Here is a 57,671-nt window from a genome sequence, read left to right on the forward strand (position 1 = left end):
CCCGAGCCCGGCCAGTTCCTCGACGCGCTGGCGCTCGCGGTGACGCACTCCGGTGACAGCGACTCCACCGGCGCGATCTGCGGCAACATCCTCGGCGCACTGCATGGAGAGACCGCTCTCCCGCCGGAACTGGTGTTCTCGGTCGAAGGCCGGGGCGTCATCCTGCAACTGGCCGACGACCTCGTGCTGGAGTTCACCCAAGCCAAGAGATTACACGGCGAGTACGGACCGGAGACAGCCTGGCGCCGGCGCTACCCCGGCTGGTGACCGCAACCCCGTGAGCAGACAGTTCCGGCCGGGACGTCCGGCCCGTCCCCCGAGGATCAGGCCCGGCGTCCCGGCCGGGGTCGTGGTCGGCCGCTGTCAGGCCGGTTCGATGGAAAGCTTGTGCCGGAAGATGTTACGCGGGTCCCAGGTCGCCTTGACCCGCTGCAGCCGCGGATAGTTGTCTCCGTAGTACAGCCGGTGCCACGGCACGCCCGACGTGTTGTACTCCGGGTCGGCCAGATCCACGTCCGGGTAGTTGATGTACGAGCCGGCGTTGACCTCGTTCGGCACCGGCACACCACCGGTGTCGCGATACAGGTCGCGGTAGATGTTCCGCGCCCAGGCGATGTTGTCGGCGTCGGCCGCCGGGTCCTCCCAGGACGCGGTCAGCACCATCTTCGCCACGACGTCGCGCTGGAAGGACGCGGTCGCCGACGGCGGCACCGTGTTCACCTTGCCGCCGTACGGGATGAGCAGCACCGACGACTCGGTCCCGGCCTTCGACTCCGGGTCGGCGAGGTGCCGGTAGATCGTGGTGAGCTGCGCGGCGCTGTAGCCCTTGCGCAGGTAGCCCGCCTTGTACTTGCCGCGGCTCGGCGCGACCTCCTCGGCGATCGACCGCTGGATCGTCGTGTGCAGGAACGGCCCGGTACCGGTGTCGATCACCTGCGGCGCCGGGTCCACCCCGGCCATCATCGCCGCGTTGAACGCCTTCATCAGGTTCGCCGCGTCCGGCACCGAGGCGTCCAGCTGGGTGGACAGCAGGAAGTTCCCCGCCTTGACCGTGGTCAGGATCAGCGGACTGTAGAGACTCGCGTACGGCGAGTCGGCGGTGTTGTGCCGCTCGTAGAAGTCGAAGAAGTTCCGCAACGTCCGGACGAACCCGGCCTGCGTCGTCGTCTTCCAGTCGTACAGCAGGATGCTCGACAGCAAAGCTGAAGGTGCCTTGGGCAACAACTTCGCAGGATCCGAGCCAGTCGCTCCGGCTGTCCGCATCAGATACCGCGTGATCACGCCGAAGTTGCCGCCGCCACCACCGGTATGCGCCCACCACAGATCCTTGTACTGGTTGTCTCTGGTCGCGACCACCGAGCGAGCCCGCCCGCGCGCGTCCACGACGACCACCTCCACGCCGTACAGGTGGTCGACCACAGAGCCGTGCTGGCGAGACAGCGGCCCATACCCGCCACCACTGAAATGTCCGCCCACTCCGACACCGAGGCAGCCGCCACCGGGCACGGTCACTCCCCAGCCGTAGAAGAGCGCCTTGTAGACGGTCTCGAGCGTCGCGCCGGCGCCGATCGAGAAGGCGCGATACCGCTCGTCGAAGGTGACCTCGTCGTACTGCGACAGATCGAGCAGTACCTCGACATCGCTGTTGTCGACGAAGTCCTCGAAGCAGTGGCCGCCGCCGCGGACCGCGATCCGCTTGTTCGCGCGGACCGCCTCCTGGACGGCCCGGACCGCGTCATCGGTCGAGTGAATCACCCGCGCGTACTCCGGCTTGGCGACGAAGCGCCGATTGGTTCCGCGCAGGACAAGATCCTGGTACTGCGTGTCGCCCGGCCGGATCTTCCCAGCGGACAGGGGCGAACGGGCTGAGGTAGTGGTGGCGGCTGCGGTGGACGGAAGAAGGCTGAGCGCGGCTCCGGCGGCGATGCCCCCGGTCAACACGCCTCTACGGCTGACAGGCATGTCCCCGACCCTAGGCAGCGACAGCCACCGGATGGATCAGCCTCAGGACGGACTCTGAAGATCCACCTAGCCGAGGTACAACCGTTCCAGCGGTTCACCGACGAGGACGCCGAGCAACGCGCCGACGAGCATGAACGGACCGAACGGGAACATCTGCTTCCGCTTGATCACCCGGGCCACCCGCAGCCCGATCCCGATCACCGCGCCGAGCAGGAATCCCAGGTAGAGCCCCGCGATGAACTCACCCCAGCCGATCCACCCGAGCGCCATGCCCAGCAGACCTGACAGCCGGACGTCGCCGAAGCCGACGCCCCGCGGGAACACCCGCCACAGCAGATAGAAGCCGCCGAAGCCGATCGCACCGGCGATCAGGGCCCGGCGCAGCGCGTCCCACTCCCCCGACACCCCCGCGCCGACCAGCAGCGCCACCCCAACCAGCACGTACGACGGCCAGATGATCGCCGACGGCAGGTACCTCGTCCGGGTGTCGATGTACCCGAGCACCGCTCCCGACACAGCGAGGATGAACCACGCGGCGAGCCCGGCCGAAGTGCCCAGACTCCACCCGAGCAGACCACCGGCAAGAGCCGCCGTCCCACCGCACCAGTACGCCGCCGAGGTGGCGACCCCCTGCCCGGCGAGTACGGCGTACGGGGTCTTGGTGTCGCCTTCCTCCAGCACAGGCTCGGGAATCCGGCGCATCACCCACGGGCCGAGTCCGAACGCGGCGGCGCCGCAGAGAACCACACCGGCCCCTGCGGCGAGCAACGCGTTGTCAGCAGGCACGATCCAGGAGCCTAGACGATCGGGCGGGCACCAGGCCCCAGGATCTCCGGAGTCCTGTGGATCATTGGCCGGGGCGGGTTCGCCGGACCACCCGCACGGCGATGAAGGCGGCCGCGATCCCGAGCAGCAGCGGCACCCCGAGCACGATCGCGAGGGTGCTCAGCAGCCCGTCGTTCTCGGTGACGTACCGGACCCGCTGGAACTCCTCGTCGGTGGACGCGCGGGTGAAGGCGAAGTCGTCGGTGATCCGGCTCGGGTCCCGGTAGGTGACGGAGTACGCGGTCAGGAAGGAGGTCGGCGCCGCCAACTGCGCGTAGGACTCGCCCTGGACCCGTCCGGCGTACAGGAGTTCGGGCTTCACGTCGGCGACCGGCAGGGTCGACGCATCCACTCGGTACGGCGCCGCGACGTACACGGTGACCGTCTGCGCGGTGCTGGCTCCCTTGCTCAGCCGCATCGGGTAGACGATCCGCGACGAGGGGAAGGTCAACCGCAGCGGCGGAGTCGCCCCGCTCATGCTCTCGCCTGCCTCCTTGGGAGCCAGCTTGACGGCGACGATCTCCCACTTCTCGGTGACGTACGGCGTGAGGTTCTCCGCCAGCCCAGCCGGTACTGCGTACCCGTTCTGGCCAAGCCAGTCCGTCACCGCCGTGCCGCTGGTCCCGGCGATTCGCGCGACCTGGAACGGCCCGAGGACCATCTGCTGGCGCACATCGACAGCAGCACCGGGAGCCGCCCCTGCCGAGTCACCCCGGCCACCGCCCATGATCCCGAGATCGCGGAACGGCCAGTAGGTCTTGCGGGTGACCACCTTGGGCCGAGTGACCGACTGCAGCCGCTGGAACAGGTCGGAGTCGCCGAGCTCGACCTTCGCGGCTGTGGGCACCGGCATGATCCAGGCGGCCTTCTTGGACTGCCCCTGGACCGACATCGACAACACGATCTCTTCCTGCGTGCCGTCGAACCGCACCAGGGCGTTCTCCCCGAACACCCGCGCGCGCGACTCCGCATCCGGAAGGTATCCACCACACGCACAGGCCCAAGCAGGGTTGGCCGCGCCGACCAAGCTGACGAGCAACACCGCGACCGCGACCCGAACCCACCTCATGCCATGACCTCCGCTGGGAGCTGGACCACGAGGTCGTCGATCGAGTCTCGCCATGCGGCGGATGCTAGCCCGCCGCGAGGGCCAGCTCAGGCCACCGTGTACGTGGTGCGGAAGAAGTTGGCCGGGTCGTACTTCTTCTTCACCGCTTGCAAACGGGGGTAGTTGGCGCCGTAGTACGTGCTGACCGAGCGGCCTGTCTCGACGTAGTTCACGTATCCGCCCGCCGAGATCGGCCGGACGGCGCGGTGGCCGTTGGTGATGAAGGTCTGCGCCGCCTTGACCTGGGCGGTGGTCGGGCGCGCCGGCAGGCCGGAGTACCACTGGACGATGCCGACCGCGGAGCGCCAGCCCCACGACGATCCACCGGTCGGCACCTTCGCCGACTGACCGCCCAGCGGGTCGAGGATCGCCGACGCCGGAAGCTTCGCCCGAGCCGCGGTCTTCACCGCGCCGAGCAGCGCCGTGATGGTCGCGGCCGGCATCGGCTTGAGCACGTCGGAGCCGGCCAGGAAGCCCGTCCGTGGGCTGGTCGTCCCGCCACCGAGGTACTTCACCGCCTCCATGTGCGTCCGGACCGCGAAGGTCCGGGTGGTCGCCCTCGACTTCACGTAGCTCTCCAGTTGGGCGGCAGCGGCAGCACCGTTGCCGGTGGTGGAGACGCCGAGCACGTGGATCGACAGCGTTCCATTGCTCTTGGCTACGACGTGCAGGTTCGCCCACGCCGTCGTCGGACCGGCCACCGCGAACTTCTGCCAGCCGTTCACCACCGCGGCGGCCTTCGACTCCGGCCAGGTCAGCCGGAAGAAGCCGAGGTTCGCGGCCGGCACGGTGGAGAACCGGAACGACGTCACGACGCCGAAGTTGCCGCCACCGCCACCGCGCAGCGCCCAGAACAGATCGGGTTCCACGGTCGCGCTGATCACCCGTGGCTTCCCGTCGGCGGTGATCACGCCCATCGAGAGGATCCGGTCACAGGTCAGTCCCCAGCTGCGGGTGTGGATGCCCAGGCCGCCGCCGAGGGCCAGACCCGCCACTCCGACGGTGGGGCAGGTCCCGGTCGGCAGGGACCGTCCGTACTTGTCGAGGAAGGCATGGACGTCGTACAGCCTGGCGCCGGGACCGACGTTCAGCACGCCGCCCTTGGCCTCGTAGCTCATCCCGCGCATCGCACCGGTGTCCAGCATGACGCCCTTGCTCACCGCGGAGGCGCCGACGTATGAGTGACCACCGGCCTTGGCGACGAGCGGCAGCTTGTTGTTCCGGGCGAAGTTGATCGCCGTCTGGACGTCGGTCGCGTTGGCCGCGCGGACCACCCCGGCCGGCTGGATCGTGTCCCAGCGCGGGTTGAAGAGTTGGTGTGCTCCGGCGTAGGTGGCTTCGCCCGGCCTGATCAGCGTGCCCTTGAGACCGCGCTTCAGCGCCGCCCAGTCGGGTCCGGCAGCGGTCAGTTGCGAGGGTCCGGCACTGGCCGGCTCGGTGTCGGAACAGCTGGTCAGGGCGATCGCGGCCAGCGCGCCACCCGCCTTCAGAACAGTGCGACGATCAACCTGGCTCACGCTCATCAAGCTCCTCACGCGCAGCGGCCCTCATGGCCGCCAAAGGAGCGGGCGACCTACCGGTCATCATCTCCACCTGGAGGGTCGCCTGATGCACGAGCAGGTCAAGGCCGTTCAACAGCTCTGTACCGATCCGGTGCGCCGCGATCGCCAACTGCGTCGGCCACGGGTGGTACGCCACGTCGAAAACGACCGGAGCCACGGCCGCGAAGTGCTCCGCCCATGGGTCCACCACACCACCGGGCAGCGTCGAGATACACAGATCGAACCCGCCGATCTGCTCGACCTGGCTGAAGTCGGTGGCGGAGGTCTTGAGTCCCAGCTCGGCCGCGAGGTCCCGCAGCCGCTCGGCCTTCGCGAGGTCGCGGACGACGAGCGTCACCTCGCTGACCTTAAGCCCCCGCAGCGCGGCCAGCGTCGACGCCGCGGTCGCGCCACCACCCAGTACTACGGCCGTGTCCGCGCCGGTGATCCCACGCTCGGCGAACGCCGCGATCAGCCCCGGTACGTCGGTGTTGTGAGCCGAGCGGGATCCGTCGGGCTCGAACAGCATCGTGTTCGCCGCGCCGATCAGCTCCGCGACCGGGTCGACCGTGTCGACCAAGTCCAGCGCGACCCGCTTCAGCGGCATCGTCAGGGACAACCCGCGCACGTCGTCACCCAACGTGCTCAGGAACCCTCTGAGCTCGTCCTCACCCACTTCGTAAGCGTCGTAGCGCCAGTCCAGCCCGAGCTCGGCGTACGCGGCCCGGTGCATCGCCGGCGACAGCGAGTGCGCGATCGGCCGCCCAAGCACAGCACAACGGGTCATGAGGCCTCCCGGCCTCGATTGAGGAGCGCAGGGAGCCCAAGCCCCATGACCTGCCGTGCCGGAGGCGCGGCCAACAGCACAGTCATCAGCAGCGGCCCTTGTGGGCCGCGCACCAGGCCTGCAGCTTCTTCACGTTCGCCTGGTGCTCGTCGCCGGTGGTGGCGAACAGGGTCTCGCCGGTGTCGAGGTCGACCAGGGTGAAGTACTGCCAACTGCCCTGCGCCGGGTTCAGCGCCGCCCGCAGGGTGTCCTTGCTCGGCGAGTTGATCGGCGTCGGCGGCAGACCCTCGTACTTGTAGGTGTTGTACGGCGAATCGGTCTCGCGCTGCTCGTCGGAGGTGAAGACACCACCGTTGCGGCCGACCACGTAGTGAACCGTCGAGTCCATCTGCAGCTTCTTGCCCGACGCCAGCCGGTTGTAGATGACCCGGGCGACCTTCGCGTAGTCCTGCGGGCGGTTCGTCTCGGCACCGATGATGCTGGCGACGATGACCGCCTGGTACGGGTCAAGCTTCTTGCGCTTGGCCGTCTCCGGCAGCTTCAACTCGGCCGCGGTGGTGGCGTACTGCGCCGTCATCAGCCGCAGGATCGTGTTCGCGCTGGCGTTCTTCGGGATGTCGTACGTGCCCGGGTACAGGAAGCCCTCCGGGTTGGCCTTGGCGTAGGACGGCAGCTTCAGCGTCTGCGGCCTGGCCATCGCCGTCGCCGCGGCGTTGGGCGGGAGCTTGGCCACCTTGGAGTTCTGCAGCAGCCTGACCACCTCGGCCTTGGTCCGGCCCGGCGGGATGCTGATCCGGTTGACCAGGACGGACTTGGCCGGGTCCAGCAGCAGTTCCAGCGCGCTCTGGGCCGACATCTCCTTCTTCAGCGTGTACGTCGCGGCCTGGATCTGGCGCGAGCGCGGCTCGTCGCGGGCGACCCGCTCGAACGCCTTGGCGCTCTTCACCACGCCCTTCTTCTCCAGCGTGTCCGCGATCGCCTGGGCGCTCTGCCCCTGGGTGATCTCGACCGTCACCGCGGTGGTGCCGGTGCCCTCGTAGTCGGGCGCGGCGAACATCTTCTCCAGGTAGTCGCGGCCCTTGCCGAAACCGATCGCCAGCCCGCCGACCAGTGCGCCGACCACGAGCAGCGAGATCAGGCCGGCGAAGCAGCCGAAACCGCGCCGGGCCCGGGCCTTCTTCCGGTTCGCCCGGCGGTCGACCCGGCTCTCCGGCCGCAGGCCGAGATCCTCGTGCAGGTCTTCCCGGTCTTCGTTCACCGATGTTCCGTTCACAGAGGTCTCCCGGGTGGATCGCCGGTCTCGCGCTCGAAGTCGAGCGCGTGTTGCAGAATCACGACCGCCGCGGCCTGGTCGACCACGGCCCGCCGCTTGGATCCCTTCTTTCCCCGTTCCCGCAGCATCCGCTCGGCGGTGACCGTGGTGAACCGCTCGTCCACCAGCCGCACGCCGATCCCTTCTCCCGAGTTCGTTCCCTGCACCGGTGACCCGGGCAGTTTCGCCGCCAGCAGCGCGGCCGTCTCCCGGATCTTGACCGCGGCCGGCCCCTCGCCGCCGGACAACGACCGCGGCAGGCCGATCACGATCTCGAACGCGTCGAGCTCGGCTACGAGACTAACGATCCGGTCAAGATCCCCCGGTCCGACCCGGACCGTCTCGACCGGCGTCGCCAGGATCCCGTGCGGGTCACTGGACGCGACACCGATCCTGGCATCCCCGATGTCCAGCGCCACCCGCACTCCTCTGCGCATGCCTAGCCGGTGACTAGTTGGCCGATGGCGTGCTCGACCGCGGACAGTGCCTGGTCGGCACCCGCCGCGTCCGTACCGCCACCCTGCGCCACATCGTCCTTGCCGCCGCCGCGACCGCCGAGCTGCTCCGCCGCGATCCGGACCAGGTCACCGGCCTTGAGCCGCCACTCGCGGGCGGTGTCGTTCAGCGCGACCACCACACCCGGCTTGCCGTCGTTCACGCTCAGCACTGCGACCACGGCCGGCTTGTCCGCCGACATCCGGCCGCGGATGTCGAGCGCGAGCTTGCGCAGGTCCCCGCCGTTCACGCCGTCCGGCGCCCGGTGGCCGACGTACGCGACGCCGAAGACGTCCTTCGGGCTCTTGGCCAGCTCCGCCGCGGCGGCCAGCACCTGGCCGGCCCGGACCTTCTCCAACTCCTTCTCGGCCACCCGCAGCCGCTCGGCCAGGTCGGCCACCTTCGCGGGCAGCTCCTCCGGCCGGGTCTTCAGCGACTCCGACAGCAGCCGGACCAGCGAACGTTCCTTGCCCAGGTAGCGCAGCGCCTCCATGCCGACGAACGCCTCGATGCGCCGGACACCCGCGCCGACCGACGACTCACCCGTCACGGTCAGCGCGCCGACCTGCGAGGAGTGCTTCACGTGCGTGCCACCGCAGAGCTCACGCGACCAGGGGCCGCCGATCTCCACGACGCGGACCTGGTCGTCGTACGTCTCGCCGAACAGTGCCAGGGCGCCCCACTCGCGGGCCTCCGGCAGCGACATGTACTGCGCCGAGACCGGCAGGTCCTGGCGCACCGCGAGGTTCGCGACCTCTTCGATCTCGCTGCGGGTGGCCTGGTCCAGCGCCGACGACCAGGCGAAGTCGAGCCGCAGGTAGCCGGGCTTGTTGTACGAACCGCTCTGCAGCGCGTTCGGGCCGAGCACCTGACGCAGCGCGGCGTGGACGACGTGTGTGCCGGAGTGCGCCTGGCAGGCCGAGACCCGCCACTCGTGGTCGACCTGGGCGTGCACGTCGAGCCCGGGCTGGAGGACGCCCTCGAGCACCTTCACCCGGTGCACGATCAGGCCCTTGACCGGGCGCTGCACGTCGAGCACCTGCAGCTTGACGCCGTCGCCGACGATCAGGCCCTCGTCGGCGATCTGGCCGCCGGACTCCGCGTAGAACGGGGTCTTCTCGAGCACGACCTCGACGGTGTCACCCTGCTCGGCGGCCGGAGCCACCACGCCGTCGCGCAGCAGGCCGCGCACCTGGGAGTCGGTGGTCAGCTCCTCGTAGCCGGTGAACTCGGTGGCGCCCTTCTCCCGCAGCTCGCGGTAGCCGGAGGTGTCCGCGTGGCCGGCCTTCTTCGCCCGTGCGTCCGCCTTGGCCCGCTCCCGCTGCTCGGTCATCAGCGTCTTGAAGCCGTCGGTGTCCACCTGCAGGCCCTGCTCGGCGGCCATCTCGATGGTCAGATCGATCGGGAAGCCGTAGGTGTCGTGCAGCTGGAAGGCCTGCGCGCCCGCGAGTTGGGCGGCTCCCTCCGACTTCACGTTCTTCACGGCCAGGTCGAAGACGCTCGTGCCGGCGGTCAGCGTCCGGCGGAAGGCGTCCTCCTCGGCGTACGCGACCTGGCTGATCCGGCCGAAGTCGGCCTCCAGCTCGGGGTACGACTTCTTCATCTGCTCAAGGCTGGTCGGCAGCAGCTCCACCAGGCTGGGGTCCTCGTAGCCAAGCAGGCGCATCGAGCGGACCGCCCGGCGCAGCAGGCGGCGCAGTACGTAGCCGCCGCGCTCGTTGCCCGGGGTGACGCCGTCGCCGATCAGCATCAGCGCGCTGCGGACGTGGTCCGCGACCACCCGGAAGCGGACGTCGTCGGCGTGGTCGGCGCCGTACTTGCGGCCGCTCAGCTCCGAGGCCTTCTCGATGACCGGGTAGACCTCGTCGATCTCGTACATGTTGTCGACGCCCTGCAGCAGGTACGCGACCCGTTCGAGGCCGAGGCCGGTGTCGATGTTCTTCTTCGGCAGCTCGCCGAGGATCGGGTAGCCCTCCTTGCCGCCACCCTCACCGCGGATGTTCTGCATGAAGACCAGGTTCCAGAACTCCAGGTAGCGGTCGCCCGCCTCCCAGTCCCGGTCGGCGCCGAACTCGGGGCCGCGGTCGATCAGGATCTCCGAGCACGGGCCGCACGGACCCGGCACGCCCATCGACCAGAAGTTGTCCTTCATCCCGAGCCGGACGATCCGGTCGTCGGGCAGCCCGGCGACCCGCTTCCAGATGTCGATCGCCTCGTCGTCCTCGTAGTACACCGAGGCGTACAGGACCGACTCGTCGAAGCCGTACCCACCTTCGCTCTGCGGCTTGGTGACCAGGTCCCAGGCGTACTGGACGGCCTGCTCCTTGAAGTAGTCGCCGAAGGAGAAGTTGCCGTTCATCTGGAAGAACGTGCCGTGCCGGGTGGTCTTGCCGACCTCCTCGATGTCGAGGGTCCGGACGCACTTCTGCACGCTGGTGGCGCGCGGGTACGGCGGGGTCTGCTGGCCGACGAAGTACGGCACGAACGGCACCATGCCGGCCGGTACGAACAGCAGGTTCGGGTCGCTCGAGGGCAGTGGCGCGCTCGGGACCACGGTGTGCCCACGGTCCTCGAAGTACGTCAGGAACCGCCGGCGAATCTCACTGGTTTCCATGGGTGTTACCGGTAGTCCTCACGCTTCGATGCTGTGTCTGTCTCGGTGGCGGTGTCGATGCCGAGCGCGTCGCGCAACTCGGTCTCCCGCTCCGCCATGCCGGCCCGTACCTCGTCGCCGAAGTGCCGGATCGCGCTGGCCACCTTCTCGGCCGACTGCTGCAGGCTCTCCGGCGCGAGCACCTGGGCCCGCTTCTTCAGCCGGGTCACCGCGTAGACGCCGACGGCGATGCCGACGACCAGCCAGAAGATCCGCCTCATCGCACGTCACCCCGCTTCTTCGCCTTGCGCTCGGCCTTCATCTCGTCCTTCACCCGGCGGGACACGTCGCGGCGCTGGTTCTCGCCCAGCGCCTTGCGGACGCCGTACGTGAACGCGGCCGCCTTCACCAGCGGACCACCCGCGGTCGCCGCGAACAAGGAGGTCAGCGCGGCCGCGTTGGTGGTCACGGTGCTCGCGTTGTCGGTGATCGTGTCGACCTTGGCCAACTGGGCGTTCGTGGTCGCCACCGTGTTGGTCACCTCGCCGAGCAGCGGGACGCTGGAGTCGGAGACGCCCTTGACCATGATCCGGGTCTCGTCGAGCACCTTGCCGAGCTTCAGGATCGGATAGGCCAGCAGGCCCACCAAGATGAGCAGCGCGCAGGCCGCTATCAGCCCCGCGACTTCACCGACGCTCATGGAAACGATCCACCTTCCGTTCGACCGTGCACAGACCCGACCTCGAGACGTCCGGGTACCCGGACCGACCGACCTTATCGCGCACCGGCCCGCCGTCCCGCCCAGGGACACCTTCCCTTTCCTTCACAATGCCGTCAAAAGACGGCGCGGGGTCGTCAGCGGTCCTTGAGGATCTTGCGGATCTTCTCCAGCCGGTCGGCGTACGCCGCTTCGCCGCCGCGGCGGGTGGGCTGGTAGTACTCCGCGTCGTCGACCACATCCGGTGCGTACTGCTGGGCCACCACGCCGCGCGGGTCGTTGTGGGAGTACTGGTAGGACGCGCCGTGGCCGATCTTCTTCGCGCCGGCGTAGTGCGCGTCGCGCAGGTGCGACGGGACCGGACCGACCTTGCCGGCCTTCACATCCGCGATGGCGGCGTCGATCGCCATGATCACCGCGTTCGACTTCGGCGCCAGGGCCAGCGCGACGACCGCCTGGGCGAGGTTGATCCGGGCCTCGGGCATGCCGATCAACTGGACCGCCTCGGCCGCGGCGACGGCGACGCCGAGCGCGGTCGGGTCGCCCATGCCGATGTCCTCGCTGGCCGAGATCACCAGCCGGCGGGCGATGAACCGGGGATCCTCGCCGGCCTCGACCATCCGGGCCAGGTAGTGCATCGCCGCGTCCACGTCGGAGCCCCGGATCGACTTGATCAGCGCCGAGGCGACGTCGTAGTGCTGGTCACCGGCCCGGTCGTAGCGCACGGCGGCGCGGTCGACGGCGGTCTCCAGGGTCTTGAGGTCGATCGTGGTCGCCTGCTTGGCGCGGGCTCCCCCGGCGGCCGCTTCCAGGTAGGTGAGCGCACGCCGGGCATCTCCTCCGGCCATCCGGAGCAGGTGCGCGCGGGCGTCGTCGGCCAACTCGAACTCGTCGCCGAGCCCACGCTCGTCCGTCAAAGCCCGATCCAGCAGTACTGCGATGTCGTCGTCGGTCAGTGATTCGAGCGTGAGCAGCAGTGAGCGGGACAGCAGCGGCGAGATGACCGAGAAGAACGGGTTCTCGGTGGTCGCCGCGACCAGCGTCACCCAGCGGTTCTCCACACCCGGAAGCAGTGCGTCCTGCTGCGCCTTCGTGAAGCGGTGGACCTCGTCGATGAACAACACGGTCTCGACGGTGTTCCCGGGCCGGGCGAGGTCGCGGCGGGCGGAGTCGATCACCTGCCGGACGTCCTTCACCCCCGCGGTCACCGCGGAGAGTTCGACGAACTTCCGGTTGGTCGCGTGCGACACGACGGCCGCGATCGTCGTCTTCCCGGTCCCGGGCGGGCCCCACAACAGCAGGGACATCGGCTGGTCCCCTTCGACCAGCCGCCGCAACGGCGACCCGGGCGCCAGCAGATGCTGCTGCCCGACCAACTCGTCCAGACTCCGCGGCCGCATCCGCACCGCCAACGGCGCCGAACTGTGATCGACGTCGGCCAAACTGCCGCCACCGCGGGCGGGTCCGGGCGTACCAGGGAGATCGAACAAACCTTCGCTCACCCCACGAGCCTCTCACAGCCCGGCAGGCGTCGAACCGTCCCGACGGCCGACGACCGCCGGGCCGTGTTCCGGTGCCGAAGCGACCGCCCCGGGCCCGCGCACGCAGTGACGCGTGAGCGAACCCGGGGCGCCGCCGGCAGGAACGGTCTGAGGCGTGGCGGCCCGGCTGCCGGTCTACTTCCGCAGGTTGAAGGCGCGGATGCTGGCCTGGTTGATGGTGTTGCCTTCCTCGTCCCATGCCTCGACCTTGAGCGTCACGGCACCCTTCGTGGCGCGGAGGTCGGGGTAACGGGTCTTCGCGGTGTAGGAACCGTCCTTGTTGGGCTTGACGGCCACCGGCTGGTAGGTGGCGCCATCGTCGGTACTCGCCCACAACTTCAGTCCGGCGATCGCAGGCATCTTCCGACCGGAAGGGGAATGGTAGGGATTGACGGTGAAGGTGTGGGGACGTCCGGCGCGGACCGAGTTGTCGGCGGCCAGGGTGTCGCCGAGGTCGTAGCTGACGAACACCACCGGCGCCGGCTGACAGCGTTCCGCCGTCCCGTACAGGAACTCGAGGCTGCAGGACGAGCCGGCCAGTCGTTCGGTCCCGACCGGCGTGGTGAAGGTCCACTCGGTGTCGTTCCTGGCGTTCTTGGCGGTCAGCCGGTACTTGCCGGGGTCCTTCGGGAGAGTGAAGTGCGGGAGGACGGTCGTGTCCTGGACCGGGCTGCGCGGGATCTCCTGGCCGTTGCGGTAGAGACGGACGTCGTAGGTCTGCTCGTAGAACGTATCGGCCTTCCAGAAGTCGGCGTTGTACTGGCGTCCCGCGGGACCACCGGAAGCCGGCTCGAACTCCGCCCAGAGAACGTTGCCGCGCACACAGATCATGCACCTGAACACCGCTCCCAGGGCCGGGTCACCCTTGGCCAGCCTCATCACCTTGTCCGGTCCGGTCGCCGCCCCCGGGGTGAACGGAGCCGTCAGCCACGACTGCCGCGTCCGGGTGGGGGTGTCGAACACCTCGAGGAGCCACTGCGGCTGGAGAACGTCCTGCGGCGTCGGCTCGGCGGTCGGAACCGGCATCACCATCATCCCGTGCGAGTGGAGCAGGTCACGGTCGAGCGGACCGACCCAGTCCTGCCGGCGCTGCGCCTTGAGGATCGGCAGCCCCCAGTCCGACACCGAACTCGCCAGCGGCATGGCATCGTCCATCTTCCACGAGTTCCGCCAGTCCGAGTACTGCGCGGGCGCGACCGCGTGGATGTCCATCTCGATCTCGGCCAGGTCGCGGCCGGTGAACTTGTAGTGCAGCGACTGCGGAATCCGGCCCTCCTCGTAGGGCGCCAAGGTGTACGTGTACGGCGACTCCGGGGTGCCCGTGAGCGTGATGGTGACCGGGCCGTCGGCGAGCTGCTCACGCAGGGCGAGCGCCTCGCGAGCCGGCAAGGACACGTTGGGGACGCCGACCGGTTTGGCGGGACCGGTGAACGGCTTCTGGGTGAGGCCGAGCGGAATCGGGCAGCCGGTGCCGGGCAGCGGGAAGTGCACCACCCCAGCGACACCCGCATCACGGAGCAGGGCGATCCGCTCGATCTGGACCCCGCACGCCGGTCCGAACAGACCATCCGACTTCGCTACCTGCAGCAGGACCAGCTTGCCGCGCAGGTCGCGTCCGGCCAGGTCCTCCGGGCGTCCCTCGCCGACGTCGAGGAGCTGCAGGTCCGACCTGCCGGTGAACGGCCGGAAGTCGGGGAAGTAGGCCTCTTGCCCGTGGCCCACCGTGACGCCCATGCCGTGCTGCGGAGCAGCCGGGTGCAGGGTCTGCCCGTGCGGTTTCCGCACACTCATCGCGACCTCGGCCTGGCCGAGCGCGAACCGGCTGTGGAAGCGCAGCTTCCCCTTGGTGACCTGCTTGGTGGGCGTGGCGGCGAGCTTGCCCCAGGCGCCGATCGGCAGGTTCCAGAAAACGGCACCCATGTAGGCGTCACCGTCGGCCGTCGTTCGCTGGTAGGCCATCGTGCTGACAGTGTTGAGCGGGTCGGCCGGTTTCGGGGTGTCGAAGCGGATCACGGACGCCGTCCGTGCGTCCAGGACGATCTCGGTGTCACCGGTGACCGTGACCTCGGGGTCGAGCAAGAGCGCGGCGGTGGCGCGGTCGTCCTCGTCGATCCAGCTGTACAGCTGCGCCACGCTGATCGTGCCGTGCGGGACCCTGGTGACCGTCGTCCCCTCGGCCGTGAGGCGGGTACCGCCGATCAGCCCCTTCTTCCCGGCCACGTCGATCGAGTCCTGGGCGAACGGGCTGCCCGGCTTGCCGTCCCGACCGATGGTACGAACGGTGAGCGTCGCCGTGGGCACGGCTCGAACCGCACCGACCGGAGTACGCAGCTGGACCTGATCCGCGACGGCACTCACTGCGCCGTAGTAGTTGTCGATGCTGTCCAGGGCCGCCGGATCCAGTGTGACCGTGGTCGTCGCACTGCCGGCAGCAGGCACTGTCAGGGTTGTGTCGGCGAGCTTGAGCGCGGCTGCGACAGCGCTGCCGTCCGAGCCGGACAGCGCCGCGGTAAGGGTGAGGGTGACCGGCTGAGGACTGTGGTTGATGTAGGTCAGCTCCCGGTTGAGGCCCTCGCTGTGGTCGTTGACCGTGGTGAAGTCCAGGCTGCCCGTGCTTGCGAAGACCTGCTGAGCATGCGCCCGGCCGAGATCGACGCGGCCCGCGCCCTGTTTGTACGCGCTCAGCACGTCGTCCTTGGCCGTCGACATCAAGGCAGCCTTGAGCTGTGGGCCGTTCCAGTCCGGATGTTGCTGAGCCAGGATCGCCACCGCACCTGCCACGTGCGGCGTAGCCATCGAGGTACCCGAGGCGGCGGTGTAGCTGTCGCCGACCGGACTGCCCATCCCGGTACCCATGGCACGGGCCGCGGCGATACTCACTCCGGGCGCCGCGATGTCGGGCTTCAGCGCACCGTCGTCCATCCGGGGGCCCTGGCTGGAGAAGGTGGCCCAGTTGTCGGCCTTGTCCACCGCCGCCACCGTCAGGGCCGCGTCGGCCGTCCCCGGAGTGGCCACCGTCTCGGTTCCGGAGTCACCGAGGTTGCCTGCGGCGATCACGAACAAGGCGCCGGTGGAGGCGCTGAGCGTGTTGACGGCCTGGCTCATCGGGTCGGTCCCGTCGGTGGGACCACCGCCCAGGCTCATGCTGATCACCTTGGCGCCGCCGGCCGCGGCCCATTCCATCGCCTCGATGATGCCCGAGTCCGCGCCGGTACCGCTGTTGTCCAGCACCTTGCCGACGATCAGCTGAGCACCCGGCGCGACACCCTTGTACTGGCCGCCGGCCGCGGCCCCGGACCCCGCGATGGTGGAGGCCACGTGCGTACCGTGCCCATGGCCGTCCCGGATGTCCTCACCCGGGATGAACGACTTTCCGGCCACGACCTTGCCGGCCAGGTCGGGGTGGCCGGCGTCGATGCCGGTGTCCAGGACGGCGACCTTCACCCCGGCGCCGTCATGCCCGCCGGCCCAGGCCGCGGGCGCGCCGATCATCGGTACGCTCACGTCCAGAACCGCCTTGGCCTTGCGGTCCAGCCAGACCTTCGCGAGTCCGCCACGCAGCGTTCCCGGCACGGTGTCCAGTCCCGCCACACCTCCTGCCGCGGAGGCTTCGGGAACGGCTCGCACCGCGCTCCAGAACGCGCCGGCCTCGGCCTTGGTGACCTTGACGGCCGAGGCGTTGATGCTCTCCAGCGTGTGCTCCGGCGTGCTGGCCGGGATCTTCTCGGCTGCCGAGGCGACGGCGGCCGCGCTGCGCTGCCGCGGGTACTGCACGATGACCGGCAACTGCTTGGACTTGTCATCGGTGTAGCCGTTCTCGGCCAGGTAGGTGACGTTGAACAGCTCCCGGTCCAGTCGACCGGCCAGGATGGCCGGTGCCGCGTCGCTCGGAGTCACGTACACCCCGTTCGGCGTGGCCATCGTCGACAGGTGTGCCCTGCTCCCGTCAGGGCGGACGGTCGCCTGCGGGGTCACCGAGTACCTGCCGCCTCCGGCCTCCTTCAACTGGACGGTGTCACCGGTGACCAGGGTGATCGTGGGGGAACCCGCGCCCAGTCCGTTCAGCGCGATCGGGGCGGTGACCGGCCCCTCCGCCGGGGCGGGAGGCGCGGGGTCCGACTTTCCCACCGCCGGCGACGACGGCGCGACCAGGACGGCCAGGACCATCGACGAGGCGGCCAGGAGCGATCCTCTGCGCCTCAGCCGGGCTCGGACTCGCTCGGGTGGGTTGGCGTTGCTTCCCGGCGACTGCCGGGGCGGGGAGCTGTGGTCGGACATGGCGGATCTGCCCTTCGGATTCGGGAGACAGGCGGGAGGAACTGCTCAGACCGGTTCGAAACCCTGAGGAGGATCGTCCGGCGGTTCGGCGCCGGTCGCGGGCGGCTTGGGGTCCGGCGACACCGGAGCGTCCTGCTCCTCGGTGTCGCCTGAAGCGGGGCCCGCTGCCAGGTCGCGGCCACCCGTGGTACTGGATTCGGACATGCCGAAAGGGTCGCCTGCGCGGCCACGGCGGGACTATGGGGCACATCCCCCATTCGAGGTCGGGCGCTACAGCTCTTCCCGGTGGGGGCTCAAGTGGCTGCCCAGGGCAGAGCGAGACCGGAGCCCCAGCTTGCGGAGTACGGCGCTGACGTGCTTCTCCACCGTTTTGGCGGACAAGAACAGCTCGCGGCCGATCTCGCGGTTGGTGAGGCCTGCCGCCGCCAACTCGGCGACCTCCAGTTCGCGCGGGGACAGGGCGGAACCGTAGCCGTGCGGGCCACCCGGGTACCGGCCCTTGACCGTCACGCCGTGCCGGCGGGCGACCTGCGCGGCCCGATCCAGATCCCATCGGGCCCCCATCTCCTGGAACGCGGCGAGGGCTGCCCGCAGCGCTTCGCCGGCCGACGGGTCCCCGGCGGCGAAGAGGCGATAGGCCGCCTGTTCACGGACCTGAGCGGCCTCGTACGGAGCTTCCAGCCGGTCGTAGCCGGCCGCGGCCGCCAGAAACCGCGTGGCAGCGTCCAGGGGATCAGCCGCAAGCTGACCTCGTGCATGTGGCATCACGGCCGCGGCGAATGGGGCGTCCAGTCCGGTCAGCGTGGCCGACAATCCGGCCAGGAACTCAGTCGCCTCGCCCTGTCTCCCGACCGCGATCATCGCCTCGATCCAGGCGGGGACCATGCGCACCGCCACCGGCCACAGCCCCTTCACCTCCCACAAGTCCACCGCATCGCGTACTGCGGCCAGCGCCGCCTGCGCCTCGCCCTGCGCGGTGGACAGCCGCAGTAGTCCGGTCACGGAGATCGGAAGCAGTTCGTAGCCGCCCAGCATCAGGGTGCGATTCGCGACGTCGGGCAGGTCTCGCCGGGCAGCGTCCAGGTCGCCGTGCACCAGCGCCAGACAGGCGGCGACCGTCTCCGCGATGGTCCGGTCGAACGGGCGCCCGTCGTACTCCTCCAGGAGCGTCGCGACCTCCTGACCCAGGCCGGCCCATCGGCCCCGGCCGAAGGCCAGCAGCAGCCCGACCAGTCGGCATCTGGCCAGCGGTTCACCCGACCAGTCGTCTCCGGCGGCGGCCTGGGAGGCCTCGCTCAGCAACTGGTCGGCGAGCCGGTAATGCCCGGCGCAGAAGGCGTTCTCCGCGATGGACCGGTAGGCGCTGACCTCCTGGCGATGCCGGGGACGACCGCCCGTACGCCGCCGGATGTCCTCGGTGAGCCCGCTCCAGCGCGGATCACCGATCGCACTTTGTGACATCGCGACCTTGCCCAGAACGAAGACCTCCTCAACGGGATCACCGATCGCCGGGACGGCCTCCAACGCGCGGTCCAGCCACTGCGTGTGCTCGGCGACGGGCACCGCGGGATCCATCGGCCGGCCGAGCGCCGCCATCACCCAGGCCGCCAGGTCGGGCCGGTCACCCAGGTCGTCGACCGCCGCGGCGAAGGCTCGTCGCTGGATGCTCGGATCGTCGCCGTGTCGCTCCTGCAGGACGCCGACCAGGAAATGCAACTCTCCACGCAGCGTTCCCGGCTGCGCGGAGGACAACGCCTGCGTGATCACATCGATCACTGCCGGCGGGCGCAGTACCTGGCACGCCGCCCAGCCGAGCTGGGCCGCGAGCCGTCCGCGGCGGTCAGGCTCCAGCGGAGCGTTTCGCAGCACGTCCTCCAGGTTCCGGACCGCCTCCGCGTCATCGCCCAGTGCCGATGCCTGCTCAGCGGCCCGAACCGCGACATCCACCCACTCGTGCAGGTGACCTGCCTGACGCAGATGATGCGCCCGCTGACCCAGTGGCTCCGGTTCCACTGCCTGCACCGCACTTGCGGCCCGGGCATGCAGCTCCTGTCGGCGACCCAACTGGATCCCGCTGTAGACCGCCTGTGCCGCCAGGACGTGTCTGAAGGCGACCTCACCTTCTCGCTCCGCCAGCAGGCCGGAGATCAGCAGCTCGTCCAGGCCGGTGACCAGTTGGTCTCGCGGCAGGCGAGCCACGCTCATCAGTACCGGCACCGGCACGGGCACCTGGAGAACCGCCGCCGCCTCCGCGACCCCCTGTGCCGCGGCAGGCAGCCGGCCGACCCGTTCACGGACGGAGTCACGCACTCCCGGTGGGACATCGAGCTCGTCCAGCGATTTCCGCGCCCAGCGGCCGCTCCGCAAGCGGATCAAGGCTCCCCGCTCCCGCAACAGGGCGAGTAGTTCCTGCACCGCCAGCGGCAGCCCGGAGGAGAGCTCGTACAGGTGGTTGCCGAACTCGGTGGTGACACCGTCCTCATCCAGGATCGATGCCGCCATCGCGCGGGTCTGCTCAGCGTCCAGGGCATCGAGCACGAGGTGATCGTGAAAGACGTGATGCGCCGGCCGCCTCGTCGTGTCCCGCACCCCGGCGTCTGCCTCCTCGCCCCGGTAGGTCAGTACCACCGACACCGAGACCGGCAGTACGGACTGCAGGTACGCCAGGAACTCCACCGTCTGCTCGTCGGCCCAGTGCAGGTCCTCGATCACCAGTACCGGCCCCAGTAGGCCGAGCACCTCGGCCAGGCCACGGAACACCCGGTGGCGTTCGGCCGCTCGATCGTCGAGCGGCTCCAGCGCTGGTGGCAGCACCTGTGCGAGCTCTGGCAGCAGACCCCGCAGCGCGCCGGCGACCGGGGACAGACCGGTCGCGGCCAGATGCTCACTCGTACCGCGGAGGGCCTCCACGATCGGCCCCAACGGAAACGGCTCCCGGATCCGGCGGCACGCACCCGTCAGCACCAGCCGGTCCGCCTGCCGCGCTCGGGCGGACATCTCCGCGACCAGCCGGGTCTTCCCGATCCCGGCCTCGCCCTCCACCACCACCACTGCGGGTGGACCGCTCACCGCCGCGACCAGCCGTCGCAGCTGATCCGCTCGTCCCACCAATGCGGACGCGGTCCGCCCGGCGGCCCTGGTGTCGTCCACCGTCATCGGTCGCACCTCCCGGACCCTCACACCAGGAAGCCGAGAGCTGCCGTGGTTTGCCAGGCATTCAAACAGATGACCCCGGCGAATGCGCCTCAACCCAAGCGGCCGGCCGGGCACCGCCGGCTACCGGATTGTGGGTCGGCAGGCCCGGACCGAGATCACTCACCAACCTGCCGTTTCCACCCGGTAGCGCGCTCAGCCGCAGGCGACCAGCCGAGCTTGGTGAGTGGTGGCGGTCCGGGGCAAACGCACGCCGAACATCGCGAACTCCGCCTGTAGGACTAGGGCTTGTCGTTCGGCTTGCCGTCCAACTTGTCGTCGCCGGTTGCGTCCCGGAGTTCCTCGGGGAGGTCTTCGTCGAGGTCGCGGAGTTCCTCCGGGAGTTCGTCGTCGAGGTCGCGGAGTTCTTCGGGGAGGTCTTCGAACTCCTCCGCCGGGATCTCCTCGGCCTGGGCGGCCGACTGGGGCTTGATGGCGTTGCGGAGGCGGCCGAGGATCCGGTCGGCCTCGGTGCCGAAGGGGTTGTCGTTGACCAGGTAGGTCCAGGTCGCCGTGGGGCGCGGAACACCCGAGGCAGCCTCGTCGAGGCCGTCGGCGGTGATCTCGGCTTCCTTGAAGGACTCCGCCGCCGCGGTCCACGCGTCCGCGATCAACGTGTCGAACGACGCGATCGCCGACTTGTTGAACTCGTCGATCGGCTTCAGGTGCACGATGCCGCCGGCCAGCGAGCGCAGGTGGATGCCCTCCCGCAGATCGGCCAGGTACGCCAGGTGGTCCGTCCACTTCCGGTCCAGATGGTGCAGCGCGATCTTCCGCGCCGCCTCCTTCACGGTGTCCTCGCCGAGCTCCTCGACCAGTTCGTCGTAGCGCTCCTTGGAGCGTTCGGCGAGCTCCTCGGCGGCCAGGTCCTCGGTCAGCACCTTCTCCCGGGTGTCGAGCAGGATCGCCCGCTGCTGCCCGGTCAGCCGGTGGTACGACCACGTCGTACGGTGCAACTCGGCGTTGGCGCCGTCGGCAACCCGCTGGGAGTGCTCCAGCATCCCGATCGCCTTGCGGTCGGTCAGCCGGCCGTTCTCGTCCGGCGAAGGCCGCAGACCCGACGTCACGGAGTACCGGGTGACGAGTTCGTCCTCGAGGCTGGCGAAGAACAGCGAGCCGCCCGGGTCGCCCTGACGTCCGGCGCGACCGCGCAACTGGTCATCGAGCCGCCGCGACGCGTGCAGACCCGTCCCGATCACGTACAGACCGTCCAGCTCGACGGCCCGGTCCTTGTCGTGGGACTCGTCCCGGCCACCCAGCCGGATGTCCGTACCGCGACCGGCCATCTGCGTCGACACGGTCACCGTCCCCGGCACACCCGCCTCCGCGATGATCGCCGCTTCCTCAGCGTCGTTCTTCGCGTTCAGTACGACGTGCGGCACGTCCGCGGCCTCGAGCAGATCGCTGAGCTTCTCCGACTCCTCCACGCTGTGCGTGCCGATCAGGATCGGGCGGCCGGTCTCGTGTACCTCGGCGATGTGCTCGACCAGCGCCGCGTTCTTCTGCTCGATGGTCAGGTAGAGCCGGTCGGGCTCGTCCACCCGGACGTTCGGCTTGTTCGGCGGGACGACTGCCACCTCGACCTGGTAGAACTCCTCGAGCTGCTCGCCGACCACGACCGCCGTACCGGTCATGCCGCACAGCGTCGGGTAGCTGCTGACCAGCGCCTGCACGGTGATGCTGTCGAGCACCTCACCGGAGTCGCTGACCGGGACGGCCTCCTTCGCCTCGACCGCGGCCTGCAGACCGTCGGGCCAGCGCTGCAGCTTGGCGATCCGGCCGCGGTTGTTGTTGATCAGGCTGACCTTGCCGTCGCGGACCAGGTAGTCGACGTCCTTGCGCAGCAGCACCTCGGCGTGCAGCGCGACGTTGATCTGGGTCAGCCGGTCGAGGTTCTCGTCCTCGTACAGGTTGATGCCGCCGAGGTGCTCCTCGACCTTGTCCGTGCCCTTGTCGCTCAGCGCGACCGTGCGGCCGTCGCCGTCGATCTCGTAGTCGGTCCCGGCGCGCAGCGTGCGGACCAGGGCGACCACGTCGTCGTCGAGCTCCTCGGTCCGGGTCGCGCCGGCGAGCACCAGCGGCACCCGGGCCTCGTCGATCAGCACCGAGTCGGCCTCGTCGACCAGGGCGACGTCCGGCTTCACGGTGACCCGGTCGGCGACATCGTCGACCAGCCGGTCACGCAGTACGTCGAAGCCGAGCTCGCTGACCGGCGCGTAGCAGACGTCCGCCTGGTACGCCGCGCGGCGCTCCTCCGGTGTGGAGGCCTGGCCGATGTGGCTGACGGTGACTCCGAGCAGTTGGTAGACCGGGCCCATCCACTCCGCGTCACGGCGAGCAAGGTAGTCGTTCACGGCCATCACCTGGACGCGCCGGCCGCCGATCGCGTAGCCGGCGGCGGCGAACGCCCCGGCCAGCGTCTTGCCCTCACCGGTCGCCATCTCGACGATCCGGCCGCGCAGCAGCGCCAGCGCGCCGACGATCTGGCCGTCGAAGGCCCGCTCGCCGATCGCCCGCTTGCCGGCCTCGCGGGCCAGCGCGAGGAACTCGATCAGGTCGTCCTCTTCGAGCCCGCCGGTCGTGCGCATCTCGGTGACGACCTCGGTGAGCTCGTCGTCGGTGAGTTCCTGCAGCGAGTCCTCCGCCTCGCCGACCGCGGCGGTCAGCTTCTCGTACGGGCCGAGGTCGATCGAGCCGGGGCGCTGCAGGAGCCGGCGGAAGCGCGAGGTCAGTTTCATGGCCATGATCTCCGCAACGTACAGCCTCAGGCGGTCGTTCCGCTCCCCGACCCCGGTGTGTCAGACAGTGAACTCGTACGGCGTGGTGGTGGTGACCGCGTGCAGGCCGACCTTCTGCAGGATCGGGCGGGAGTCCTCCGACGCGTCGACCCGGAGGAACTCGTAGCCGCGCTCCTTCGCCATCCTCGCCCGGTGCGCCAGGATCGCGCTGTACAGGCCCTGCCGGCGCCACTCGGGCAGCGTGCCCCCACCCCACAGGCTCGCGAACCCCGTCCCCGGGTGGAACCGGATCCACGCCGCCGTGAGCGCCGGCCCGTCCGGTCCCTGCAGCGCGTCCTCGATCAGCGTCACCACCAGCCGGTCCGGGAACATCCGCGACTCGGCCGCCAGTCGCTCCTCGATCCGCTCCAGCCCGTTGTTCCACAGCGAGTTCATCAGCACGGCGATCCGGTGGAAGTCGGCCGGCTCCTCCACGTCCCGCAGCCGCACCTTCGACGGCAGCGCACCCGGCCGGGCCAGGATCGCGTCCACCTCGCCGAGGATCAGCGTCTCCGGGTCCTGCGCGACGAACCCGGCCCGGGTCAGCCGCTCGCCCAGATCCGCCGGCTCGTCGTACGCGTAGGTCTTCCACTCGAACGACAGCCCGCGGTCGCGGAAGAACTCGACCTGCCGGGCGATCACCGCGTCCGGGTCGTCGCCCAGCCCGCGCGGCGCCTCGACGAATCCGCCGCCGCCCTCGCCGTCGAGGTACGACCGGTGGACCGGTCCGTCCAGTTCCTGCTTCCAGCCGGGAATGGTGTCGGAGTCCGGCAGCCGGATCCGGCGGTGGAACACCTCGAGCAGCTCTTCAGGAGTCATCACGCGCCATCTTCTCCCCTGGGCTGTCAACCGTCACCTCCTTTAGCGCGTGTAACCAGTGGGCACCAGAAAGTAACGGAAGGGAGAACGACCATGACCAGGTTCAGCACCGTTCGACACCCCGTCCGCATCACGCTCGCCGTGCTGGCGATCGCTGCCCTCCCTGCCGGAGCCGCGGTGGCACTGCCGTCGGACGGCAGTTCTCCGCAGGTCAGCCCGGCCGCCGCCGAGCGCAGTACCGGCTGCGCGGCCGGCTGGGGCTCGTTGCCTGAGGCAAGCAAGACACCGGGCCGGGCCGCCGTGCAGAACGTCCGCACCGGCCGGCACGCCTGCTTCGACCGTCTGGTCGTCGACCTCGGCGGCAGATCCACCGGCTACCAGGTCGCCTATGTCCCCGTCGTCATCCAGGACGGGTCCGGCGCCGAGGTCCCGACCCGCGGCAACGCCGTACTGCGTATCGCCGTCGAGGCCCCCGCGTACGACGCCGCCGGCCGTCCCACGTATCGCCTGAAGAACCAGCGGGAACTCTCGAACGTCACCGGCTACGACACCTTCCGCCAAGTGGCCTGGGGCGGCAGCTTCGAAGGCCGGACGGCTCTGGCGCTCGGCGTCCGGGCCCGGCTGCCGTTCCAGACCCAGGTGATCGCCGGACCGGGCAGTTCCACCCGACTGGTGGTCGACGTGGCGCACCACTGGTGACAGCGGCGCGTGTCCGCTCGGGCACCTGAAATTACCGGCACCTCATGTCAACTCGAAACCCCCTGAGGGACGTCCAACAGTTGTCCTTGAAGGGGGGACAAAATGACCATCATCCGTACCATCCGCAAGCCGATCCGTACCGCGTTCGCCGCCTTGGCCATCGCCGCCGTTCCCGCGGCCGCGATCGCCGTTCCGGCACTCGCCGAAGGAACCAAGACGGCCTCCAGCGCCGCCACCGCATGCCCCACCGGTTGGGGCTCGCTGCCCGAAGCGAACAGCCGCTACGGCACCGCACCACTCGTCGACGTCCGCACCGGCCGGCACACCTGCTTCGACCGCCTTGTCTTCGACATCGCGGGCAAGGCACCCGGGTACTCCGCCCGCTACGTGACCAACGTGTACCAAGACGGTTCCGGCCAACTCGTCCCACTGCGAGGCGGCGCGAAACTGGAACTCGTCCTCCGCGCACCGGCCTACAACGACGCGGGCCGTTCGACCTACACCCCGGCGAACCGGCGTGAACTGACCAATGTCACCGGGTACACCACCTTCCGGCAGGTCGCCTACGCCGGAAGCTTCGAAGGCCAGACCACGGTCGGGCTCGGAGTTCGCGCCCGGTTGCCGTTCCGGGTCTTCACGCTCGCCGGTCCGGGGACGCACAGCCGGGTCGTGGTGGACGTCGCCCATTCCTGGTGACGCCGACCTGACCGAGGGGGGTTGCGACACGAACATCAGCCGTGTTCGAATGAACAGGTGAACAGTGAGGAACGGCTGAGGTTCGTTGTCGAGGAACTGGCCCGGACGGGCCGGGTCGGTGTAGCCGAACTGGCCCAGGACACCGGTACGTCGGAGATGACGATCCGGCGAGACCTGGACCTGCTGCAGAGCCAGGGCCTGGTCCGCCGAGTTCGCGGCGGCGCCGTCGGCGTCGCACTGCGCGGCGAGGTGATCCCGTTCACGCTGCGCGACAAGCAAGGCAAAGAGGTCAAGCGCCGGCTCGGCGTGGCCGTCGCCGAACTGATCAGCGACGGCGAGGCGGTTGCCCTCGACAACGGCACCACCTGTCTCGCGGTCGCCCGCGAACTGGCCGGCCGGGCGATCACGGTGATGCCGCTCTCGCTGCACTCGGCCGTGGTGCTGGGCGAGTCGGCCCGGACCAAGCTGATCATGCCCGGTGGCGAAGTCAGCTCCCCCGAACTCGCGTCGTACGGCGCGGCCGCGGAGGCCGGAGTACGGGGAATTCACTTCGACACGGCGGTTATCAGCAGTTGTGCCGCGTTGCCGGCGCACGGGCTGACCACGAACACGCTCGCGGACGCGGCGATGAAGCGGGCGTTGATCGAGTCGTCCGCGCGGGTCGTGCTGGCGATCGAGTCGGCCAAGCTCGACCGAACCGCGATGGTGACGGTCACCGGCCTGGAATCGGTCGACATCCTCGTCACCGACGCCGACGCCGACCCCGAGGCTCTCGAGTCCTACCGCGCCGCCGACGTGGAAATCCGGTTCGCGTGAGGCCCCGGACGGGCTCCGCACCGGCGACCGGCGCCACCGGCGCGCGCCGCGCGATCGGGGTGGCGGCATGACGACGACGGCTTCCAATTTGATGTCGACGCGCACGGCGGCGGTTGCTGTCGGGTTGCTGTTCGCCACCAACGGCGCGCTGATCGGTGGCGTCGGCGGCACGTTGCCCGCGTTGCGGGAGCGGCTGGACGTGAGCGCCTCCGGCCTTTCGTTGTTGCTGTTCTGCCTCGCCGCGTCGGCGGTGGTCTCGATGCAGATCGGCGGCCGGCTGGCCGACCGGATCGGCGCCCGGCCGGTCGCGCTCGTCACGCTGACCGTGCTGACGCTCGGTGTCGGCCTGCTCGCCGTCACCTCCTCGTTGCCCTGGGCAATCGTCGCGATGGTGCTGGCCGGCCTCGGCAACGGCGCGATGGACGTGGCGATGAACTCGCTCGGTGTCGAGATCGAGCAGTCGAGACCGAAGCCGATCATGAGCCGCTTCCACGCCTTCTGGAGCGTCGGCAACCTGACCGCGGCCGGCACCATCGTACTGATCGCCCGGCTGTTCGACCGCACCGGCGGCTCGAACGTCGGCCCGTCCCTCGGCACCCTCTGCCTGGCCGGCCTCGCCTCGATCGCCGTCTGCGTCCGGATCGTCCCGACCGGCCGCAGGATCGAGCACAAGACCGACGGCGTCCGTACCGCGATCCCGCGGCTGGCCTGGGCTCTCGGCCTGATGGCCTTCTGCTTCGGCCTCGCCGAGGGGACGGCCGTCGACTGGTCCTCGGTGCACGTCACCGACGTCGCCAGGATCGACCCGTCCACCGGCGCTCTCGGCCTGGTCGCCGTCAGCGGATTCATGGTGATCATCCGCTTGCTCGGCGACCAGGCGGTGGCGAAGGTCGGCCGTCGCGCGGTGGTCCGCGTCGGCGGCGTCACCGCGATCGCGGGCTACCTGGTCACGGTCCTCACCGATCCCCTGCCGCTGTTGCTGATCGGCTGGGCCCTGGTCGGACTCGGCGTCGGCCTGGTGGCTCCCCAGGTCTACGCCGTCGCGGGCCACGTCGGCGGTGGCCGCATGCTCGCCATCGTGGTGACCTTCGGCTACTCCGCCTTCCTGGTCGGCCCGGCGATCATCGGCCAACTGGTCGAACACTTCGGCGTCCAGAACGCGATGATCCTCCCGCTGGTCCTGTCCGGCTGCCTGGTCGCCGTCTCGGCCGTCCTGCCCCGCGATGACCAAGTCCAGCAGGCGAATCCGTAGCCCCCTCCGCATCCGACCAGTGTCTGAGCCGGAAGTTTCGTGCACAGCTCCGGCGCCCAGGCACGCACCTGGACACCGGCGCTGAAGCACGGAGGAAACTAGAGCACTCGGTTCAGCAGGTCGAAGAAGGTGTTGCCTAGCAGGAGTTCGTACGGCGCGGTCAAAAGCTTGGCGAGGTCGGCGACGTCGGACGGCGTCCAGGACCAGGCGTTGATGGCGCCGGCGATGAACAGTGGGGACTTGCCGTCCCACTCAGCAATGTGAGCGTCCAGAGCGGCCTTGTACTCCGCGGCCTTGCCGGGCGGGGAGAAGTTCCCGATCACCGGGAGGCCGCCGCGGCGTACCAGGAGGTCGCCGCCTTCCCAGGACTGGATGATCCCTCGCAGCGGCGTGTGGTCGGCGTACGAGCGGCCGATCTCCTCCGAGAACGGGACCCACCTGTCGTCCACCCGGTGGTTGTAGGCATAGACCAGGTCCATGCCAGTGCTGCGCATGTACCGCCCCGACAGCTTCATGTACTCGTCTACCTGGTCGGCAGGCCAGGCTCCCGGGTACGTGTAGCCGGCTCCGGACGGGCCGCAGACCAGCAGGTCGTTCTTCGTGGCCGTGCGCTGGTAGTGGCTCAACAGGCTGGGCCCGATGTCCGCGAGCAGAGGGCTGACGGTCCAGTTGACCGGAGCCTCACCGCGCCGCGGGTCGTCCCACAGGTCGCGCATGTGCCGCTGGCAGTACTGCACGTTGTCGCCTTCGCCGAAGGTCAACGTCAGGTAGACCTTGTTCTTCGGCTGGATCGGCGTGAACTTGCGGACCTTGTCGGAAATCGGCGCGGAGACCCCGGAGAGCACGGTGCCGTTCATGTAGAAGTCCGCCGGCAGTACTTCGGAACCGCCCTGCGCGGCCAGGTCGACGCCACTCCACTCCCCCGCGACGTCGTTCGAGAACCACCCGGCGTACGGCGTCGTCGGTCCGACCTTGGCGAAGTGCTCCTTCAGCAACTCACCCGTCGGGCCGTTCGGCGGGAGCCAGCTGACGAGCGCCTTGGTGGCGACCACGTAGTCCCGGAAGTACGGGAACGGTTCGACCCGGGTGGGCGCGGTGTCGGTGGCCGTGACGAGGTACTGGTTCCACATCTCCACCGTGACCGTCAGCGAGGTGGTCCCGGCCGGTGGCGTGAACTTGTAGATGAAGTAGCCACCGCCGTCGCTGAAGCGGTTCCCCTCGCCACCGATCGACGAGTTCAGCCCGTCGAAGAGGTACGGCGTCTCGGCGTCCGTGCCGGGCTTGAAGTTGGCGATCTCCACACCGTCGGCCTTCGCCGACACCGACAAGACCGAGGGACCCCAGCCGTCGTCGCCGAAGGAGTCCTGGAAGCGGACGTACACCGCTTCCTGACCGAGCGCCGGCGAGACGTCGAGCGTGTACATCCCGCGGTTGGACGAGTCGCGGATCTGCCGGGTCTCGCGGGCGATCTCCTTCCAGGTCAGCCCTTCGGCCTGGACCACCATCGTCGGCGGCAACCCGGCGAGCAGTTGGTGCGTGCAGCGGGGGAACAGGTTCTCCAACTGCCAGCGGTACGTCTTCACCCGGTCGTCGTCGAACTTGCCGCGCAGGTCCTGGACGATCCGCAACCCGTGCGCCTTCGCCTGCGCGGCATCGGCGACCACTGCGTTCTCCAGGCCCGCAAGGGTCGTCGCCACGTTGAGGGAGTCCGGCACGTCCGGGTCGTGGATGATCGCGCCCCGGATGCGATGCCGGTACTTCGCGACCAGCGCGAGCGGGTCCGCGTACCGGGTGGTCGGCAGCCGGGTGTCCCGGAGCCAGCGCGCGTCGACGCCGTCGGAGCCACCCTCGGCGAACAGGAAGTACAACTCGGGACTGCTGCGATTGACGACACCCTGCAAGGTGGTGAGCAGGGTCTGGTCGCCACCGCTGAGCTTGCTCACATCTCCGTAGTGCAAGTGTTGCGGTCTTCCGAAGGCCGGTAGCAGCCGGCCCGCGGACCCGGCCGGCGCAGTACCGGCTTGTGGACCGCTTCCGGTGGCAGCCGCGGGCAGGCCCTGGAAGATCCCCAGGCCGCCTGCCGTGAGCGCGCCGCTGCCCGCCAGGAACGTTCGTCTCGATACCATCGTGACCACTCCCCTGTCGTTGACATCGCTGTCAAATCACGGGGAGATTAACCAGCATCACGGCGCGTGTCGATAGCTCGGACAACGTTGTCCGCAAATTGCTTGGAATCGTTTCCGTTCACGACCTCTCAGGACCGCGCCGCGCTACCACGCGTCGTGCAGCACCCGGGTGGCCTCGGCAACGCTGAGGCCGGCCCGGCGGGCGGCCCGGGCGAAGACCGTCGCCGCCGCTCGGGTCTCCTCGTCGTCCACCTGACTGCGAGCCGCCAGGACGAAGGTCCCGTTCCGCCCGCGCGTCTCGACCAACCGGTCCGCTTCGAGTTCCTTGTACGCCCGGGCCACGGTGTTCACCGCCAGCCCGACGTCGCCGGCCACCTGCCGCACGGTCGGCAGCCGCGTCCCCTGGGCGAGTTCACCGCTCCGGATCAACTGCTCGATCTGCTGCTTCACCTGCTCGTACGGCGGCCGGGAGTCGGCCGGATCCACCGAAATGCTCATCTCCACCACGACTGGCTCCCCTCGATTCTTTGTCTCAATTGTATTGACACAAAGAGTCGAGGAGGACGGTCAGTCGAAATCCGCCGCGCTGTAGGGCTTCTGCTCGACCAGGACCAGCCAGTTGCCGGAGTTGTCGCGCAGCACCGCCTCGACGCCGTACGGGCGGTCGGAGGGTTGCTGGATGTACTCGACGCCCTTGGCGACCAGTTCGTCGAAGGTCTTGCGGCAGTTGTCGGTCCGCAGGCCAACGCCGTGCATCATCCCCTTCGCCATGATCCGGCGGATCGACGCGGCCGACTCCTCGTCCATCGGCGGCCCGGGAATCATCAGCGCGAGCTCCAACTCCGGGTGGTCGGCCTGGTGGACGGTGCACCAGCGGAACTCCGGGCTCAGGGTGATGTCGTTCTTGAGCACGAAGCCCAGCGTGTCGGTGTAGAAAGCCTTGGCCTCGTCGATGTCGTTCACGTAGACGGTGACCAGGTGGACGTTCGTGATCATGGTTGCTCCTCCTCATCGCTGCTGTCGGTTCGACCGTAGGCGGAGCCGGACCCTGGATGCTTCTCCGGAATTGCTGAGTTCAGTCCGAGCATGAAGACGAAGCAGCCGGGGATCCTCGCGCCGGCCTGGGTCCGCTGGTACTCCGACGGGCTCATCCCGACCAGTTCGGTGAACCGCTGCGAGAACGACCCGAGACTGCTGTAGCCGACCAGCCCGCAGACCTCGGTGACGGTCAGGTTGGTCGCGCGCAGCAGATCGGTGGCCCGCTCGATCCGCCGGCGGGTCACGTACTGCATCGGCGTCTCGCCGTACTCAGCGGCGAAACACCGCAGGAAGTGGTACTTCGAGACGCCCGCCGCCGCGGCCAGCCCGGTCAGGTCGAGCGGCTCCGCGTAGTGGCGATCGGCGACGTCCCGGGCGCGGCGCAGGTGCGGCAGCAGCTCGACCGGGACCTGGATCGTCGTCACCTTTCGACTTTCCCACATCCCACCGACCACCGGGGACGAGGCATTTTGTATACGGCGGGCCGACCTGCCAGATCCTTCGGCGGGCGTTCGGCGGGCGTTCGGCGGGTCCGAGACGTCAGGCGGGTCCGAGACGTCAGGCGGGTTCGAGCCGCGGGCGCAGCGAGTTGCGGACGCTGAGGACATGGTGCCGGGCGGCGGCCTCGGCCAGGTCCGCGTCGCCGGCCTCGATCGCCGCGATCAGGCCGTGGTGCTCCGACCAGGCCGACGGCGTCTGCAACTGCGAGTTCTGCCGCAGCAGCCACTGACCGCGCTTCACCATCGGGATGGCGATCGCGATCAGGTAGTCGTTGCGGCTCATCTCGAAGATCAGCGAGTGCAGTTCGGTGTGCAGCGTCGCGAGCGTGTCTCGATCCTGCTCAGGGCCGGAATCGTTGACCAGGCCGAGAATCGCCCAGGCGCGGGCGAGCAGTTCGGTGTTGGGCTCCTCGGCGGAGGCCGCGGCTGCCAGCCGGGCGCCGAGCGGTTCCAGCGCGAGCCGGACGTGGAAGAGGTCATCGGCCTGCCGCACCGACAGCTTGGCCACGAACGCGCCTCGGCGGGACACGACGTCGAGGAATCCCTCGGCCTCGAGCACCCGCATCGCCTCGCGGATCGGGTTCCGGGAGACGCCCAGTTGCTGCGCCAGCCGGTCCTCCACCAGCCGCTCCCCCGGCGGCAATGAGCCGTCCAGGATCAGCCGCCTCAGCTCCGCCGCGACGACGTCGCGCAGCGGCAGATGGCTGTCCCCCACGAGGACCGAGTTCGAGGTCACCCGGTTCATCGTATACGAGCGGCCTCCACCCGCAGAGCGGTTCGAACTTTCGGTCTGGGGCGAAGGTCTGGACTCTCGAGCGGCTGCTGGCGAGGGTCTGAAGCATGGTGAACGAACAGCGAGTCGGCCAGGGCGGCACCGGACCGGGCGTAATCAGCCCGGACGGCAGCCCGATCGAGCTGTACCTGCAGGCGGAGGCCCGGGGCGAGGACCAGCTGATCAACGCCGCGATCGCGCCTCGCAGCAGCATTCTCGAGCTTGGGTGCGGCACTGGGCGGATCACCCGGCCCCTGGTCGCTCTCGGCCACCAGGTCCTGGCCGTCGACGAATCCGCCGACATGGTCGCGCAGATCACCGAGACGGAGACTCTCTGCTCAACGATCGAGGACCTCCGGCTGGACCGCCGGTTCGACCTGGTGCTGATGATGTCGTACCTGATCAACGTGCCGGACGACGAAGCCCGTCAGCGGCTGCTCGACACCTGCGCGTGGCACGTGAAGCCCGATGGCCTCGTGCTCCTGCAGCAGCACGACCGGCAGTCGTTCGCGCAGCCCGTAGTACGGGAGAGGGAGCACCGGCGGCTGGAGGTCTCCGACGTCGAGCAACTGCCCGGGGACCGGCAGGCCGCGACCATGACCCACACGGTCGGCGACCAGAGCTGGTCTCAGCGCATCCTGGTCCAGAACCTCAGCGAAGCCCAGCTCGTCGGCGCCCTGCGCGCCTCCGGACTCGAGCTGATGGACTATCTGACCCCTGATCGGGGCTGGATCCGGGCCCGCCCTGCCTGACGCTCGGCAACCCGGCGGGGACCTACGGACCCTGTTAAGTATGACCATGACCTCGAGGCGGCCGGACAAGCCGCCTCCTGCCGTGCCACCGGATCCCTCCGACCACGATCTGTGGGACGCCTTGCGCCGCTGTGAACCGGCGGCACTCGGCGAGCTGTTCAGCCGGTACTCCGGGGTCGTGCACGCGTACGCGGTTCGTCATACGGGGTCCTACGGGTCCGCGGACGACGCGGTACAGGCGACCTTCATCACGGCGTGGCGGCAGTTCACCCGGTCAGACCCGGGGCCGCTCGTCCACGACACCGCGCGGGCGTGGTTGCTGGCGATCGCGCGCAACGAACTCCGCAACACCACCCGGGCCAGGCGACGACTCGCACAGTTCGTCAGCCGCCAGCCGATGCCGCTGAACCACCCGGACCACGCCGAGACCGTCGCTGCCCGGGTCGACTCGGAGAAGCAGATCCAGGCGATCCGGGCTGCCTTGAAACGGCTCCCCGCGCACGAACGCGAGACGGTCGAGCTCGTGTACTGGGCGGAGCTACCGCTCGCCGAGGCGGCCGCGGTACTGGGTGTCGCCGAGGGGACCGTGAAGGCGCGGCTCTCCCGCGCCCGGCGCCGATTGCCAGCCCTGCTTGACCAAACCGGACCGGAGGAGGCCCGATGAATCTCACCACCCCACCCCCGGTCGAAGACCTCGACCCGGACTACGCGGAACGGATCCGGACCGAACTGGTGAAGAACGCCCGACGGAGCGAGCGGAAGCGTTCCATGTGGGTGCCGGTGCTCGCTGCCGCCTGCGGAATCGGCGTCATCACCACCGGCGTGGTCCTACTGGCCGAGTCAGGAAACGGTCCAGCCGACCTCCCGGCAGCCACCCCGCCGACCTCCTCCCCCAGCCCCGCCGAAGTACAGAAGGTGCCCGCCGGCGGGTCGCCACGAGTGTCGCTCGACCTGGGCCCCGCCTCCGCCGACGACGCCAGGGAAGCTGCCCGGAAGTGCCTTGCCCATCGCGAGGGCGGCAACGGCGCACCGAGCTCGGCTGTGCCTGCCGACGCCGAGACCGCCACGGTCCACCAGGCGCGCTGGCTGAAGCTGCTGCCGGGCGAGGGCGGAGAGCTGCGTCCGGCCAAGGACAGGATGCTCGCGCAGACCCTCACCACGCAGAAGGGCGTCTGGGCCCAATGTCTCGACTCAGAGCTCTACCAGGTGTTCGACCCGGCCGTGGCGGGGATCCCGTTCGAGAAGAGCATGGTTCTCAACGCGGCCGAGCCGATCAACGGGCAGTGGACGATCTCGGAGATTCCGGACGGACGGTCCACCCTGCTCTTCGCCGCCTTCAGCTTCGTCACCATGCCCGACGTGGCCAGGGTCGAGGTGAGGATCCGGTGGACCGGTGGCGCCTCGCCCTGGTACGGCGTACCGGTGGCTGCCGGCGGCGGGTACGTCGCGGCGTCGCAGCCCGGCGCGGTCAACAAACGCCGAGCGATGGAGATCGACTTCCGCACCTTCGACAAAGCCGGTCGGCAGACCTTCAGCGGCATCGAGTACGGGTAGCCGAAAGCTGCCGGCCGGACCTCCCTGGGGGCGGTCCGGCCGGCGATTCGGCTGAGGAGGGGTCAGCCGAGGGCGCCCGGGGTCTGGCCGAGGGCGTCGAACTGGGCGCGGGTGAGCTTGCTGGTGTCACCGGCGTAGGCCGCAGGGCGGGTGCAGATGATGCCGCCCGGCACGGAGCCGGTGAGGTAGCGGATCGCGTTCTTGAAGGAGTCGCAGCGGCGCTGGTCCTCTGCTCCCGCCGGGTAGCCGATCGCGGCGTTCACCTTGCCCATGTTGAGAGCGTCGGCCATCGGATTGATGTTGCGGGCAACGGTCCAGTACCAGCGGGCGATCGGTGCGCTCCACTGCAACGACCGCGCGAGCTCGGGGTTGCCGAGCAGGTCGATGCCGAAGTACCGGCCGGCTGGGCCGTAGTTGAAGTCGCCCGTGAGCTGGATGTAGCCGCGACCGCCGTACAGGCGGGTGTCGCCGATCTCGCGGATGTTGTACTCCAGCCGCGACTCGTGCACCAACGTCGCGAGGAAGGCCGCCTTGCGGTACGGCGTATTGATGTTGGCGTCCCGCATCGCCTGATTGAGCGACGGGAGTCCCGTTTGCACCAGGCTCGGGTTGGCGATCCGGGTGCCGAACATCGCCTGTACGTCGGCCAGGGTGACGTCGTCGGCCGGTGGCTCGGGGTCCGGCGGGCAGTCCGGTACGCCAGGGAGTTTGGTGCCTGGGGTGTTGATGTAGCCGACGGTCGCGTAGCCGCCGTGGGCCGGAAGGTGCGCCCACCAGGTGGTCGCTGCGCGGCCCGGCACGGTGACCGAGTCACCGGACTTCTGGCAGTCGACCTCGACCGAGGTCGGGCCGGGCAGCACCTTGATCACCGACGCGGACAGGATGGCGTCGGATCGGATGTTGAGGTTGGCGGCGGTGGTCTGAAAGGCCACGGCATGCGCCGGTGTGGCAGCAACCAAACTGGTCGCCACCACCCCGGCCACAGCCAGAGCGGACGTGAACGCGCGCTTGAACATGGCAACTCCTGGGGCGGAGGGGCGAGAGCGCAACCCTCCCACCACCACCGCCCCGTTGCTCAAGTACGCAACAGCAACCCCGGCAAGCTCACAGCCTCATCCCACACCTGCGAGCTTGCCCGGCCCGCGCCAACGGACGTCGGCCGGCGGCCTCAGGCCTTGGCGTCTTCCTTCGGTTCCGGCTTGGCGTCGACGCCGGCTTCCTTGCGTTGTTCCGGGGTGATCGGCGCCGGCGCCGCCGTCAGCGGGTCGAACCCGCCACCCGACTTCGGGAACGCGATCACATCGCGGATCGACTCCGTGCCGGCCAGCAACGCCGTGATCCGGTCCCACCCGAACGCGATCCCACCATGCGGCGGCGCACCGAACTTGAACGCGTCGAGCAGGAAGCCGAACTTCTCGCTCGCCTCCTCGTCCGACAGCCCCATCACCGTGAAGACCCGCTTCTGCACGTCCTCGCGGTGGATACGGATCGACCCGCCACCGATCTCGTTGCCGTTGCAGACAATGTCGTACGCGTACGCCAGCGCGCTGCCAGGATCGGTGTCGAAGGTGTCCAGCGAGTCCGGCTTCGGCGAGGTGAACGCGTGGTGCACCGCGGTCCACGCGCCCGACCCGACGGCGACGTCACCAGCGGCGGTGGCGTCGTCGGCCGGCTCGAACAGCGGCGCGTCGACGACCCACACGAACGACCAGGTGGACTCGTCGATCAGCCCGCCACGACGGCCGATCTCCAGCCGCGCCGCGCCGAGCAGCGACCGCGACGACTTGACCGCACCGGCGGCGAAGAAGACGCAGTCGCCCGGCTTCGCACCGACGTGATCGGCCAGCCCGGCGCGCTCCTGCTCGGACAGGTTCTTGGCGACCGGGCCGCCGAGCTCCCCGTCCTGACCGACCAGCACGTACGCGAGACCGCGCGCACCCCGCTGCTTGGCCCAGTCCTGCCACGCGTCCAACTGCTTGCGCGGCTGGTCGGCGCCACCCGGCATCACGACGGCACCGACGTACTGCGCCTGGAACACCCGGAACGGGGTGTCCTTGAAGTAGTCCGTGCACTCGACCAGTTCGAGGCCCATCCGCAGGTCCGGCTTGTCGCTGCCGAACCGCGCCATCGCCTCGGCGTACGTCATCCGCTGGATCGGCGTCTGGATCTCGTGCCCGGCGAGCTTCCACAGCTCGGTCAGGACCTCCTCGGACAGCGCGATGATGTCGTCCTGGTCGACGAAGCTCATCTCGATGTCGAGTTGGGTGAACTCCGGCTGCCGGTCGGCGCGGAAGTCCTCGTCGCGGTAGCAGCGCGCGATCTGGAAGTAGCGCTCCATTCCGGCCACCATCAGCAACTGCTTGAACAGTTGCGGCGACTGCGGCAACGCGTACCACGACCCCGGCTGCAGGCGGGCCGGGACAAGGAAGTCACGGGCGCCTTCCGGCGTGGACTTGGTCAGCGTCGGGGTCTCGATCTCGACGAAGTCGTGCTTGTCCAGCACGGTGCGCGCGGCCTGGTTCACCTTGCTGCGCAGCCGAAGCGCCGCGCCCGGACCCTGCCGGCGCAGGTCGAGGTAGCGGTACTTCAGCCGCACCTCCTCGTTCACCGGGGTGGCGTGGTGCTCCTCGACCGGGAACGGCAGCGGCGCGGCCTCGTTCAGTACGTCGACCTCGGTGGCGATGATCTCGATCTCGCCGGTCGGCAGGTTCGGGTTCGCGTTGCCCTCCGGCCGCGCGTTCACCTCGCCGACGATCTTCAGGCAGAACTCGGCGCGCAGCGGGTGCGCGATCTCCTCGTCCCGGATGACGACCTGGACGGTGCCGCTGGAGTCACGCAGGTCGATGAACGCCACGCCGCCGTGATCACGCCGCCGCGCCACCCAGCCCGCCAGGGTGACGGTCTGCCCGGTGTGCTCGGCGCGCAGCGAGCCTGCGGAATGGGTACGGATCACGAGTTCTCCTCCAGCGTTTCGATGCTTGGTCGTACGTCGTGCGCGGGCGGCGTCCAGGCGGCCGGATCGGCCGGGACCTGCTCGCCGCTGCGGATGTCCTTGACCTCGGGTCCGCTGTCGGTGCTGAACCAGACGAACGGGATGCCCCGGCGATCCGCGAACTTGATCTGCTTGCCGAACTTGGCCGCCGCGGGCGCCACCTCGGTCGGAATCCCGCGCGCGCGCAGGGCGGCCGCAGTACGCATGGCGTCGTTGCGCTCTTCTTCGTTGTTCAAGGCAACCAGTACTGCGGTCGGCGTCTTGCGCGATCCCTTGACCAGGCCGAGGCTCACCAGCCGGTGCACCAGCCGGGAGACACCGATGGAGATCCCGACACCCGGGTACGTCGTCTTGCCGTCGGAAGCGAGCGCGTCGTACCGGCCGCCACCGCCGACGGAGCCGAACGACTCCTGACCGATCAGGTAGATCTCGTAGACCGCGCCGGTGTAGTAGTCCAGCCCGCGGGCGATCCGGAGATCGGCCATCAGCAGCCCCGGAGCGTGCTCGGCCGCGGCCGACATCACCTGGCTCAACTGCTCCAGGCCCTCGTCGAGGGTCTCGTGCTCGACCCCGAGCGCCCGGACCTTCTCCACGAACGACGTGTCCGTGCTGGAGATGTCCGCGAGCTGGACCGCGAGCCGGGCCTGCTTGTCGGTGGCGCCGGCCTCGACCAGGCGCTCGACCACCTTGTCCGGGCCGATCTTGTCGATCTTGTCGACGATCCGCAGCACGGTGGTCACGTCGTCCAGGCCGAGCCCGCGGTAGAACCCCTCGGGGATCTTGCGGTTGTTCACCTTGATGACGAACTCCGGCACCGGCAGCTTGCTCAGCGCCTCGGCGATCACCAGCGCCAGTTCGACCTCGTAGTGGTTCGGCAGCTCACCGCTGTCGACCACGTCGATGTCGGCCTGGGTGAACTCGCGGTACCGGCCCTCCTGCGGGCGTTCGCCACGCCAGACCTTCTGGATCTGGTACCGCCGGAACGGGAAGGTCAGCTTGCCGGCGTGCTCCAGCACGTACCGCGCGAACGGGACCGTCAGGTCGAAGTGCAACCCGAGCCCGGGGCCCTCGTCGTCAGCGGCCGCCGCCAGCCGCCGTACGCCGTAGATCTCCTTGTCCGCGTCCTCGCCCTGGTTCGACAGCCGCTCGACCGGCTCCACCGCACGGGTCTCCACCGACGCGAAACCGTGCAGCTCGAACGTCTCCCGGATCGTGTCGAGGAACTGCTGCTCGACGATCCGGTCCGACGGGAGAAACTCCGGGAACCCACTGATAGGGGTCACCTTGCTCATCGACGTCCTCGCTTCGCTCCGGGCGCCGATGAGGCACAAGTTGCACTGTATTGAATGACGCCCTCGCGTTGCTCGGTCATTTTCTTAAGTCTCCAGGTCCTGCAAATAAGGGTTGGTCGCCTTTTCCCGGCCGATCGTGGTCTGGCCACCATGACCCGGCAGGACGACGATCTCGTCGCGCATCGGCAGGATCTTGGTGGCCAACGTATGCAGCATGGTCGGATGGTCGCCGCCAGGCAGATCCGTCCGGCCGATCGACCCGGCGAACAACACGTCACCGGAGAAAAGCACCGCGGGCACCTCTTCGGGCCCGAGGTACGGCGTGGTGAAGGTGACCGAGCCGCGGGTGTGCCCCGGGGTGTGGTCGACAGTGAAGCGCAGGCCCGCGAGCTCCAGATTCTGGCCGTCCTTGAGCTCCTGGACGTCGTCAGGCTCGGCGAACGTGTGGTTGCCGCCTAGCAGCATCCGGGCACTCTCCGCGCTGATCCCGGCCATCGGGTCGCTCAGCAGGTGCCGGTCGTCGGCGTGGATCCAGGCGGTGCTGTCGTACGTGCCGCAGACGGGCAGTACCGAGAACATGTGGTCGATGTGGCCGTGCGTGAGCAGGACCGCGACCGGCTTCAGCTTGTTCTCCTGGACCACCTGCTCGACCCCCGAGGTGGCGTCCTGTCCGGGGTCGATGACGATGCACTCCGCGCCCTGGCCGGTGGCGACGACGTAACAGTTCGTGCCCCACGAACCCGCGGGGAACCCGGCGATGAGCACGACAGACCTTCCTGGAACGGTTCGGGACCACCCAAGGCTACCGGTCACGCAGTACGGGGATCGAACCGGAGTACCCGCGATCCACGCCGCGGCCGGGCGCGATTCTGCCTGATTGTGACCGCAACCCCGTTGCGTAGCGGCTGGGAGTTTGTGATTGTTCAGTGATACGCGTGGGGAGGGCTCCCGACGCGCCCAGGTCAGCCCTGTTTGCGCGGATGAACCGGCAACTGACCAGAATGGGCACGAGCGCAGTACATACCGCCGGAAGGGGCGAGTTGTGGCCGAGGAAAGCTGGGGCCGGGTAGCCGAGGACGGAACGGTCTTCGTACGGACCAAGGACGGGGAACGAGCGGTCGGCCAGTGGCCCGACGCGAACCCCGAGGAGGCCCTGGCCTTCTACACCCGCCGGTACGACGCCCTCGCGTTCGAGGTGGATCTGCTGGAGAAGCGGGTCCAGGCGGGCACGGTGTCCCCCGACGACGCCCGGGCCGCGGTGAAGAAGGTGACCGTGGCGATCGACGAGGCCCAGGCCGTCGGCGATCTGGACGGTCTGCGGACCCGGCTCGAGGCGCTCACCCCGCTGGTCGCCCAGCAGCGCGAGAAGAAGAAGGCCGAGCGCGCGGCGAAGGTCGAGGAGGCCCGCGAGGCCAAGACCAAGATCGCCACCGAGGCCGAGATGATCGCGGGCGGCACCGACTGGCGGCACGGCGTCACCCGGCTGCGCGAACTGCTGGACGAGTGGAAGGCGCTCCCCCGGCTCGACAAGTCCAGCGACGACGAACTGTGGCACCGGTTCTCCTCCGCGCGTACGACGTACACCCGGCACCGCAAGCAGCACTTCGCCGAACTGTCCTCCAAGCGCGACGAGGCCGCCGTGGTGAAGGAGCGGCTCGCCGCCGAGGCCGAAGGGCTCTCCTCGTCCACCGACTGGGGCCCGACCTCCGGCCGCTTCCGCGACCTGATGCGGCAGTGGAAGGCGGCCGGTCCCGCTCCCCGCGAGGTCGACGACAAGCTGTGGGCCCGGTTCCGCAGCGCCCAGGACGCCTTCTTCGGCGCCCGCGACGCCGTCCAGGCCGAGGAGAACCAGGAGCAGGTCGCCAACCTGGCCGCCAAGGAAGCCCTGCTGGTCGAGATCGAGGCGATCCTCCCCGTCACCGACGCGAAGGCCGGCCGCGAGCAACTCCGCGACCTGCTCGACCGCTGGGACCAGATCGGCAAGGTCCCGCGCGACTCGATGCGCACCATCGACAGCCGCCTGCGCGCCGTCGAACAGGCCGTCAAGTCCGCCGAGGACGAGGTCTGGAACCGCAGCAACCCCGAGGCCCGCGCCCGCGCCGAAGCCACCGTCAAGCAACTCCAGTCGCTCATCGCCGACCTGGAGAAGCAAGCCGCCAAATACGAGGCCCAAGGCAACACCCGCAAGGCCACCGAGGCACGCGAAGCCATCGCCGCCCGCCGCGAATGGCTGACCCAGGCCCAGAACGCCCTCACCGACTTCAGTTGACGTTGCTGTCCACAGGCCCAGGCCTGTGGACAACCCAAAGCACGGTCGGACCCTGCTGAGCGATCCTGCTGGGATGCTCCCGGCTCACTTCCCCCCGTTCTTCAGCGGCCTGCCGTTCACCGCCCGCCAGGTAGGCAACAAACTCACCTGGCTCCTCGCCGCCGGCGAAATCCGCCAACTTCTCCAAGGTGTGTACGTCGACGCCCAGGTGCCTGAAACCGTCGCCCTCCGAGCGGCGGGCGTCGCCTTGCTGGCCCGGCCGGGAAAGACCGCGTACGGCCAGACCGCCGCCTGGATCCACGGCATCGAAACCACCGCTCTGAACTCAGATTCGGCCGATCGGGTTCCTTTGCAGTGGACCGACACCGCCACCGATGTCGTCGAGATCGCCGGCCTCAGCGTCACCAGCCCACTGGCAACCGCACTCCACCTGGCCAAGCACCTTCCACGCCCGTTCGCGCTGTCAGCAGTCGACGCGATCCTTCGTTCCGGGCTCGTCAAGCTGCAACAGCTACAAACCGCGGTAGAAGGCCACCCCGACGTAGCGGGAATCCACCAAGCCCGCCAGATCGTCAGCCACGCCGACCCCCGAGCCGAGTCCCCCGGCGAATCCTGGCTCCGTCTACGCCTCCGCGACGCAGGCTTCGGCCGCCCGACCCTGCAGATCCCAGTCCAGGGCCCGAACCGCAACTACCGCATCGACATGGGCTACCCGGACCACGTCGACAACGGCCGCCGCCTCGGGCTCGAGTACGACAGCGACCGCTGGCACTCCCGTCCCCGCCAGGAGACGCGCGACGAACACCGCCGCACCGAACTGGAATCCTTCGGCTGGCACATCATCTCCGTCCGCCGCCCCGACCTCTGGGGCCACTACCCCGCCCTGGAACTAGCCGTAGGCGCCTTCCTCAGCACCTGGCCCCGCCTCCCCCGCCGCTGGTAAAACGAGTCAGGGTTTCGGTCGTTCAGCGGCAACCTTGATCCAGCCGGCCATTTCCTCTTGTTCGATCTGGGTGACCGCCTCCGCGAGTTCTTGGTCACGAGTTGCCGGATCGGCATACGGCGGGGCACCGGTGAAGTAGAGCCGGCGCTGGGCCTCGACGGCTTCCCGTGCGCCGCTGTAGCGCAGATAGTTCTCCTGCCAATGGAAGATCGCCCGCAGGCCGGCAAGGACAACGATCAGGGCGCCGAGTACGGCAGGTACACGAGCATCGTTGTTCATCAATGCGGCCGATGCCGGGATGGCCGCAGCAATGACGAGGATCACCGTTTCCTGAAGGCGATAGGCGCGGCGGCAGGTGATTGCGTGCTCGCGGTACCAATTGTAGGAATCGTTCGCGAGCTTCAGTGCATAATTCGGCTCTGCGGCCTCGTTCATCACTGCTCCCCTCCCTCTATCACCTGCCCCCAGCGGCCTTCCTCTGGCATACTCCGGACCCGGGCGGATGTGGTGGGGCCTGCACCTGAGGCCAGAGGGAGAGGACGTGTCGGTGAGAATACCGGCCTACTTCAGTCACAGCTACAGGCACCAAGACCGGGTCGTGAATGAGTTCTTCTGGAACCTGCTGTGGGCGACCGGCCTCACCCTGACTGTCGATCCGGAGTCCGAGTCGCTGTCGATCCCATATCTCGAGTACATGATGAAGCGCAGCGCCGCCTTCGTCGCCGTGGTGACCCGGCGACCGGAGCAGGAGACCTACCAGTGTTCGCCCTTCATGGTGTTCGAGTACGGTCTGGCGGTGCGGGCGCAGAAGCCGAGGCTCGTGTTCGTCGAGAGCGGTGTCTCCAAGGAACTCTTCGGGAGCGGCGACGAGGTTCTCTACTTCACCCGCCAGGCACTGGACCAGATCGAGCCAACTGCGCAGGCAAGGCTCAGCTCGCTGCTCCTGCGAAGCGATCCTGCGACCTCCATCCTGGGTCACGGACTGGGGAAGGTCGGGGTCCTTTTCGGTGATGTCCCGACTTCAGAGCAGTCGAAGAGGCTGCACGCACTGATCCGGCGGTTCGGCTACACCCCTATATCGCTCGATACCCAGATCACCGACTGGTTCAGGCTGTCACTGCAGCTGGACGAGCTCGATTTCATCGTCATAGATCAGAATTCTTCGCGATTGCCGCCGTGGCTGATGCCGTTCATCAACGGCCGGTTCGTACCCAGCATTCTGATCCGGAATCGCGCCGCCGGCGGTACCCAGCCCGCGCATACTCCGACGTCTGAGACGGATGAGCTGCTGGCAAGTGTCGCCCGTGCCGACGACCTGTATGTCCACTACGAAACGACCGCCGAGCTGGAAAGCCGGCTGTCGTTTCATCTCGAAAGGCTGCGGACAGAGCAGACCTTGTTCACCGAGCACGATCAGGGCAGCAGGTACTTCCGAAGTCTCGGACGCCGGCGCGAACGGGTGTTCCTCAGCAATGCCTCAGACGCCAACGAGTGCGGACGGTCCCTCAGCGCCGCACTCAATGCCGAGAACGTGCCGCACTTCCACTACCTCTACCAAACCGATATCGAACTGGCCCGCCTCTGGGCCGACGAGCTGCCGGAGAGAGTGCGTTCCAGTCAGTACTTCGTCATGCTCATCACCGAGAAATACTGGTCGAGCAAGTACTGCTTGAACGAGTATCAGCTCGCTCAGGAGCTGGCGGCCGAAGGCAAGCTGAAGATCATTCCCTACTTCCTTGCGCATTCGACAGCCGACATCCCCCAGCAAGGCCGGGACCTCAGCGAACTCTTCCCCACCGAACAAGCCCGGGTCATCGCGCTCGACCTGGACCGCATGCAGACGGCGGAGGAGGATGCCCGCTCGTGACTGGCACCTATCGGCCTCGTCCACTGGACACTTCAACCGTCGTCCTACCGACGGACTTATCCGCGTTACAGGAGGAGCTGGCAACTAATGCCCATGCAGTCTGGGCAGCTCAACGCCTGCAGGACGGCTGGCGCTACGGCCCGACCCGAGACGACGAAGCCAGAGAGCATCCCTGTTTGGTGCCGTATGAGGAACTCCCGGACTCCGAAAAGGACTACGACCGCAGACTGGTCGGCGAAACCCTACGAGCGGTCCTCGCCCTCGGCTACACGATCCACCCGCCCAACACCTGACTCCATCCCCCGAGGCTTCAGCCCGGGCCCCCCCACCGCTGGTGAAGTCACACGAAGAGGCCGAGCAGCTGGTGGCGAAGACCTTGCCGGGCGATTCCACATCTGGACCTCCTCGGTCGACACCGGTGGCGTGATCCGTTGTGCGTTCCGATTCGCATTCGGACTCGGACTCGCGGCAGGCCAAGGCGACCCGAACCCAACAATCCCCCTTTGGATCCACCGACCCGCAGGCAATCGAGCCCTACGAAGGCATCCGATCCGCCCCGTAGCGCATGCCCGGCACCAGACGACATCCTCAGCCCCCAGCCGCTTGACACGGACCTGCCCACGATCCCGGCAACGGGTCCCACCCCAGCCAACCGCCACCCACTGACCGTCACCCGACCGGCAACCCCAGCCGAAGCTCCCCAGCACCCAAGAACCCAAGAACCCGCTCACGAACCCGGGGACGGGGTTTGGGTGCCTGCTCTTACTGGGTTACTCGGTAGACGTCGAAGACGCCTTCGACTGAGCGGACGGCCTTGAGGACGTGGCCCAGGTGGGTGGGGTCGCCCATTTCGAAGGTGAAGCGGGACTTGGCGATGCGGTCCCGGGTGGTGGTGAGGGCTGCCGAGAGGATGTTGACGTGGTAGTCGGAGAGGACCCGGGTGATGTCGGAGAGGAGGCGGGCTCGGTCCAGGGCCTCTACCTGGATGGCCACCAGGAAGACGGACTGGGCGGTGGGGGCCCACTCGACCTCGACGATGCGTTCCGGTTGGGTCTGGAGGTTCTCCACGTTGGCGCAGTCGGCTCGGTGCACCGAGACGCCGGCGCCGCGGGTGACCCAGCCGATGATCTCGTCACCGGGCACCGGAGTACAGCAGCGGGCCAGCTTCGACAGGATGTCCGACGTGCCCTTGACGATGACGCCGGCGTCGCCACGGGCGGTGCGCTTGCGCCGCTCACGGGTCTGCGGCAGGCGCAGGCCCTCGGCGAGATCCTCGGCCGCACCCTCCTCGCCGCCATACGTCTCGATCAAACGCCGTACTACGGCCTGCGCGCTGACGTGGCTCTCACCGACAGCCGCATACAGCCCGGTCACGTCCGGGTAGCGCAGGGAGTTCGCCACCGCGGTCAGGGTCTCGTGGGACAGCAGGCGCTGGAGCGGCAGGCCCTCCTTGCGGAGTTGCTTCGCGATCGCGTCCTTGCCGTGCTCGATCGCCTCGTCGCGGCGTTCCTTGCTGAACCAGTGCTTGATCTTGTTCCGCGCTCGCGGGCTCTTGACGAAGGTCAGCCAGTCGCGGGACGGGCCGGCACCCTGCGCCTTCGAGGTGAAGACCTCGACCACGTCGCCGTTCTCGAGCGTGCTCTCCAGCGGGACGAGCCGGCCGTTCACCCGGGCGCCGATACAGCGGTGCCCGACCTCGGTGTGGATCGCGTAGGCGAAGTCCACCGGCGACGATCCGGTCGGCAGCGACATCACGTCGCCGCGCGGGGTGAAGACGTAGACCTCGGAATTGTTGATCTCGAACCGCAGCGAGTCGAGGAACTCCGACGGGTCGGAGGTCTCCCGCTGCCAGTCGACCAGTTGCCGGACCCACGGCATGTCGTTCGGGGCGCCGATCTCGGTGCTCGGCGGGGCGCCGACCTCGGGCGCCGGCGAGTTCGGGTCTTCCTTGTACTTCCAGTGCGCGGCGATGCCGTACTCCGCGCGGCGGTGCATCGAGAAGGACCGGATCTGCAACTCCACCGGCTTGCCCTGCGGGCCGATCACGGTGGTGTGCAGCGACTGGTACATGTTGAACTTCGGCATCGCGATGTAGTCCTTGAACCGGCCGGGCACCGGATTCCACCGCGCGTGCAGCACACCCAGCGCGGCATAACAGTCCCGGACCGACTCGACCAGCACGCGGATGCCGACCAGGTCGTAGATGTCGCCGAACTCGCGGCCGCGGACGATCATCTTCTGGTAGATCGAGTAGTAGTGCTTCGGCCGGCCGGTGACGGTGGCCTTCACCTTGGCGGCGCGCAGGTCCTCGTGCACCTGGTCGATCACCGAGGCCAGGTACTCGTCGCGGGACGGCGCGCGCTCGGCGACCAGCCGGACGATCTCGTCGTACACCTTCGGGTGCAGGGTCGAGAAGGACAGGTCCTCGAGCTCCCACTTGATCGTGTTCATACCCAGCCGGTGGGCCAGCGGGGCGTAGATCTCCAGCGTCTCGCGGGCGATCCGCTCCTGCTTCTCCTGCCGCAGGAAGCCCAGCGTGCGCATGTTGTGCAGCCGGTCGGCGAGCTTGATCACCAGCACCCGGATGTCCTTGGCCATCGCGACGACCATCTTGCGGATCGTCTCGGCCTGCGCAGACTCGCCGTACTTGACCTTGTCCAGCTTGGTCACGCCGTCGACCAGCATGGCGATCTCTTCGCTGAAGTCCTTGGTCAGCTGCTCGATCGTGTAGTCGGTGTCCTCGACCGTGTCGTGCAGCAGCGCCGCGCACAGCGTCGGGGCGGTCATACCGAGCTCGGCCAGGATCGTCGCCACCGCGAGCGGGTGGGTGATGTAGGCGTCGCCGCTCTTGCGGAGCTGGCCGGTGTGGTGCTTCTCGGCGGTCCGGTAGGCGCGCTCGATGATCGCCAGGTCGGCCTTGGGGTGGGTCGCCCGGACCACCCGGAAGAGCGGTTCGAGCATCGGCGCCCGGTTCGGGTGCCGGGTGCCGCCGAGCCGCGCCAGCCGGGCGCGTACGCGGGCCGGAGCGATCCGGGGAGGCTGCGCCGACGGCGGCGCGGGCGGGGCTGGAGACGGCGAAGGACTGGCCGCCGCGCGGCTTACAGGCGCGCGAGGAGGCTCATGCGGCACCACGTCCGGCACCGCTGAAGTCATCGCCGGGTCTTCGCCCACGTTGTGTCCCTCCGCCGACAGACCACCAGTCTAGGGGGAACCCGCCAGCGCGGTTGACACGGGCTGTGGACAACACGCCGGGGTCATGTGTCCGGCTGACTTCAGACAGTGACGAGAGCGGTCAACTGCTCCCCGGCGAGCCGCTCGCGGCCCGGCAGGAAGGACAGCTCCAGCAGCACCGTCGTGCCGACCACCTCGGCGCCACAGCGCCGTACCAGCCGCAAGCAGGCCTCGACGGTGCCACCTGTCGCCAGTACGTCGTCGATCACCAGCACCCGGTCACCGGGCTCGAAAGCGTCCTGGTGGACCTCGATGGACGCCTCGCCGTACTCCAGCGCGTACGACTCCTCGTACGTCGCCGCCGGCAGCTTGCCCTTCTTGCGGACCGGGACGAATCCCGCGCCGAGGGCCAGCGCGACCGGCGCGGCCAGGATGAAGCCACGGGCCTCGATCCCGACCACCTTGTCGATCACCGCGTTCCCGTCCGCGTCCCGGCCGGACTCGGCCAGCGCGTCCACGACCTGGGCGAAGCCGCCGTGGTCCGCCAGCAGCGGGGTGATGTCCTTGAACATCACCCCCGCCTGCGGGTAGTCCGGGATGTCGCGAATGCCGTCGGTGAGGACCTGTTCCAGCGAGCGCATCACTTACCGCGCTTGGACCGCGGCTTGCGGGTGGGCTGCGGGCGTCCGGCCGAACTTTTCGCCTTGATCGGACGACTCGACGTGACCGGCGCACCGGCCTTCGGGCTCGGCCGGTCCTGCTTGCCCGACTTGGCCGGCGATCCACCCGTCATCACGGTGGCACCACCGCCGGCACCCGCACCCGCGGCGACCGGCACCGCAGTACCGGCGGCGGCCGCACCGGCGCTGGCCCGCTTGGCCAGCACCCGGCGGCGCAGCGCCTGCATGCCCGGCTCGCGCTCCTTGAACATCGCCAGCAGCGCCGGAGCGATGAAGATCGACGAGTACGCACCGATGGCGATACCGACGAACAGCGCCAGCGACAGGTCCTTCAGCGGGCCGGTGCCGAGCACGACCGTGCCGACCACGAGGATCGACCCGACCGGCAGCAGCGCGATCAGAGTGGTGTTGATCGATCGGACGATGGTCTGGTTGACCGCGAGGTTGGTCGCGTCGCTGTAGGTGTAGCGGTTCGAGCCGGTGATGCCGCGGGTGTTCTCCCGGACCTTGTCGAACACCACGACCGTGTCGTACAGCGAGTACCCGAGGATGGTCAGTACGCCGATGACGGTGGCGGGCGTGACGTCGAACCCGATCAGCGCGTAGACGCCGATCGTGATCAGGACGTCGTGCAGCAGCGCGATGATCGCCGCCATCGAGGCCTTGGGTTCTCGGAAGTAGGCCCAGATCACCCCGAACACCAGGACCAGGAACACGATCAGCGCCAGGATCGCCTTGTTCGCGATCTGCTCACCCCAGGAGGCGCCGATCTGCGACGTGCTGACCTGGTCGGCGGCCACGCCGACCTCCTGGCCGATCGCCCCCCGGACCTTGCCGATGTCGTCCTGGCTCAGCGGCCGGGTCTGCACCCGGACCTTGTCCGAGCCGATGGTGGTGACGATCGGGTCGCCCAGGTCCTTGGCGTTGGTCTCCTTCACCGCGGCGGTGACCTCGTCCACGGTGTCGCTGGTGACCTTGACGTTCGCCTGGTACTCGACGCCGCCCTTGAACTCGATGCCGAGCGCCAGGCCGCGGGCGAACAGACCGATCAGCGAGATCGCCACCAGGGCGATCGAGACACCGAACCAGATCTTGCGCTTGCCGATGAAGTCGTAGGAGACCTCGCCGCGGTGCAGCCGGGCTCCGATGGTTCCGAGCTTCGACATCAGACCTCGCCTCCCACGGGCTTGCGCGTCGACCGCGACTTGGCGGCCGGGCGGGCCGCCGGTTTCATCTGGCCGGGCAGCCGTTCGACGCCCAGGTGCTCGGGGTCGAGGCCGGACAACTTGTGGCCGTGGCCGAAGAAGTCGGTCCGGGCCAGCAGGGTGACCAGCGGCTTGGTGAAGATGAACACGATCACCAGGTCGATCAGGGTGGTCAGGCCGAGCGTGAACGCGAAGCCCTTCACGCTGCCGACCGCGAGGATGTAGAGCACCACGGCCGCGAGCAGCGAGATCGAGTCGGCCGCGATGATGGTGTGCTTGGCGCGGGCCCAGCCGGTTTCCACCGAGGAACGCAGGCTGCGGCCTTCCCGTACTTCGTCGCGCAGCCGTTCGAAGTAGATGACGAACGAGTCCGCGGTGATACCGATGGCGACGATCAGACCGGCGATGCCGGCCAGCGTCAGGGTGAAGCCCATTGTCTTGCCGAGCAGCACCACCGACGCGTAGGTGAGCGCCGCGGCCGCGCCCAGCGAGGCCACGACGACCAGGCCCAGGCCGCGGTAGTACAGGAACGAGAAGATGACGACCAGCACCAGGCCGATCAGGCCGGCGGTGACACCGGCCGACAACTGGTCACCACCGAGTTGCGGGGAGATCGTCGAGACCTCGGAGATGTCGAACGAGACCGGCAGCGCGCCGTACTTCAGCACGTTCGACAGGTCCCGCGCCTCGGCCTCGGTGAACGACCCGGTGATCTGGGCCTCGCCACCCGGGATCGGGGCGCTGACGCTCGGGGTGGAGATGGTCTCGCCGTCCAGCACGATCGCGAACAGGTTCTGGCCCTGGCCGCGCTGCGCGATCGCGGTGGTGGCCTTGAGGAACTTGTCGCCGCCCTCGCCGGTGAACTTGAGGTTGACCTGCCACTGGAAGCCGCCCTGCGGGATGCCCGCGGTGGCGTCGGACAGGTCGGTGCCCAGCAGGATCGCCGGGCCGAGCAGGTACTTCGTCGCCTTGTCGCGGTCGCAGGAGATCAGCGGCTTGTTCGGCTCGTCGGGCGGCGCCGGCTTGTCACACGTGTACGCCGCGAACGCGGCCTGGGTGGCTGCGTCGGGCTGGTAGGCGAGCGGGTCGCCGGAGTTCGCCGGCGGGGCCGAGGGGGTCGTCGCAGGCGGGGTGGCCGGCGGCGTCGCGGCGGGGGTGGCCGGCGTGCTCGGCTTGGCCGACGGGGTCGGCGTGGGGTCCGCCTCGGCGAGGGCGCTGCTCCAGGCCCGGCCGTTCGGGGTGGCCGTCGGGGTCGGCGGCTTCGCCGTCGTGGACGGCTTGGCACTCGGCTTCGGCGTGGTCGACGGCTTCGTGCTCGGCGTGGGCGACGGCGGCGTGGCGGGCACCGGAGTACCGGCCTGGGCGTCGTAGACGACCCGGAAGTACAGCAGCGCGGTCTGGCCGACCTGCTTCACCAGACTGTCCTGGCTGGCGCCCGGCACGGCCACGGTGATGTGGTTCGAGCCCGAGGTGGCGATCTCGGCCTCACCGACACCGGCACCGTTCACGCGCTGGGAGATGATGTTCTTCGCCTCGCCCAGCTGCTCCGGCGTCACCGCGCCGCCGCCGGCCAGCGACTTGGCGGTCAGCGTGATGGTGGTGCCACCACGCAGGTCCAGACCGAGCTTGGGCTTCCACGTCGTGGTGAGCGCCATGATCCCGAACAGCAGGACCAGGACGACACCCAGGACGATCAGTAGCCGCCCGGGGCGGGATGTCGTCGTCGTTGCCACGTCAGATTTCAACCTTTGCGCTACTGGGCGCACCACAGCGTCTCGGAGACGCTCGCGCGCCGCACGCCGATAGGACGGAAAAGATCAGTTCTCGGTGTGCGTGGGAGGCAGCTTGGACTTGTCCTGGACCTTCTCGGTCCCGGCGTCCGGCACCTCGACGGTGTCCTTGGCCTCGTCCTTGACCTCGGTCGTGACCGGGGCCGGCTCCTCGGCGGTCTCGACGACGGCCTCATCCGTCGTCTCGTCCGCGGCGTCGTCGACCTCGTCCGGGATCACCCGGCCGATCGCGTTCTTGACGAACTGGACCAGCACGCCGTCGGAGATCTCCAGCGTGACGTACTCGTCGTCGACCTCCTCGACGATGCCGACCTGGCCACTGGTGGTGATCACCTTCGTACCCGGCTGCAGGGAGGCGACCGTGTCGGCCTGCCGCTGACGCTGCTTGCGCTGCGTACGGCTCATGAACCAGATCATCCCGACGATCAGGATCAGCGGAAGCAGGAGCGTGATGCCCGAGCCACCTCCGGAGGAGGCCATCGGTGCGGCGATCAAAACCATCGGGACTCAGAATCCTTCGTCGAGAGTACGGGGGCCCGGCACGCACTGCTCAAGCGCGCAGGTCGCGGCGGGATGGTCCGGGGTACGGGCCACCGGGGAGTCTAACCCTGGGCGGCAACAAGTACCGCATGACAGGGGGTCACGTTTGAGTTACTCGTTTCCTTATTCGTCGTCGGTGTCGAACAGGGTGTCCGCGAAGGTCGCGCCCTTCGGAACGGTCAGCCCGAGGTGCCGCCAGGCCGCCGGAGTGGCGACGCGGCCACGCGGCGTACGGGCCAGATAGCCCGACCGGACCAGGAACGGCTCGGCCACTTCCTCCACGGTCTCACGTTCCTCGCCAACCGCAACCGCCAGCGTCGACAGGCCCACCGGTCCCCCGCCGAATCGCCGGCACAGCGCGTCCAGAACGGACCGGTCCAGCCGGTCGAGCCCCATCTTGTCCACCTCGTACAACTCCAGGGCGGCCTTGGACAGAGCGAGCGTGACGATGCCGTCGGCCCGCACCTCCGCGTAGTCGCGGACGCGCCGCAGCAACCGGTTCGCGATCCGGGGTGTGCCCCGCGACCGGGACGCGATCTCGGCGGCAGCCTCGGCGGTGATGTCGACCTCGAGCAGTGCCGCGGACCGGTTGACGATCTTCTCCAGTTCGGCGGCGTCGTAGAACTCCAGGTGCCCGGTGAACCCGAACCGGTCCCGCAGCGGACCGGGCAGCAGCCCGGCCCGGGTGGTCGCGCCGACCAGCGTGAACGGCGGGATCTCCAGCGGGATCGCGGTGGCGCCGGGGCCCTTGCCGACGATCACGTCGACGCGGAAGTCCTCCATCGCCATGTAGAGCAGTTCCTCGGCCGGCCGCGACATCCGGTGGATCTCGTCGAGGAACAGCACCTCGCCCTCGTTCAGCCCGGACAGGATCGCGGCCAGGTCACCCGCGTGCTGGATGGCCGGACCGCTCGTCACCCGCAGCGGCGCCGACAGTTCGCTGGCGATGATCATCGCGAGCGTCGTCTTGCCCAGCCCGGGCGGACCCGACAGCAGCACGTGGTCCGGCGCGCGGTTGCGGCCCCGGGCGGCGTGCAGGACGAGTTCCAACTGCTCGCTGACCCGGCGCTGTCCACCGAACTCGGCCAGCGTCCGGGGCCGGAGCGCGGACTCGATCTTGCGCTCCTCGAGGTCCGCCACATCCGCGGAAACCAGCGGCCTGACGTTGTCTTCCATCCGCTACGCCCTCTCGGTCCGTCGCCACGGGCAAAGCGCAGGATCCGCGCCGATCACGCCGGCCGCGCCGGCCGCACCGATCACGCCGATCACGCCGGCCGCGCCGGCCGCGCCGGTCGCGCCAATCGCGCGGCCTTCGCTCAGGTGCCGCGGTGGATTCTTCACCAGCTACGCCTTCGACAGCGCGCGCAGCGCGGCTCGGAGGAGGTCGGGGACTGAGGGCTCGGCTGTGTCCGCGGCGAGCGGCGAGACGGCGATGACCGCGTCGTCCGCGTCGCAGGCGGACCAGCCGAGGCCGAGCAAACCGGCGTGGACCTGGTCGCGCCAGGCCTCGGCCGACTGCAACGGGCGCCCGGCCACCGTCCTGGACGGCGCGCCGATCTTGTCCTTCAACTCCAGCACCAACCGCTGCGCCACCTTCTTGCCTACACCGGGGATCTTCACGAGCATGGCCAGATCCTCGGACGCCACGGCTTGCCGGAGCTGGTCAGGGCTCAGCACGGCCAGGGCCGCCTGCGCCAGCTTCGGGCCGACGCCCGACGCGGTCTGAAGCAGCTCGAACAGTTCCTTCTCGTCGGCGTCCGCGAAGCCGTAGAGGGTCAGCGAGTCCTCGCGCACCACCATCGACGTGGCCAGCTTGAACTCCTGCCCCGGCCGCAGGGTCGCCAACGTGCCCGGGTGACAGTAGAGCTGCAGCCCGACTCCCCCGACCTCGATCACGCAGCTGTCCAGCCCGATCGCGGCCACCGGCCCGCGCACGAACGCGATCATTCCGTCTCTCCTCGCACCCGGATCGGGTCAGCCACGACCACGATCATCGCCTACCTTCCTGCGCGGCCACCGCGGCCCGCAGCCTCGCCACCTGCAGGCGGGACTGGGCCTGCGCCAACGCCTCGGCTCCGCCGCGGCTGCCGGCCGCCTCCTGGAGCCGGTTCGGCACGCCACCGCGCCAGACGTGACAGATCGCCAGGGCCAGCGCGTCCGCCGCGTCCGCGGGGGTCGGCCGCTCGGCCAGCTTGAGGATCCGGGTCACCATCGTGGTCACCTGCTCCTTGTCGGCCCGGCCCGAGCCGGTCACCGCGGCCTTCACCTCGCTCGGCGTGTGCAGCGCCACCGGCAGCCCCCGGCGCGCGGCGACCACCATCGCGATGCCGGAGGCCTGGGCCGTGCCCATCACCGTCCGCACGTTGTGCTGCGCGAACACCCGCTCGACCGCGACCGCGTCCGGCCGGTGCTCCTCGATCCACTCCTCGATCCCGGCCTCGATCCGGACCAGCCGCTTGGCCACGTCCAGATCGGCCGGCGTCCGGATCACCCCGACCGCCACCAGCCTGGGCGGCCGGCCGGGGGTGCCCTCGACGATGCCGAGGCCGCACCGGGTCAGTCCCGGGTCGACGCCGAGCACTCGCATGGACCACCTCCGAACGTTTGTTCGACAACCCTAGACGCCCGGTGACAGGCCGCGAAATCGACGCGCCGAGGCCTGTGGACGACCGATTTCAGGGGTGAACCGGCCGGATCAGAAGAAGTCCAGCATGTACGACGTACCGCCGGCGAAGGCCGAGTCGATCGCCCCGTCGGCGCCGGTGGAACCACCAGAAGCAAGGCCCGCTTTGCGGAGGGACGCGAGCGGCGTACCGGCGTACAGGGCGGCTAGTCCGCGAGCTCCGAGGCGCAGGGCGTCGCCAGAGCCGGTAGAAGCGGTCAGAGCGCCGGAGCCCTTGGCAACGGACAGGTGCCAGCGCCCGTTGTTCCCAGCGACCTCAGCGTCCTCCAACTCAAGATCAACTTCCAGCGAGGCACCCGGCGTGAAACCGCGGCCGGAGATGGCCGCCGGGGCGTCGAGCATGCGCAGCATCCACCGCTGGATCTGCGCCTGCTTGTCGGCTTCGCGGTCGACCAGCAGGTGCACGGGATCGTTCGGGACGACGTAGGCCTTCACATTGGTGGCGATGGACGAGCCGGAGCCCACGGTCGCCCACAGAGCCCGGGCGGTGGCTTCCGAGCCGGCGATGATCTCGTCGACGCACAGGTCACCGTCGTCCCAGTTGTAGACGACGAAGCCGTCGTCGGCGAGATAGCCGAAGTTGTCCTCGTCCCCGAGCCACTCGGCCACCTTGGACTCGGCCCAGACGAGCGGACCGTTGACCAGCGCGGCGCTGTTCGATTGCGCCACCAGTTCCAGCAGCCGACCGGCGTCGGCCGCGCCGGCCCGGCGGATGCTCACGTCCTTGCCGCCGAGTGAGCGCAGATCCGCCGCAGGGAAGGTGAAGCGGTACCGCCCGCCACCGAACTCGTAGCCCAGGTGCCGGTAGATCACCGTGGTCGCCGGATAGAGCGCCGTGATCGGCAGCCCCTTCTCGATGCTGCGGGCAAGCACACCGCGCATCAACTTGCTGCCGACCCCACGACCCCTGTACTCCGGCGAGACCACCACGCTCGCGATCCCCGCCATCGGCACCTTGCGGCCGCCCCACCACTGCTCGAAGGCCCAGATCCGGGCTGCGGCGACCACCTCGTCACCGGCCGCGACGCCGACGTAGCGGCCGTCGTCGATGAACTCCTGGGCGTCCTTGATCCACTCTTCCCGATTGGCGGCCGCCAACGGTCCGAACGACCTGGATCGGACCCGGATGACGTCGTCGAGGTGCTCTTTGGCGATGTCGACGAACCGCAGCGCATCAGTCACAGCCAGACCCTACGACGTGCTCCCCCGGACCCGCGAAGCGATTACTTCTTGTCGGTGACCCAGAGATTGATGACGCCCTGTACTACGACCGTCCCGTCGGCCCGGGTGGCCTTCACCTGGACCGGTACGTCGGGGCCTGCCGTCCACGCGTCCGGGTCGGTCTCGGCCGAGCAGGTGAGGTCCGAGGTGGACTTGGCGAGGTACGCGACCTCCATGCCCTTCGGCAGCCAGCGCTTACCGCTGGGGACGGTCGCCTCGGCCAGCGCACCCATGGCCGCCTCCAGCCCGTTGCAGACGGCGATGGCGTGCACGGTGCCGATGTGGTTCTGCACAGCCCGCCGCTTCGGCAGCACGAGGGACGCGTAGTTCGGGCTCACCTGGATGAACCGCGGCCGCACCGACCGGAAGTACGGCGCCTTCCACGTGAACGCCACCGAGAACAGCCGCGAGCCACCCGGGACTCCGCGCAGCCTCTCCCACATGCCCAGCACCTCGTTCGCCATGCCGAGAGATGTTACTCGTGAGTCACTTAACTGTCGAGCATCCCCGCGCAGCGGGATTTAGACGATTCAATTCGGCGCCGATAGACTGCCTGCGATGGCAACTCCGAGCATCAAGGAAGTCGCGCACCGGGCCGGGGTCTCCGTCGGCACGGTCAGCAACGTGCTCAACCGCCCGGCGATCGTCGCCCCCGCCACCCGGCAACGCGTGCTGGACACCATCCAGGCGCTGGGCTTCGTCCGCAACGAGGCCGCCCGCAACTTGCGCGTCGGCCGCGGCCGGACGGTCGGCCTGGTGGTCCTCGACGTGGCCAACCCGTTCTTCACCGACCTCGCCGAGGGCGCCGAGTCGCTGGCCTACGAGCACGACACCGTGGTGATGCTCTGCAACAGCAAGACCGACCCGGTCCGGGAAGGCCATCACCTCGACCAACTCGAGCAGCAGCGGGCCTTCGGCATCCTCATCACTCCCTTTGACAGCAACGATCCGAGGCTGCGCGGACTCGTGGCCCGGGGTACGCCGGTGGTGCTGGTGGATCGCGCCGCGGACGGCGGGCTGTGCTCGGTCTCGGTCGACGACAAGCTCGGCGGGCGGCTGGCCGGCACGCATCTGATCGAGTCCGGCCACCGGCGGATCGCCTTCATCGGCGGACCGCTCACCATGCAACAGGTCGCCGACCGGCAGGCCGGCCTGACCACCACGGTCGAGCAGGCCGGCGACGTCGCTCTGGAGATCATCGAGGTCGAGGTGATGGGCGTCGCCCACGGTCGCGCGGTCGGCGAGGACCTCGCCGCCCTCTCCCCTCGATCGCGCCCGACCGCTGTGTTCTGCGCGAACGACCTGCTGGCGTTGGGGTTCCTGCAGGCGATGGCCGCGGCGAACCTGCGGGTTCCGCAGGATGTCGCGATCGTGGGTTACGACGACATCGGCTTCGCCGCGGCGGCCGCCGTACCGCTGTCATCCGTGCGGCAACCCGCCGGCCTGCTCGGCCGTACGGCGATGGAACTGCTCCAGGAGGAGGTCGAGGACGCCGATCGGCACCGGCACCGCCAGGTGATCTTCCAGCCGGACCTCGTCATCCGCCAGTCCAGCGACTTCGTCCGCCGCTGACCCAGCCCGGGGCAACGCCGGCACGGACCAAGTCGCCGGATCCCGACCGGAAGGACCTCGCGATGCTCTACAGCAACCCTCTGGCCTCCGCGGCGGATCTGGACGGCTTCCGGCTGGAGGGCGACGGCGCGATCTCCTTCCCGCTCGGCCGGATGCGACTCGAGAGCAGGCGCCCGCCGGAAGACGGCCAGGACGCGAATGTCGTGCTGTGGTGCCCCGAGGACTTCGGCCCGGACATCGCCATCGAGTGGGACTTCTGGCCGATTCGCGAACCGGGCCTGTGCATCCTGTTCTTCCACGCCAGGGGACGCAACGGCGAGGACCTGTTCGATCTCGCGCCGCGCACCGGCCCGTACGAGCAGTACCACCACGGCGATCTGGACACGTACCACGTCTCGTACTTCCGCCGTCGCTGGCCCGCGGAACGCGCCTTGCACACCTGCAACCTGCGCAAGAGCCACGGCTTCCACCTCGTCGCCCAGGGGCCGGACCCGCTGCCGGCCGTGCTGGACGCACAAGGCCCGTACTCGCTGCGGCTCTCGGTCCGGCAGGGCGAGATCACCTTCGCCGTCGACGGCCTCGTCTCGTTCGGCTGGCGCGACGAGCAACCACTGCGCGGCGGCAAGGTCGGCTTCCGGCAGATGGCGCCGATGATCGGCGACTACGCGAACCTGCGGATTTCGCAGCTCTGAGCGCATCGCTGGGCAACCGCTTGCCCGGATCCTGACAACCGCTTTCCGAAGCCTTGACAGTTGAGACGATTCAACCATACGGTCACACCACTTTTCGTCCGTCATGGCTCCGCTACAAGGCAGGTACGCTCATGAAACACTGCCCGGCCATCCCCTGGCCGTCCTCCGTCCGCGAGCGCCGATGAGTTCGCCTGGTTGGTCGATCCGGTTCTACGAGGCCGCCGACGAACTCGTCTGGGCGATCAAGCTCAACTTCCTGTGGATCGGCTTCACCCTGCTCGGCGGTGTCGCTCTGGGTATCGGACCGGCCACGCTCACGGCGTACAACCTGGCCAGACGCAGGTCTTTCGGTGAATCGTTTCACGCTTGGCCCGCGTTTCGGGCCGGTTTCCGGCGTGATTTCGCCCGCGGTTCACTCCTCGTGCTGCCCCTGCTGGCCCTGGCCGTCGTCCTCGTCGGCAACTACCTGTACTTCGCCTCGCTCGGCGCCGCGGCGGCGATCCCCCGGCTCGCCTGCTTCGCCGCCCTGGTGGTGCTGACCGTCATCACCGCGTACCTGCTCCCGCTGGCCGTGCACTACGACCTGCGGACCCGCGAACTG

52 protein-coding genes (2 of these 52 cut by a window edge) are annotated in these 57,671 nt (G+C 69.0%); 15 read left to right on the forward strand and 37 right to left on the reverse strand.

The window, feature by feature from the left end:
* Window positions 1-267, forward strand: partial view of an ADP-ribosylglycohydrolase family protein gene (locus ABD255_RS16840; RefSeq protein ID WP_344214842.1) — the end only. Its footprint begins 846 nt before the window's first position; 267 of the gene's 1,113 nt are visible here — the last part of the coding sequence; its start codon lies off the left edge, out of view; it ends in the stop codon at window positions 265-267.
* A 96-nt stretch (window positions 268-363) separates the two neighbouring features.
* Here the strand turns inward: ABD255_RS16840 and ABD255_RS16845 are convergent, their stop codons facing one another.
* The 16 genes from ABD255_RS16845 to ABD255_RS16920 form a co-directional block, all read right to left on the reverse strand.
* Window positions 364-1,962, reverse strand: coding sequence for an FAD-binding oxidoreductase (locus tag ABD255_RS16845; RefSeq protein ID WP_344214844.1), 1,599 nt, complete (start codon window positions 1,960-1,962; stop codon window positions 364-366).
* 66 nt (window positions 1,963-2,028) lie between these two features.
* A complete protein-coding gene (locus ABD255_RS16850; RefSeq protein WP_344214846.1) occupies window positions 2,029-2,748 on the reverse strand; it encodes a prepilin peptidase in 720 nt (239 codons plus the stop codon).
* A 61-nt stretch (window positions 2,749-2,809) separates the two neighbouring features.
* Window positions 2,810-3,856 carry a DUF2330 domain-containing protein gene (locus ABD255_RS16855; protein ID WP_344214848.1) on the reverse strand — a complete coding sequence of 349 codons (1,047 nt, stop codon included), beginning with the start codon at window positions 3,854-3,856 and terminating at the stop codon, window positions 2,810-2,812.
* Window positions 3,857-3,942: 86 nt separating this feature from the next.
* Entirely contained in the window at window positions 3,943-5,418 is a 1,476-nt protein-coding gene (locus ABD255_RS16860) for an FAD-binding oxidoreductase (RefSeq protein ID WP_344214850.1), read from the reverse strand.
* Window positions 5,399-6,223 (reverse strand): shikimate dehydrogenase, encoded by an 825-nt coding sequence (locus ABD255_RS16865; RefSeq protein ID WP_344214852.1) that lies wholly within the window; start codon window positions 6,221-6,223, stop codon window positions 5,399-5,401. The genes ABD255_RS16860 and ABD255_RS16865 overlap by 20 nt, the downstream gene beginning before the upstream one ends.
* Before the next feature lie 85 nt (window positions 6,224-6,308).
* Entirely contained in the window at window positions 6,309-7,496 is a 1,188-nt protein-coding gene (gene mltG, locus ABD255_RS16870; protein ID WP_344214854.1) for an endolytic transglycosylase MltG, read from the reverse strand.
* Window positions 7,493-7,954 (reverse strand): Holliday junction resolvase RuvX, encoded by a 462-nt coding sequence (gene ruvX / locus ABD255_RS16875; protein ID WP_344214856.1) that lies wholly within the window; start codon window positions 7,952-7,954, stop codon window positions 7,493-7,495. The genes mltG and ruvX overlap by 4 nt, the downstream gene beginning before the upstream one ends.
* A gap of 20 nt (window positions 7,955-7,974) precedes the next feature.
* On the reverse strand, window positions 7,975-10,644 hold the full coding sequence (gene alaS / locus ABD255_RS16880; protein ID WP_344214858.1) for an alanine--tRNA ligase: 2,670 nt from the start codon (window positions 10,642-10,644) through the stop codon (window positions 7,975-7,977).
* Between the two features lie 5 nt (window positions 10,645-10,649).
* On the reverse strand, window positions 10,650-10,904 hold the full coding sequence (locus tag ABD255_RS16885; RefSeq protein ID WP_344214860.1) for a DUF6167 family protein: 255 nt from the start codon (window positions 10,902-10,904) through the stop codon (window positions 10,650-10,652).
* Complete coding sequence (locus ABD255_RS16890) at window positions 10,901-11,323, reverse strand: DUF948 domain-containing protein (RefSeq protein ID WP_344214862.1); 423 nt, start codon at window positions 11,321-11,323, stop codon at window positions 10,901-10,903. The genes ABD255_RS16885 and ABD255_RS16890 overlap by 4 nt, the downstream gene beginning before the upstream one ends.
* A 155-nt stretch (window positions 11,324-11,478) precedes the next feature.
* Window positions 11,479-12,843, reverse strand: coding sequence for a replication-associated recombination protein A (locus ABD255_RS16895; protein WP_344214864.1), 1,365 nt, complete (start codon window positions 12,841-12,843; stop codon window positions 11,479-11,481).
* A 174-nt stretch (window positions 12,844-13,017) separates the two neighbouring features.
* The gene (locus tag ABD255_RS16900) at window positions 13,018-17,160 is read right to left on the reverse strand and encodes a S8 family peptidase (protein WP_344214866.1); all 4,143 of its coding nucleotides are present in this window, start codon (window positions 17,158-17,160) and stop codon (window positions 13,018-13,020) included.
* Window positions 17,161-17,205: 45 nt separating this feature from the next.
* Window positions 17,206-17,364: a hypothetical protein gene (locus tag ABD255_RS16905; protein ID WP_344214868.1), complete on the reverse strand. Its 159-nt coding sequence runs from the start codon at window positions 17,362-17,364 to the stop codon at window positions 17,206-17,208.
* Window positions 17,365-17,430: 66 nt separating this feature from the next.
* Window positions 17,431-20,316, reverse strand: coding sequence for a helix-turn-helix transcriptional regulator (locus ABD255_RS16910; RefSeq protein ID WP_344214870.1), 2,886 nt, complete (start codon window positions 20,314-20,316; stop codon window positions 17,431-17,433).
* A 278-nt stretch (window positions 20,317-20,594) separates the two neighbouring features.
* A complete protein-coding gene (secA2, locus tag ABD255_RS16915; RefSeq protein ID WP_344214872.1) occupies window positions 20,595-23,090 on the reverse strand; it encodes an accessory Sec system translocase SecA2 in 2,496 nt (831 codons plus the stop codon).
* 60 nt (window positions 23,091-23,150) lie between these two features.
* Window positions 23,151-23,948 carry a GNAT family N-acetyltransferase gene (locus ABD255_RS16920; RefSeq protein ID WP_344214874.1) on the reverse strand — a complete coding sequence of 266 codons (798 nt, stop codon included), beginning with the start codon at window positions 23,946-23,948 and terminating at the stop codon, window positions 23,151-23,153.
* A 93-nt stretch (window positions 23,949-24,041) separates the two neighbouring features.
* Here ABD255_RS16920 and ABD255_RS16925 point away from each other — a divergent pair, with 93 nt between their 5' ends.
* From ABD255_RS16925 to ABD255_RS16940, 4 genes are all read left to right on the forward strand, one after another.
* A complete protein-coding gene (locus ABD255_RS16925) occupies window positions 24,042-24,647 on the forward strand; it encodes an AMIN-like domain-containing (lipo)protein (RefSeq protein WP_344214876.1) in 606 nt (201 codons plus the stop codon).
* A gap of 102 nt (window positions 24,648-24,749) precedes the next feature.
* The gene (locus ABD255_RS16930) at window positions 24,750-25,343 is read left to right on the forward strand and encodes an AMIN-like domain-containing (lipo)protein (RefSeq protein WP_344214878.1); all 594 of its coding nucleotides are present in this window, start codon (window positions 24,750-24,752) and stop codon (window positions 25,341-25,343) included.
* Window positions 25,344-25,400: 57 nt separating this feature from the next.
* Window positions 25,401-26,159, forward strand: coding sequence for a DeoR/GlpR family DNA-binding transcription regulator (locus ABD255_RS16935; RefSeq protein WP_344214880.1), 759 nt, complete (start codon window positions 25,401-25,403; stop codon window positions 26,157-26,159).
* A gap of 67 nt (window positions 26,160-26,226) precedes the next feature.
* Complete coding sequence (locus ABD255_RS16940; protein WP_344214881.1) at window positions 26,227-27,411, forward strand: MFS transporter; 1,185 nt, start codon at window positions 26,227-26,229, stop codon at window positions 27,409-27,411.
* A 98-nt stretch (window positions 27,412-27,509) separates the two neighbouring features.
* Here ABD255_RS16940 and ABD255_RS16945 read toward each other — a convergent pair whose 3' ends face one another.
* The 5 genes from ABD255_RS16945 to ABD255_RS16965 form a co-directional block, all read right to left on the reverse strand.
* A complete protein-coding gene (locus ABD255_RS16945) occupies window positions 27,510-29,537 on the reverse strand; it encodes a GxGYxYP domain-containing protein (protein ID WP_344214882.1) in 2,028 nt (675 codons plus the stop codon).
* Between the two features lie 144 nt (window positions 29,538-29,681).
* Entirely contained in the window at window positions 29,682-30,035 is a 354-nt protein-coding gene (locus ABD255_RS16950) for a GntR family transcriptional regulator (RefSeq protein ID WP_344214884.1), read from the reverse strand.
* Window positions 30,036-30,104: 69 nt separating this feature from the next.
* Window positions 30,105-30,533: a VOC family protein gene (locus tag ABD255_RS16955; RefSeq protein ID WP_344214886.1), complete on the reverse strand. Its 429-nt coding sequence runs from the start codon at window positions 30,531-30,533 to the stop codon at window positions 30,105-30,107.
* Window positions 30,530-31,000, reverse strand: a complete 471-nt coding sequence (locus ABD255_RS16960; protein ID WP_344214888.1) for a helix-turn-helix domain-containing protein — start codon at window positions 30,998-31,000, stop codon at window positions 30,530-30,532. Before ABD255_RS16960 ends, ABD255_RS16955 begins: the two co-directional genes overlap by 4 nt.
* Window positions 31,001-31,133: 133 nt before the next feature.
* A complete protein-coding gene (locus ABD255_RS16965) occupies window positions 31,134-31,811 on the reverse strand; it encodes a GntR family transcriptional regulator (protein WP_344214890.1) in 678 nt (225 codons plus the stop codon).
* Window positions 31,812-31,915: 104 nt separating this feature from the next.
* Between ABD255_RS16965 and ABD255_RS16970 the strand changes: the two genes are divergently transcribed.
* From ABD255_RS16970 to ABD255_RS16980, 3 genes are read left to right on the forward strand one after another with little or no spacing between them, the layout of a single operon-like run.
* Window positions 31,916-32,599, forward strand: coding sequence for a class I SAM-dependent methyltransferase (locus tag ABD255_RS16970; RefSeq protein WP_344214892.1), 684 nt, complete (start codon window positions 31,916-31,918; stop codon window positions 32,597-32,599).
* Between the two features lie 40 nt (window positions 32,600-32,639).
* On the forward strand, window positions 32,640-33,263 hold the full coding sequence (locus tag ABD255_RS16975; RefSeq protein WP_344214894.1) for an RNA polymerase sigma factor: 624 nt from the start codon (window positions 32,640-32,642) through the stop codon (window positions 33,261-33,263).
* Window positions 33,260-34,153, forward strand: a complete 894-nt coding sequence (locus tag ABD255_RS16980; protein WP_344214896.1) for a hypothetical protein — start codon at window positions 33,260-33,262, stop codon at window positions 34,151-34,153. The genes ABD255_RS16975 and ABD255_RS16980 overlap by 4 nt, the downstream gene beginning before the upstream one ends.
* A gap of 62 nt (window positions 34,154-34,215) precedes the next feature.
* On the opposite strand, the gene ABD255_RS16985 is transcribed toward ABD255_RS16980, so the two are convergent.
* From ABD255_RS16985 to ABD255_RS17000, 4 genes are all read right to left on the reverse strand, one after another.
* A complete protein-coding gene (locus ABD255_RS16985) occupies window positions 34,216-35,169 on the reverse strand; it encodes a glycoside hydrolase family 19 protein (RefSeq protein ID WP_344214899.1) in 954 nt (317 codons plus the stop codon).
* Window positions 35,170-35,321: 152 nt separating this feature from the next.
* The gene (aspS, locus tag ABD255_RS16990) at window positions 35,322-37,106 is read right to left on the reverse strand and encodes an aspartate--tRNA ligase (protein WP_344214901.1); all 1,785 of its coding nucleotides are present in this window, start codon (window positions 37,104-37,106) and stop codon (window positions 35,322-35,324) included.
* Complete coding sequence (hisS, locus tag ABD255_RS16995) at window positions 37,103-38,437, reverse strand: histidine--tRNA ligase (RefSeq protein WP_344214903.1); 1,335 nt, start codon at window positions 38,435-38,437, stop codon at window positions 37,103-37,105. The genes aspS and hisS overlap by 4 nt, the downstream gene beginning before the upstream one ends.
* 84 nt (window positions 38,438-38,521) lie before the next feature.
* A complete protein-coding gene (locus ABD255_RS17000) occupies window positions 38,522-39,202 on the reverse strand; it encodes an MBL fold metallo-hydrolase (RefSeq protein WP_344214905.1) in 681 nt (226 codons plus the stop codon).
* Window positions 39,203-39,479: 277 nt separating this feature from the next.
* Between ABD255_RS17000 and ABD255_RS17005 the strand changes: the two genes are divergently transcribed.
* Window positions 39,480-40,706, forward strand: coding sequence for a DUF349 domain-containing protein (locus tag ABD255_RS17005; protein ID WP_344214907.1), 1,227 nt, complete (start codon window positions 39,480-39,482; stop codon window positions 40,704-40,706).
* Window positions 40,707-40,779: 73 nt separating this feature from the next.
* The gene (locus ABD255_RS17010) at window positions 40,780-41,649 is read left to right on the forward strand and encodes an endonuclease domain-containing protein (RefSeq protein WP_344214909.1); all 870 of its coding nucleotides are present in this window, start codon (window positions 40,780-40,782) and stop codon (window positions 41,647-41,649) included.
* Window positions 41,650-41,655: 6 nt separating this feature from the next.
* Here the strand turns inward: ABD255_RS17010 and ABD255_RS17015 are convergent, their stop codons facing one another.
* On the reverse strand, window positions 41,656-42,084 hold the full coding sequence (locus tag ABD255_RS17015) for a DUF4231 domain-containing protein (RefSeq protein WP_344214911.1): 429 nt from the start codon (window positions 42,082-42,084) through the stop codon (window positions 41,656-41,658).
* Window positions 42,085-42,151: 67 nt separating this feature from the next.
* Here ABD255_RS17015 and ABD255_RS17020 point away from each other — a divergent pair, with 67 nt between their 5' ends.
* Together ABD255_RS17020 and ABD255_RS17025 are read left to right on the forward strand one after the other, a co-directional pair.
* The gene (locus tag ABD255_RS17020; RefSeq protein ID WP_344214913.1) at window positions 42,152-43,516 is read left to right on the forward strand and encodes a TIR domain-containing protein; all 1,365 of its coding nucleotides are present in this window, start codon (window positions 42,152-42,154) and stop codon (window positions 43,514-43,516) included.
* Window positions 43,513-43,809, forward strand: a complete 297-nt coding sequence (locus ABD255_RS17025; protein ID WP_344214915.1) for a RyR domain-containing protein — start codon at window positions 43,513-43,515, stop codon at window positions 43,807-43,809. Before ABD255_RS17020 ends, ABD255_RS17025 begins: the two co-directional genes overlap by 4 nt.
* A 469-nt stretch (window positions 43,810-44,278) precedes the next feature.
* On the opposite strand, the gene ABD255_RS17030 is transcribed toward ABD255_RS17025, so the two are convergent.
* From ABD255_RS17030 to ABD255_RS17080, 11 genes are all read right to left on the reverse strand, one after another.
* On the reverse strand, window positions 44,279-46,669 hold the full coding sequence (locus tag ABD255_RS17030) for a RelA/SpoT family protein (protein ID WP_425554435.1): 2,391 nt from the start codon (window positions 46,667-46,669) through the stop codon (window positions 44,279-44,281).
* Between the two features lie 119 nt (window positions 46,670-46,788).
* Window positions 46,789-47,328 (reverse strand): adenine phosphoribosyltransferase, encoded by a 540-nt coding sequence (locus ABD255_RS17035; RefSeq protein ID WP_344214917.1) that lies wholly within the window; start codon window positions 47,326-47,328, stop codon window positions 46,789-46,791.
* Entirely contained in the window at window positions 47,328-48,533 is a 1,206-nt protein-coding gene (gene secF / locus ABD255_RS17040) for a protein translocase subunit SecF (RefSeq protein WP_344214919.1), read from the reverse strand. The genes ABD255_RS17035 and secF overlap by 1 nt, the downstream gene beginning before the upstream one ends.
* Window positions 48,533-50,305 (reverse strand): protein translocase subunit SecD, encoded by a 1,773-nt coding sequence (gene secD / locus ABD255_RS17045; RefSeq protein ID WP_344214921.1) that lies wholly within the window; start codon window positions 50,303-50,305, stop codon window positions 48,533-48,535. Before secD ends, secF begins: the two co-directional genes overlap by 1 nt.
* Before the next feature lie 84 nt (window positions 50,306-50,389).
* Window positions 50,390-50,863 (reverse strand): preprotein translocase subunit YajC, encoded by a 474-nt coding sequence (yajC, locus tag ABD255_RS17050; protein WP_344214923.1) that lies wholly within the window; start codon window positions 50,861-50,863, stop codon window positions 50,390-50,392.
* A gap of 162 nt (window positions 50,864-51,025) precedes the next feature.
* Window positions 51,026-52,078 (reverse strand): Holliday junction branch migration DNA helicase RuvB, encoded by a 1,053-nt coding sequence (ruvB, locus tag ABD255_RS17055; RefSeq protein WP_344214925.1) that lies wholly within the window; start codon window positions 52,076-52,078, stop codon window positions 51,026-51,028.
* A gap of 3 nt (window positions 52,079-52,081) precedes the next feature.
* Window positions 52,082-52,243, reverse strand: a complete 162-nt coding sequence (locus tag ABD255_RS17060) for a hypothetical protein (protein ID WP_344214927.1) — start codon at window positions 52,241-52,243, stop codon at window positions 52,082-52,084.
* 3 nt (window positions 52,244-52,246) lie between these two features.
* Window positions 52,247-52,849 carry a Holliday junction branch migration protein RuvA gene (ruvA, locus tag ABD255_RS17065; protein WP_344214929.1) on the reverse strand — a complete coding sequence of 201 codons (603 nt, stop codon included), beginning with the start codon at window positions 52,847-52,849 and terminating at the stop codon, window positions 52,247-52,249.
* A 43-nt stretch (window positions 52,850-52,892) separates the two neighbouring features.
* Window positions 52,893-53,489 (reverse strand): crossover junction endodeoxyribonuclease RuvC, encoded by a 597-nt coding sequence (gene ruvC / locus ABD255_RS17070; protein WP_344214931.1) that lies wholly within the window; start codon window positions 53,487-53,489, stop codon window positions 52,893-52,895.
* Window positions 53,490-53,597: 108 nt separating this feature from the next.
* Window positions 53,598-54,767 (reverse strand): GNAT family N-acetyltransferase, encoded by a 1,170-nt coding sequence (locus ABD255_RS17075; protein ID WP_344214933.1) that lies wholly within the window; start codon window positions 54,765-54,767, stop codon window positions 53,598-53,600.
* A 41-nt stretch (window positions 54,768-54,808) separates the two neighbouring features.
* On the reverse strand, window positions 54,809-55,270 hold the full coding sequence (locus ABD255_RS17080; RefSeq protein WP_344214935.1) for a hotdog fold domain-containing protein: 462 nt from the start codon (window positions 55,268-55,270) through the stop codon (window positions 54,809-54,811).
* Window positions 55,271-55,364: 94 nt separating this feature from the next.
* Here ABD255_RS17080 and ABD255_RS17085 point away from each other — a divergent pair, with 94 nt between their 5' ends.
* From ABD255_RS17085 to ABD255_RS17095, 3 genes are all read left to right on the forward strand, one after another.
* Window positions 55,365-56,378 carry a LacI family DNA-binding transcriptional regulator gene (locus tag ABD255_RS17085; RefSeq protein ID WP_344214937.1) on the forward strand — a complete coding sequence of 338 codons (1,014 nt, stop codon included), beginning with the start codon at window positions 55,365-55,367 and terminating at the stop codon, window positions 56,376-56,378.
* Between the two features lie 62 nt (window positions 56,379-56,440).
* A complete protein-coding gene (locus ABD255_RS17090) occupies window positions 56,441-57,070 on the forward strand; it encodes a DUF1961 family protein (RefSeq protein WP_344214938.1) in 630 nt (209 codons plus the stop codon).
* 181 nt (window positions 57,071-57,251) lie between these two features.
* Window positions 57,252-57,671, forward strand: the 5' portion of a protein-coding gene (locus tag ABD255_RS17095; RefSeq protein WP_344214940.1) for a YesL family protein. Its footprint extends 210 nt past the window's final position; only the first 420 of its 630 coding nucleotides appear in the window; its start codon is at window positions 57,252-57,254; the stop codon falls past the right edge of the window.

The sequence above is a fragment of the Kribbella sancticallisti genome, from assembly GCF_039530625.1.
Lineage (GTDB): Bacteria > Actinomycetota > Actinomycetes > Propionibacteriales > Kribbellaceae > Kribbella > Kribbella sancticallisti.

Bases quoted from the DNA above. Each gene is read 5' to 3' on its own strand.
- ABD255_RS16980 (WP_344214896.1), top strand. From the start codon at position 33,260: ATGAATCTCACCACCCCACCCCCGGTCGAAGACCTCGACCCGGACTAC.
- ABD255_RS17085 (WP_344214937.1), top strand. From the start codon at position 55,365: ATGGCAACTCCGAGCATCAAGGAAGTCGCGCACCGGGCCGGGGTCTCC.
- ABD255_RS16905 (WP_344214868.1), bottom strand. From the start codon at position 17,364: ATGTCCGAATCCAGTACCACGGGTGGCCGCGACCTGGCAGCGGGCCCC.
- ABD255_RS16925 (WP_344214876.1), top strand. From the start codon at position 24,042: ATGACCAGGTTCAGCACCGTTCGACACCCCGTCCGCATCACGCTCGCC.
- secF (WP_344214919.1), bottom strand. From the start codon at position 48,533: ATGTCGAAGCTCGGAACCATCGGAGCCCGGCTGCACCGCGGCGAGGTC.
- ABD255_RS16885 (WP_344214860.1), bottom strand. From the start codon at position 10,904: ATGAGGCGGATCTTCTGGCTGGTCGTCGGCATCGCCGTCGGCGTCTAC.
- ABD255_RS17010 (WP_344214909.1), top strand. From the start codon at position 40,780: ATGCTCCCGGCTCACTTCCCCCCGTTCTTCAGCGGCCTGCCGTTCACC.
- ABD255_RS16985 (WP_344214899.1), bottom strand. From the start codon at position 35,169: ATGTTCAAGCGCGCGTTCACGTCCGCTCTGGCTGTGGCCGGGGTGGTG.
- ruvA (WP_344214929.1), bottom strand. From the start codon at position 52,849: ATGATCGCGTTCGTGCGCGGGCCGGTGGCCGCGATCGGGCTGGACAGC.
- ABD255_RS16950 (WP_344214884.1), bottom strand. From the start codon at position 30,035: ATGAGCATTTCGGTGGATCCGGCCGACTCCCGGCCGCCGTACGAGCAG.
- hisS (WP_344214903.1), bottom strand. From the start codon at position 38,437: ATGAGCAAGGTGACCCCTATCAGTGGGTTCCCGGAGTTTCTCCCGTCG.
- ABD255_RS16975 (WP_344214894.1), top strand. From the start codon at position 32,640: ATGACCATGACCTCGAGGCGGCCGGACAAGCCGCCTCCTGCCGTGCCA.
- ABD255_RS17080 (WP_344214935.1), bottom strand. From the start codon at position 55,270: ATGGCGAACGAGGTGCTGGGCATGTGGGAGAGGCTGCGCGGAGTCCCG.
- ruvB (WP_344214925.1), bottom strand. From the start codon at position 52,078: ATGGAAGACAACGTCAGGCCGCTGGTTTCCGCGGATGTGGCGGACCTC.
- ABD255_RS16890 (WP_344214862.1), bottom strand. From the start codon at position 11,323: ATGAGCGTCGGTGAAGTCGCGGGGCTGATAGCGGCCTGCGCGCTGCTC.
- ABD255_RS16910 (WP_344214870.1), bottom strand. From the start codon at position 20,316: ATGACGGTGGACGACACCAGGGCCGCCGGGCGGACCGCGTCCGCATTG.
- ABD255_RS16920 (WP_344214874.1), bottom strand. From the start codon at position 23,948: ATGACTCCTGAAGAGCTGCTCGAGGTGTTCCACCGCCGGATCCGGCTG.
- ABD255_RS16930 (WP_344214878.1), top strand. From the start codon at position 24,750: ATGACCATCATCCGTACCATCCGCAAGCCGATCCGTACCGCGTTCGCC.
- ABD255_RS16940 (WP_344214881.1), top strand. From the start codon at position 26,227: ATGACGACGACGGCTTCCAATTTGATGTCGACGCGCACGGCGGCGGTT.
- ruvC (WP_344214931.1), bottom strand. From the start codon at position 53,489: ATGCGAGTGCTCGGCGTCGACCCGGGACTGACCCGGTGCGGCCTCGGC.
- ABD255_RS16860 (WP_344214850.1), bottom strand. From the start codon at position 5,418: ATGAGCGTGAGCCAGGTTGATCGTCGCACTGTTCTGAAGGCGGGTGGC.
- ABD255_RS16845 (WP_344214844.1), bottom strand. From the start codon at position 1,962: ATGCCTGTCAGCCGTAGAGGCGTGTTGACCGGGGGCATCGCCGCCGGA.
- ABD255_RS16955 (WP_344214886.1), bottom strand. From the start codon at position 30,533: ATGATCACGAACGTCCACCTGGTCACCGTCTACGTGAACGACATCGAC.
- ABD255_RS17090 (WP_344214938.1), top strand. From the start codon at position 56,441: ATGCTCTACAGCAACCCTCTGGCCTCCGCGGCGGATCTGGACGGCTTC.
- ABD255_RS17015 (WP_344214911.1), bottom strand. From the start codon at position 42,084: ATGAACGAGGCCGCAGAGCCGAATTATGCACTGAAGCTCGCGAACGAT.
- ABD255_RS16865 (WP_344214852.1), bottom strand. From the start codon at position 6,223: ATGACCCGTTGTGCTGTGCTTGGGCGGCCGATCGCGCACTCGCTGTCG.
- ABD255_RS16970 (WP_344214892.1), top strand. From the start codon at position 31,916: ATGGTGAACGAACAGCGAGTCGGCCAGGGCGGCACCGGACCGGGCGTA.
- ABD255_RS17020 (WP_344214913.1), top strand. From the start codon at position 42,152: ATGTGGTGGGGCCTGCACCTGAGGCCAGAGGGAGAGGACGTGTCGGTG.
- ABD255_RS16900 (WP_344214866.1), bottom strand. From the start codon at position 17,160: ATGTCCGACCACAGCTCCCCGCCCCGGCAGTCGCCGGGAAGCAACGCC.
- secA2 (WP_344214872.1), bottom strand. From the start codon at position 23,090: ATGAAACTGACCTCGCGCTTCCGCCGGCTCCTGCAGCGCCCCGGCTCG.
- ABD255_RS16855 (WP_344214848.1), bottom strand. From the start codon at position 3,856: ATGAGGTGGGTTCGGGTCGCGGTCGCGGTGTTGCTCGTCAGCTTGGTC.
- alaS (WP_344214858.1), bottom strand. From the start codon at position 10,644: ATGGAAACCAGTGAGATTCGCCGGCGGTTCCTGACGTACTTCGAGGAC.
- ABD255_RS17030 (WP_425554435.1), bottom strand. From the start codon at position 46,669: ATGACTTCAGCGGTGCCGGACGTGGTGCCGCATGAGCCTCCTCGCGCG.
- ABD255_RS17035 (WP_344214917.1), bottom strand. From the start codon at position 47,328: ATGCGCTCGCTGGAACAGGTCCTCACCGACGGCATTCGCGACATCCCG.
- ABD255_RS16945 (WP_344214882.1), bottom strand. From the start codon at position 29,537: ATGGTATCGAGACGAACGTTCCTGGCGGGCAGCGGCGCGCTCACGGCA.
- yajC (WP_344214923.1), bottom strand. From the start codon at position 50,863: ATGGTTTTGATCGCCGCACCGATGGCCTCCTCCGGAGGTGGCTCGGGC.